66 protein-coding genes are annotated in these 51,880 nt (G+C 61.1%); 13 read left to right on the forward strand and 53 right to left on the reverse strand.

The window, feature by feature from the left end:
• The 5 genes from BUB54_RS13530 to BUB54_RS13550 form a co-directional block, all read right to left on the reverse strand.
• Positions 1 to 376 (reverse strand): IS607 family transposase (locus BUB54_RS13530; RefSeq protein WP_139284911.1); only part of this gene is annotated, 376 nt, incomplete at its 3' end.
• 124 nt (positions 377 to 500) lie between these two features.
• A complete protein-coding gene (locus BUB54_RS21830) occupies positions 501 to 632 on the reverse strand; it encodes a hypothetical protein (RefSeq protein ID WP_280521942.1) in 132 nt (43 codons plus the stop codon).
• A 125-nt stretch (positions 633 to 757) separates the two neighbouring features.
• Positions 758 to 1,189 carry a GtrA family protein gene (locus BUB54_RS13540; protein ID WP_073211808.1) on the reverse strand — a complete coding sequence of 144 codons (432 nt, stop codon included), beginning with the start codon at positions 1,187 to 1,189 and terminating at the stop codon, positions 758 to 760.
• Positions 1,190 to 1,208: 19 nt separating this feature from the next.
• Positions 1,209 to 2,498 (reverse strand): adenylosuccinate synthase, encoded by a 1,290-nt coding sequence (locus BUB54_RS13545; RefSeq protein ID WP_048878599.1) that lies wholly within the window; start codon positions 2,496 to 2,498, stop codon positions 1,209 to 1,211.
• A gap of 13 nt (positions 2,499 to 2,511) precedes the next feature.
• A complete protein-coding gene (locus BUB54_RS13550) occupies positions 2,512 to 3,651 on the reverse strand; it encodes an ATP phosphoribosyltransferase regulatory subunit (protein ID WP_048878600.1) in 1,140 nt (379 codons plus the stop codon).
• Between the two features lie 257 nt (positions 3,652 to 3,908).
• Here BUB54_RS13550 and BUB54_RS13555 point away from each other — a divergent pair, with 257 nt between their 5' ends.
• On the forward strand, positions 3,909 to 4,124 hold the full coding sequence (locus BUB54_RS13555; RefSeq protein WP_048878601.1) for a hypothetical protein: 216 nt from the start codon (positions 3,909 to 3,911) through the stop codon (positions 4,122 to 4,124).
• Here the strand turns inward: BUB54_RS13555 and BUB54_RS13560 are convergent.
• Positions 4,121 to 4,396 (reverse strand): high-potential iron-sulfur protein, encoded by a 276-nt coding sequence (locus BUB54_RS13560; protein ID WP_048878602.1) that lies wholly within the window; start codon positions 4,394 to 4,396, stop codon positions 4,121 to 4,123. The two genes, BUB54_RS13555 and BUB54_RS13560, sit on opposite strands and share 4 nt — an antisense overlap.
• A gap of 100 nt (positions 4,397 to 4,496) precedes the next feature.
• Positions 4,497 to 4,832 carry a DUF1491 family protein gene (locus BUB54_RS13565; RefSeq protein WP_048878603.1) on the reverse strand — a complete coding sequence of 112 codons (336 nt, stop codon included), beginning with the start codon at positions 4,830 to 4,832 and terminating at the stop codon, positions 4,497 to 4,499.
• A 91-nt stretch (positions 4,833 to 4,923) separates the two neighbouring features.
• Between BUB54_RS13565 and BUB54_RS13570 the strand changes: the two genes are divergently transcribed.
• The 4 genes from BUB54_RS13570 to BUB54_RS13585 are packed head-to-tail and all read left to right on the forward strand — an operon-like array spanning position 4,924 to position 7,683.
• A complete protein-coding gene (locus BUB54_RS13570) occupies positions 4,924 to 5,919 on the forward strand; it encodes an ABC transporter substrate-binding protein (protein ID WP_048878604.1) in 996 nt (331 codons plus the stop codon).
• Complete coding sequence (locus BUB54_RS13575; RefSeq protein ID WP_048878605.1) at positions 5,919 to 6,659, forward strand: ABC transporter ATP-binding protein; 741 nt, start codon at positions 5,919 to 5,921, stop codon at positions 6,657 to 6,659. The genes BUB54_RS13570 and BUB54_RS13575 overlap by 1 nt, the downstream gene beginning before the upstream one ends.
• Complete coding sequence (locus BUB54_RS13580; RefSeq protein ID WP_048878606.1) at positions 6,656 to 7,420, forward strand: ABC transporter permease; 765 nt, start codon at positions 6,656 to 6,658, stop codon at positions 7,418 to 7,420. The genes BUB54_RS13575 and BUB54_RS13580 overlap by 4 nt, the downstream gene beginning before the upstream one ends.
• 56 nt (positions 7,421 to 7,476) lie before the next feature.
• Entirely contained in the window at positions 7,477 to 7,683 is a 207-nt protein-coding gene (locus BUB54_RS13585) for a hypothetical protein (protein WP_048878607.1), read from the forward strand.
• A 121-nt stretch (positions 7,684 to 7,804) separates the two neighbouring features.
• On the opposite strand, the gene rplQ is transcribed toward BUB54_RS13585, so the two are convergent.
• From rplQ to rplK, 36 genes are all read right to left on the reverse strand, one after another.
• Entirely contained in the window at positions 7,805 to 8,230 is a 426-nt protein-coding gene (gene rplQ, locus BUB54_RS13590; protein WP_048878608.1) for a 50S ribosomal protein L17, read from the reverse strand.
• A gap of 24 nt (positions 8,231 to 8,254) precedes the next feature.
• A complete protein-coding gene (locus BUB54_RS13595; RefSeq protein ID WP_048878659.1) occupies positions 8,255 to 9,274 on the reverse strand; it encodes a DNA-directed RNA polymerase subunit alpha in 1,020 nt (339 codons plus the stop codon).
• Between the two features lie 91 nt (positions 9,275 to 9,365).
• Entirely contained in the window at positions 9,366 to 9,758 is a 393-nt protein-coding gene (gene rpsK / locus BUB54_RS13600) for a 30S ribosomal protein S11 (RefSeq protein WP_048878609.1), read from the reverse strand.
• 30 nt (positions 9,759 to 9,788) lie between these two features.
• Positions 9,789 to 10,166, reverse strand: a complete 378-nt coding sequence (gene rpsM / locus BUB54_RS13605; protein ID WP_048878610.1) for a 30S ribosomal protein S13 — start codon at positions 10,164 to 10,166, stop codon at positions 9,789 to 9,791.
• Between the two features lie 188 nt (positions 10,167 to 10,354).
• On the reverse strand, positions 10,355 to 11,020 hold the full coding sequence (locus tag BUB54_RS13610) for an adenylate kinase (RefSeq protein ID WP_048878611.1): 666 nt from the start codon (positions 11,018 to 11,020) through the stop codon (positions 10,355 to 10,357).
• Positions 11,021 to 11,034: 14 nt separating this feature from the next.
• Complete coding sequence (gene secY / locus BUB54_RS13615; protein WP_048878612.1) at positions 11,035 to 12,372, reverse strand: preprotein translocase subunit SecY; 1,338 nt, start codon at positions 12,370 to 12,372, stop codon at positions 11,035 to 11,037.
• Positions 12,373 to 12,481: 109 nt separating this feature from the next.
• Positions 12,482 to 12,967 carry a 50S ribosomal protein L15 gene (rplO, locus tag BUB54_RS13620; protein WP_048878613.1) on the reverse strand — a complete coding sequence of 162 codons (486 nt, stop codon included), beginning with the start codon at positions 12,965 to 12,967 and terminating at the stop codon, positions 12,482 to 12,484.
• A gap of 19 nt (positions 12,968 to 12,986) precedes the next feature.
• Positions 12,987 to 13,175 (reverse strand): 50S ribosomal protein L30, encoded by a 189-nt coding sequence (rpmD, locus tag BUB54_RS13625; protein WP_048878614.1) that lies wholly within the window; start codon positions 13,173 to 13,175, stop codon positions 12,987 to 12,989.
• The gene (gene rpsE / locus BUB54_RS13630) at positions 13,168 to 13,743 is read right to left on the reverse strand and encodes a 30S ribosomal protein S5 (protein ID WP_048878615.1); all 576 of its coding nucleotides are present in this window, start codon (positions 13,741 to 13,743) and stop codon (positions 13,168 to 13,170) included. Before rpsE ends, rpmD begins: the two co-directional genes overlap by 8 nt.
• Positions 13,744 to 13,755: 12 nt before the next feature.
• Positions 13,756 to 14,118 carry a 50S ribosomal protein L18 gene (rplR, locus tag BUB54_RS13635; RefSeq protein ID WP_048878616.1) on the reverse strand — a complete coding sequence of 121 codons (363 nt, stop codon included), beginning with the start codon at positions 14,116 to 14,118 and terminating at the stop codon, positions 13,756 to 13,758.
• The gene (gene rplF / locus BUB54_RS13640) at positions 14,118 to 14,651 is read right to left on the reverse strand and encodes a 50S ribosomal protein L6 (protein WP_048878617.1); all 534 of its coding nucleotides are present in this window, start codon (positions 14,649 to 14,651) and stop codon (positions 14,118 to 14,120) included. Before rplF ends, rplR begins: the two co-directional genes overlap by 1 nt.
• A 13-nt stretch (positions 14,652 to 14,664) precedes the next feature.
• Positions 14,665 to 15,063, reverse strand: coding sequence for a 30S ribosomal protein S8 (gene rpsH, locus BUB54_RS13645; protein WP_048878618.1), 399 nt, complete (start codon positions 15,061 to 15,063; stop codon positions 14,665 to 14,667).
• A 17-nt stretch (positions 15,064 to 15,080) separates the two neighbouring features.
• Positions 15,081 to 15,386 carry a 30S ribosomal protein S14 gene (gene rpsN, locus BUB54_RS13650; protein WP_048878619.1) on the reverse strand — a complete coding sequence of 102 codons (306 nt, stop codon included), beginning with the start codon at positions 15,384 to 15,386 and terminating at the stop codon, positions 15,081 to 15,083.
• A 68-nt stretch (positions 15,387 to 15,454) separates the two neighbouring features.
• Complete coding sequence (gene rplE / locus BUB54_RS13655) at positions 15,455 to 16,015, reverse strand: 50S ribosomal protein L5 (RefSeq protein ID WP_048878620.1); 561 nt, start codon at positions 16,013 to 16,015, stop codon at positions 15,455 to 15,457.
• 11 nt (positions 16,016 to 16,026) lie between these two features.
• Positions 16,027 to 16,347, reverse strand: coding sequence for a 50S ribosomal protein L24 (gene rplX, locus BUB54_RS13660; protein ID WP_048878621.1), 321 nt, complete (start codon positions 16,345 to 16,347; stop codon positions 16,027 to 16,029).
• Position 16,348: 1 nt separating this feature from the next.
• Entirely contained in the window at positions 16,349 to 16,717 is a 369-nt protein-coding gene (rplN, locus tag BUB54_RS13665; protein WP_048878622.1) for a 50S ribosomal protein L14, read from the reverse strand.
• A 13-nt stretch (positions 16,718 to 16,730) separates the two neighbouring features.
• Positions 16,731 to 16,997 carry a 30S ribosomal protein S17 gene (gene rpsQ / locus BUB54_RS13670; protein ID WP_048878623.1) on the reverse strand — a complete coding sequence of 89 codons (267 nt, stop codon included), beginning with the start codon at positions 16,995 to 16,997 and terminating at the stop codon, positions 16,731 to 16,733.
• A 9-nt stretch (positions 16,998 to 17,006) separates the two neighbouring features.
• The gene (gene rpmC / locus BUB54_RS13675) at positions 17,007 to 17,213 is read right to left on the reverse strand and encodes a 50S ribosomal protein L29 (RefSeq protein WP_048878624.1); all 207 of its coding nucleotides are present in this window, start codon (positions 17,211 to 17,213) and stop codon (positions 17,007 to 17,009) included.
• Between the two features lie 5 nt (positions 17,214 to 17,218).
• Complete coding sequence (gene rplP / locus BUB54_RS13680; protein WP_048878625.1) at positions 17,219 to 17,635, reverse strand: 50S ribosomal protein L16; 417 nt, start codon at positions 17,633 to 17,635, stop codon at positions 17,219 to 17,221.
• A gap of 15 nt (positions 17,636 to 17,650) precedes the next feature.
• Complete coding sequence (gene rpsC, locus BUB54_RS13685; RefSeq protein ID WP_048878626.1) at positions 17,651 to 18,328, reverse strand: 30S ribosomal protein S3; 678 nt, start codon at positions 18,326 to 18,328, stop codon at positions 17,651 to 17,653.
• A 1-nt stretch (position 18,329) separates the two neighbouring features.
• Entirely contained in the window at positions 18,330 to 18,773 is a 444-nt protein-coding gene (rplV, locus tag BUB54_RS13690; RefSeq protein WP_048878627.1) for a 50S ribosomal protein L22, read from the reverse strand.
• A gap of 2 nt (positions 18,774 to 18,775) precedes the next feature.
• The gene (gene rpsS, locus BUB54_RS13695) at positions 18,776 to 19,054 is read right to left on the reverse strand and encodes a 30S ribosomal protein S19 (RefSeq protein ID WP_048878628.1); all 279 of its coding nucleotides are present in this window, start codon (positions 19,052 to 19,054) and stop codon (positions 18,776 to 18,778) included.
• 3 nt (positions 19,055 to 19,057) lie between these two features.
• Entirely contained in the window at positions 19,058 to 19,891 is an 834-nt protein-coding gene (rplB, locus tag BUB54_RS13700; RefSeq protein WP_048878629.1) for a 50S ribosomal protein L2, read from the reverse strand.
• A 12-nt stretch (positions 19,892 to 19,903) separates the two neighbouring features.
• A complete protein-coding gene (locus BUB54_RS13705) occupies positions 19,904 to 20,200 on the reverse strand; it encodes a 50S ribosomal protein L23 (RefSeq protein WP_175556516.1) in 297 nt (98 codons plus the stop codon).
• 14 nt (positions 20,201 to 20,214) lie between these two features.
• A complete protein-coding gene (rplD, locus tag BUB54_RS13710) occupies positions 20,215 to 20,829 on the reverse strand; it encodes a 50S ribosomal protein L4 (RefSeq protein ID WP_048878631.1) in 615 nt (204 codons plus the stop codon).
• A 4-nt stretch (positions 20,830 to 20,833) separates the two neighbouring features.
• Entirely contained in the window at positions 20,834 to 21,508 is a 675-nt protein-coding gene (gene rplC / locus BUB54_RS13715) for a 50S ribosomal protein L3 (protein ID WP_048878632.1), read from the reverse strand.
• A 14-nt stretch (positions 21,509 to 21,522) separates the two neighbouring features.
• Positions 21,523 to 21,831, reverse strand: a complete 309-nt coding sequence (rpsJ, locus tag BUB54_RS13720) for a 30S ribosomal protein S10 (protein ID WP_048878633.1) — start codon at positions 21,829 to 21,831, stop codon at positions 21,523 to 21,525.
• Between the two features lie 38 nt (positions 21,832 to 21,869).
• On the reverse strand, positions 21,870 to 23,057 hold the full coding sequence (gene tuf / locus BUB54_RS13725) for an elongation factor Tu (RefSeq protein WP_048878634.1): 1,188 nt from the start codon (positions 23,055 to 23,057) through the stop codon (positions 21,870 to 21,872).
• Between the two features lie 45 nt (positions 23,058 to 23,102).
• Positions 23,103 to 23,579 carry a 30S ribosomal protein S7 gene (gene rpsG / locus BUB54_RS13730; protein WP_048878635.1) on the reverse strand — a complete coding sequence of 159 codons (477 nt, stop codon included), beginning with the start codon at positions 23,577 to 23,579 and terminating at the stop codon, positions 23,103 to 23,105.
• A 12-nt stretch (positions 23,580 to 23,591) separates the two neighbouring features.
• Positions 23,592 to 23,963 (reverse strand): 30S ribosomal protein S12, encoded by a 372-nt coding sequence (gene rpsL, locus BUB54_RS13735; protein ID WP_048878636.1) that lies wholly within the window; start codon positions 23,961 to 23,963, stop codon positions 23,592 to 23,594.
• A gap of 411 nt (positions 23,964 to 24,374) precedes the next feature.
• Positions 24,375 to 28,532 (reverse strand): DNA-directed RNA polymerase subunit beta', encoded by a 4,158-nt coding sequence (rpoC, locus tag BUB54_RS13740; RefSeq protein WP_048878637.1) that lies wholly within the window; start codon positions 28,530 to 28,532, stop codon positions 24,375 to 24,377.
• A gap of 55 nt (positions 28,533 to 28,587) precedes the next feature.
• Positions 28,588 to 32,775 carry a DNA-directed RNA polymerase subunit beta gene (gene rpoB, locus BUB54_RS13745; RefSeq protein ID WP_048878638.1) on the reverse strand — a complete coding sequence of 1,396 codons (4,188 nt, stop codon included), beginning with the start codon at positions 32,773 to 32,775 and terminating at the stop codon, positions 28,588 to 28,590.
• A 148-nt stretch (positions 32,776 to 32,923) separates the two neighbouring features.
• Entirely contained in the window at positions 32,924 to 33,304 is a 381-nt protein-coding gene (gene rplL, locus BUB54_RS13750) for a 50S ribosomal protein L7/L12 (RefSeq protein WP_048878639.1), read from the reverse strand.
• Positions 33,305 to 33,396: 92 nt separating this feature from the next.
• Entirely contained in the window at positions 33,397 to 33,921 is a 525-nt protein-coding gene (gene rplJ / locus BUB54_RS13755; protein WP_048878640.1) for a 50S ribosomal protein L10, read from the reverse strand.
• Between the two features lie 262 nt (positions 33,922 to 34,183).
• The gene (rplA, locus tag BUB54_RS13760; protein WP_048878641.1) at positions 34,184 to 34,873 is read right to left on the reverse strand and encodes a 50S ribosomal protein L1; all 690 of its coding nucleotides are present in this window, start codon (positions 34,871 to 34,873) and stop codon (positions 34,184 to 34,186) included.
• A gap of 4 nt (positions 34,874 to 34,877) precedes the next feature.
• A complete protein-coding gene (gene rplK / locus BUB54_RS13765; protein ID WP_048878642.1) occupies positions 34,878 to 35,312 on the reverse strand; it encodes a 50S ribosomal protein L11 in 435 nt (144 codons plus the stop codon).
• A gap of 161 nt (positions 35,313 to 35,473) precedes the next feature.
• On the opposite strand from rplK, the gene pncA reads away from it, so the two are divergent.
• Together pncA and BUB54_RS13775 are read left to right on the forward strand one after the other, a co-directional pair.
• A complete protein-coding gene (gene pncA / locus BUB54_RS13770) occupies positions 35,474 to 36,103 on the forward strand; it encodes a bifunctional nicotinamidase/pyrazinamidase (RefSeq protein WP_048878643.1) in 630 nt (209 codons plus the stop codon).
• Positions 36,096 to 36,467, forward strand: a complete 372-nt coding sequence (locus BUB54_RS13775) for a VOC family protein (RefSeq protein ID WP_048878644.1) — start codon at positions 36,096 to 36,098, stop codon at positions 36,465 to 36,467. The genes pncA and BUB54_RS13775 overlap by 8 nt, the downstream gene beginning before the upstream one ends.
• A gap of 49 nt (positions 36,468 to 36,516) precedes the next feature.
• Here BUB54_RS13775 and BUB54_RS21835 read toward each other — a convergent pair whose 3' ends face one another.
• Positions 36,517 to 37,167, reverse strand: a complete 651-nt coding sequence (locus BUB54_RS21835) for a cold-shock protein (RefSeq protein WP_052948351.1) — start codon at positions 37,165 to 37,167, stop codon at positions 36,517 to 36,519.
• Between the two features lie 241 nt (positions 37,168 to 37,408).
• On the opposite strand from BUB54_RS21835, the gene BUB54_RS13785 reads away from it, so the two are divergent.
• A complete protein-coding gene (locus BUB54_RS13785) occupies positions 37,409 to 39,145 on the forward strand; it encodes a DEAD/DEAH box helicase (protein WP_048878645.1) in 1,737 nt (578 codons plus the stop codon).
• A 42-nt stretch (positions 39,146 to 39,187) separates the two neighbouring features.
• Positions 39,188 to 39,925 carry an SDR family NAD(P)-dependent oxidoreductase gene (locus BUB54_RS13790; protein ID WP_048878646.1) on the forward strand — a complete coding sequence of 246 codons (738 nt, stop codon included), beginning with the start codon at positions 39,188 to 39,190 and terminating at the stop codon, positions 39,923 to 39,925.
• A gap of 3 nt (positions 39,926 to 39,928) precedes the next feature.
• On the opposite strand, the gene lexA is transcribed toward BUB54_RS13790, so the two are convergent.
• The 8 genes from lexA to BUB54_RS13830 form a co-directional block, all read right to left on the reverse strand.
• Entirely contained in the window at positions 39,929 to 40,630 is a 702-nt protein-coding gene (gene lexA, locus BUB54_RS13795; protein ID WP_048878647.1) for a transcriptional repressor LexA, read from the reverse strand.
• An 86-nt stretch (positions 40,631 to 40,716) separates the two neighbouring features.
• Complete coding sequence (locus tag BUB54_RS13800) at positions 40,717 to 41,913, reverse strand: molybdopterin molybdotransferase MoeA (RefSeq protein ID WP_048878648.1); 1,197 nt, start codon at positions 41,911 to 41,913, stop codon at positions 40,717 to 40,719.
• Positions 41,910 to 42,380, reverse strand: a complete 471-nt coding sequence (gene moaC, locus BUB54_RS13805; RefSeq protein ID WP_048878649.1) for a cyclic pyranopterin monophosphate synthase MoaC — start codon at positions 42,378 to 42,380, stop codon at positions 41,910 to 41,912. The genes BUB54_RS13800 and moaC overlap by 4 nt, the downstream gene beginning before the upstream one ends.
• On the reverse strand, positions 42,377 to 43,180 hold the full coding sequence (trpC, locus tag BUB54_RS13810; RefSeq protein WP_048878650.1) for an indole-3-glycerol phosphate synthase TrpC: 804 nt from the start codon (positions 43,178 to 43,180) through the stop codon (positions 42,377 to 42,379). The genes moaC and trpC overlap by 4 nt, the downstream gene beginning before the upstream one ends.
• 2 nt (positions 43,181 to 43,182) lie before the next feature.
• A complete protein-coding gene (gene trpD, locus BUB54_RS13815) occupies positions 43,183 to 44,196 on the reverse strand; it encodes an anthranilate phosphoribosyltransferase (RefSeq protein ID WP_048878651.1) in 1,014 nt (337 codons plus the stop codon).
• On the reverse strand, positions 44,193 to 44,786 hold the full coding sequence (locus tag BUB54_RS13820; RefSeq protein ID WP_048878652.1) for an anthranilate synthase component II: 594 nt from the start codon (positions 44,784 to 44,786) through the stop codon (positions 44,193 to 44,195). Before BUB54_RS13820 ends, trpD begins: the two co-directional genes overlap by 4 nt.
• Positions 44,787 to 44,789: 3 nt before the next feature.
• On the reverse strand, positions 44,790 to 46,298 hold the full coding sequence (gene trpE / locus BUB54_RS13825) for an anthranilate synthase component I (protein ID WP_048878653.1): 1,509 nt from the start codon (positions 46,296 to 46,298) through the stop codon (positions 44,790 to 44,792).
• 19 nt (positions 46,299 to 46,317) lie between these two features.
• Entirely contained in the window at positions 46,318 to 48,192 is a 1,875-nt protein-coding gene (locus BUB54_RS13830) for a peptidylprolyl isomerase (RefSeq protein WP_048878654.1), read from the reverse strand.
• A gap of 127 nt (positions 48,193 to 48,319) precedes the next feature.
• Here BUB54_RS13830 and BUB54_RS20330 point away from each other — a divergent pair, with 127 nt between their 5' ends.
• Genes BUB54_RS20330 through BUB54_RS13845 form a run of 4 tightly spaced genes read left to right on the forward strand, consistent with a single transcriptional unit; the run spans position 48,320 to position 51,548 of the window.
• Positions 48,320 to 48,652, forward strand: a complete 333-nt coding sequence (locus BUB54_RS20330) for a hypothetical protein (protein WP_139284912.1) — start codon at positions 48,320 to 48,322, stop codon at positions 48,650 to 48,652.
• Positions 48,630 to 49,361 (forward strand): triose-phosphate isomerase, encoded by a 732-nt coding sequence (gene tpiA / locus BUB54_RS13835; RefSeq protein WP_048878655.1) that lies wholly within the window; start codon positions 48,630 to 48,632, stop codon positions 49,359 to 49,361. Before BUB54_RS20330 ends, tpiA begins: the two co-directional genes overlap by 23 nt.
• Before the next feature lie 55 nt (positions 49,362 to 49,416).
• Positions 49,417 to 49,863 (forward strand): preprotein translocase subunit SecG, encoded by a 447-nt coding sequence (gene secG, locus BUB54_RS13840; protein WP_048878656.1) that lies wholly within the window; start codon positions 49,417 to 49,419, stop codon positions 49,861 to 49,863.
• A 53-nt stretch (positions 49,864 to 49,916) separates the two neighbouring features.
• Positions 49,917 to 51,548 carry a CTP synthase gene (locus BUB54_RS13845; protein ID WP_048878657.1) on the forward strand — a complete coding sequence of 544 codons (1,632 nt, stop codon included), beginning with the start codon at positions 49,917 to 49,919 and terminating at the stop codon, positions 51,546 to 51,548.
• A 127-nt stretch (positions 51,549 to 51,675) separates the two neighbouring features.
• On the opposite strand, the gene BUB54_RS13850 is transcribed toward BUB54_RS13845, so the two are convergent.
• The coding region (locus BUB54_RS13850) for a transposase (RefSeq protein WP_139284913.1) at positions 51,676 to 51,880 on the reverse strand (205 nt) is incomplete at its 5' end.

Below are 51,880 nucleotides of genomic sequence, written 5' to 3' on the forward strand. Positions count from 1 at the left end.
GCCCGACCGAGCCGTCGATGATGGCGGATAGAAGTCTCTTCAAGCCCTTCTTGTTGTAGTTCATGCCGGACCCAAGATCCGCCACCACCTCGAAGGTCCAACCTTGCCGGGCGCAGTAGAGCTCGAGCACTTGCTTCTGGCGTTCCAGATCGTCTTTCTGGTCGTGGCTGGATACGCGGGCGTAGGCTATCGTCTTGCGGCGGGCGTCCTGCTCGGCCCGGAATAGGTCAGGGCGCAGCTTCGCAAGATCGTAGCGGCGATGGCCGCCCGGTGTGTGTTCCGCGACCAGCTTGCCTTCGGCTTCCCAGCGGCGCAGTGTCGTGATCGACACCCCGAGCACTTCCGCAGCCTCACCTATGCCTACAAATCTCTCCATTATGGAGAAATTCTCATAGATTTAGATAGATTGAAATCGAACTGTTCTAACCCCCCGCCCAGGCAGCACCAGAACAGCCATAAGCCATACAAGGCACTCAGCCCGATCGTGAACAGCTCACGAATTAACCAGAACAAGCAGATAGCAGGGAAGTTTTATCTACCTGCCCCGCCAGCGCGCCCAGGGACGGCAGCACCACCATCACCAACAGGTTCGTCAGCGGCAGCAGCAGCCATGACGGCCCTGCTCTTTCCACAAGACCATCGACCGAGGGTTGTGCAGCAAAATCAACATTTCCCGACCGCCCAACCTCAGCGCAAGCCAAACATTGCAACGCTATTTTGGCTGCAAAAAAGTCAATAAAAATTACTTTACCTTGTATTAGCCAAAGACGAATCGTTTCGAAAGCAGATAATTAAACACCAGCCCCGCCGCCGACCCGGCCGCGATGCCAATGACAGGATGCTTCACCACCAGCGGGGAAAACGCCACCAGCAAAAAGAACGTGCCGCGATTGAACACGAATCCGATGGCGTTGGCGGCAATAAATTTCGCCCATTGCACATGGGCCGCCGCATGTTCCACATGCCGGAAGGTCCAGAGCCGATTAATGATCCAGTTAATCGTCGCGGCGACGATAAAGCTGCACGTTCCCGCGATATAAAGGCTAACAAAGGGGCGCAACAGGTAAACCGTACCGGCATCCCACACAAAGCCCAGCGTGCCGACAATGCCGAACCGGATGAAGGATTCGGAAAAGCCCAGCCGCGCGATGAGCCCCACAAGCCTGTCCAGCAGGTCCAGCGGATTCATCGCGGTGCTTATTTCAGGTTCAGCCGGCAAACGGGTCCTGCATCAGGATGGTGTCATCGCGTTCCGGGCTGGTGGAGAGCAAAGTCACCGGCGCTTCCACCAACTCCTCAATGCGCTTCACATACTTAATGGCGGCGGCGGGCAGCTCCGCCCAGCTGCGCGCGCCCTGGGTGCTATCCGTCCAGCCTTCCATCACCTCATAAATCGGCTCCGCGGCGGCCTGCTTGGCCATGGCGGCGGGCAGATGCTTGTAAGGCTGGCCGTCAATCATATAGCCAGTGCAGATTTTCAGCTCCTCGAAGCCGTCCAGCACGTCCAGCTTAGTCAGCGCCAGCCCTTGCACGCCACCCACTTTCACCGCTTGGCGGACCATAGCGGCATCAAACCAGCCGCAGCGGCGCTTGCGCCCTGTCACGGTGCCGAATTCATGGCCTCGCTCGCCCAGGCGCTGGCCGGTCTCGTCTTGCAACTCGGTTGGGAACGGGCCGGAGCCAACCCTGGTGGTGTACGCTTTGGCTATGCCCAGCACGCGCCCCGCCGCATCCGGCCCCATGCCGCTGCCGGAAGCTGCTGTGCCCGCGACCGTGTTGGAGGAGGTGACAAACGGGTAGGTGCCGTGATCGACATCCAGCATCACCGCCTGCGCGCCCTCGAACAAAATCTTCTCCCCCTTAGCCTTGGCCTCAGCCAGACGCTCCCATACCGGCTCGGCATAAGGCAGCAGCTTCGGCGCCAGGGCCAGTAGGTCCGCCAGCAGGTCTTCTTTCTTGAAGATGGGCGCGCCCAGGCCCGCCAGCAGCGTGTTATGGTGAAGCAGCAGTTCGTCCAGCTTGGCTGAGAGCGTCTCCGGCTCAGCCAAATCGCAAATGCGGATGGCCCGGCGGGCCACCTTATCCTCATAAGCCGGGCCGATGCCGCGGCCGGTGGTGCCGATCTTGCGCTCGCCACGGGCGGCTTCGCGGGCGGCGTCCAGCGCGGCGTGCAGAGGCAGAATCAGCGGCGCGTTCTCGGCGATCCGTAGCGTTTCGGGCGTGACTTTGAGCCCCTGGGCGGAGACACGCTCAATCTCGGTGAGCAGCGCGGTCGGGTCCACCACCACGCCATTTCCGATAATGCCGAGCTTGCCGTTCACCACACCGGAGGGCAGCAGGGAGAGCTTGTAGGTCTGGTTACCCACCACCAGCGTATGGCCGGCATTATGCCCACCCTGGAAGCGCACTACGATATCGGCGCGGCTGGCCAGCCAGTCCACAACCTTGCCCTTACCCTCGTCGCCCCACTGGGCACCGATGATCGTCACGTTGGTCATTACAAAATCCTACTCAGGAAAGCGCGGTTATCACGCCTTCGAATAACAGATGGGAGCAGCCAAGACGGCGGGCTTCATCGCCCGGGGCAGCTTCCGGTGCAAGCCCTGGCACGGTAGCGTAGCCTCGTACGCGGGCATTTTGCGCGTCCGCCGGACTGGTGCCGTGCGGCAGATACAGGCGCGGACGCAACGCCAGGGGTGGCGCGAGGCGGATGATGCTGTCCGGGTATAGCGTGATCCCGGTGGCGGGCTCGGCATCGCCGCAGAGATAACGCCCGCCCCGCCCCAGCTCCATCTGCTGGCCGGTGGCGAAAATCGTCATGGAAACGCCGGTATGGTAGCGGTAGCCACGGAACTCTACCGGGTCCACGGTCAGTTGCAGGCCGGGCAGCACGGTCTGCACAGCGGAAACCACCTCGGCCAGACGCTTGGCCTGGGCGCGAGCTGCCGCCGGCAGGTCCGCCGACAGTAAGGCGGGCACGGCGCGAGAGGCGGAACCGCTGGAGCTCAGCAGGCTCAGCAGCAGCGTGGTCTGGGCGCCGCCCAGCTCGGCCACTGCGGCGGCGTCTTTCCTGTCCAGAGCGTGGGCTAGGGCCGGATGCAGATGGGCGGGCACTTCGTCCAGCAAACTCGGCACCAGGCGAGGGATGGTGAGATCGACGGAAAGATCCTTCAGCCCCACCGCTTCCAGCGCGGCGATGGCGGTGAGAATAATCTCGGCGTCAGCGGCGGCGGTGTCATGGCCGATCAGCTCGATCCCGGCCTGGGAGAGCTGGCGTTCGGGTTGCAGCTGGGTGCCGCGCACATGCAGAACCTGACCGCAATACGCCAGACGCAGCGGGCGCGGCACGGCGGCGAGGCGGCTGGTGGCCAGACGGCCGATCTGCGGTGTGGTGTCCGCGCGCAGGCCCATCATGCGCTGGCTTTCGGGGTCCATCAGGCGGAAGGTTTGCTCAGCCAAAGCGGCACCGGAGCCGGAGAACAGGGATTCCTCAAACTCCAGCAGGGGCGGGGTGACGCGCTGATAACCGTGGGCTGAGAAACAATCCATGATCGCTTCAGAGGAACGGGCCTGGCGTTCGGCCTCAGGCGGCAGCACATCGGCAAGCCCCGCTGGGAGGAGAGCGGGGTGTATGGTCGGCGTTTCGTTCATCTTCAACCCGGATGGTGGCGTAGCGCTATAACATCCCGAAGCGACAGGTCCAATGGACGGGGGCACAAGGCTGGGTTAAGCAAAACTTATCAACCTTAACATGTGTTTATCATTCCTCTTCACCAGAAGGCTGTTCATTCTGGGGTTCTTGCCCGTGCCGGTCAGCGTTTACTGGCGTTTGCCCTACTCTCGCGGGTAGTGTATCTGGGGCTGTTCGGGCTATTGCTGGACCTCGGGCCCGCTCTCACTGAAAACCGTTGCAGCTGGAAATGGTGCATAAAACCGCGCGGGTAGCCGTCCTGCCCTCGCCCAAGCCAGTGATTCCGGCGGGGTCGAACGGACCGTACTCGCATAGCTGCGCAGTGATGGGACCATTGCTGGGGCTGCCGTGCGAAAAAGCGGGAATCGCAGTTGGGATTGGGCTGGTTGAGATTTTCGTCCGTTACGCCCCGACGATTGACTGGCAATTTTAGCTGCAAGTGTCAGCTGGGCCGGATTGCCAGTATTTGCACCAGCCATGCTCGCTGATTACGCCTTCAATCATGGTGCAGCGGGTTGAGGCCCCTGGTACGAACATGCAACAGGCGGCACATTCGTCGCCATGATGGGGGTGGTCCTGATAGGCGGCGGCCTGTTTGGAGATTGTGGCCGCGGCCTCTGCCGGCTGGCTCTTGATAAAGCTAAGTCCCAGCGTTGTCGCAGCGGCAAAGGCGCCACGGCGAATCAAGAGACGGCGTGTTGGCATGTCCGATAAACTCTCCGTGATGATGAAACGCTAATGACTTAAATCTGACGCCGCGCAAAGGCTGACGCGGTTGAGTGTGGCGGTCCGGCTTTAACGGGCTTTAAACAATCTTACCCTCAAACGGGGGCAAGTAATCAGCCGCGTCGAACTCCAGAACCCAGAGGTCGGGGTCAAAGCGGGTCTGTCTAGCGATGTAATCGTCCGCCGCCTGTTCGGGCACGGGATCGCGGCCGGTTGAGCGCATCCAGGCGAGGTCGCCTTCAATGTCCCGAAACTGGCTGAGCACCACGCACCCACTGCGGCCATAAAGTTTCACCAGCACGCCGCCCGCATCCGGGTCGCCTTTACGGACCACCACGCCGGGCTTGTTATCCTTCATCCCCAGCCTCAATGCGGCCGAGACCCAAATTCCAGCCTTGATCCTGGCTTCTCCCATGGTAATGCGTATCCTTTCATGGCCCTGCACCGGCCTGTTCCGCTGGGTTCGCAGGTCTTGATGTTAATCTCAAGAGTTTGGAGTTGCTCGCATGTTCCGCCCACTCCGTGTTGCCTTGGCCGCCACCGTCGCACTGACCGTGTTTTCCTCCGCCGCCCGTGCGGCCGACAAGATCAGCTTTGGGCTGGATTGGGTGGCAGAGCCAGAATATGGCGGCTATTATGAGGCGTTAGCCGAAGGGCTGTATAAAAAGGCCGGGCTAGAAGTGACAATCTATCAGGGCGGACCGCAAGTGAATACCGCGCAACTGCTGATCGCGGGCAAGCTGGATTTCGACATTACCTCCAACGCGTTCCTGGCGCTCAACTTCGCGCAGGAACATATTCCCTATGAGGTGGTGGCGGCCGGGTTCCAGAAAGACCCGGACTGCCTAATCGCGCATCATGGCCAGGGGAATGACAGTTTCACGGACCTCAAAGGCAAGCCGATCGCGGTTTCGACCGATACGCGGGCAAGCTGGTGGCTATTTTTGAAAGCGAGATATGGCTACTCGGACTCGCAGTTGCGGCCTTATGGATTCTCGCTGACGCCGTTTTTGACCAATAAGAAGGATATTCAGGAGGGGTATGTGACCTCCGAGCCGTATCTGGTGCACAAGGCCACCGGGAAATGGCCCGTGGTGCTGGCGCTGCCGGAAGCGGGGTTCGATGGCTATGCCAGCCTGATTGCGACCTCGGACAAGATGGCGAAGGCGCATCCGCAGATCGTGCAACGCTTCATCGATGCCTCGGCGCAGGGGTGGTATGATTTTCTCTATAAAAACCCCGGCCCCGCCTTTGCCGCCATCAAGAAAGCCAACCCAGATATGACCGACGGGCTTATGAAGTTTGGCTACGAACAGCTGAAGAAACGCGGGATCGTGGATTCCGGGGATGCCAAGACGCTGGGGATCTACGCGATGACCGATGCGCGCTGGGCGAGCTTCTTTCACCAGATGGTTAAGGCGGGGATGTATAGCCCCTCTTTGGATTACAAGGCGGCTTATACGTTGCAATTTGTCGATCACGGCCACCCGAAACAGAATTGATGTTCACGCTACGCCATGTCGCCAAACATTTTGGCGACGGCATGAAGGCCCTGGAGGATATCACAGCGGAAATTCCGCCCGGCAGTTTTGTGGCGCTGCTGGGGCCTTCGGGCTGCGGCAAATCCACGCTGCTGCGGCTGCTCTCTGGGCTGGAGATGCCGAGCAGCGGGGAAATCAGCTGGGGACATACAGGAAAGCCCGCGCCAGGTGAGATTGGCTATGTTTTCCAGGATCCCACGCTGCTGCCCTGGGCGAATGCCGCAGAGAATGTGTATCTGCCGCTGCGGCTGCGCAGGGAAAGCTGGAGCAGCGCTATGCCGCGTGTGCACACCGCCTTGGCGCAGGTGGGGCTGGAGGGATTTGAGCAGAGCAAGCCGAAGGGGCTCTCTGGCGGAATGCGGATGCGCGTGTCCATTGCGCGGGCGCTGGTCTCGGAACCGGCACTGCTGCTAATGGACGAGCCCTTTGCGGCGCTGGATGAGTTCACCCGCCATAAATTGCAGGATGATCTGCTCGCGCTGTGGCGGCGCACGGGCAAAACCGTAGTGTTCGTGACGCATTCAATCTACGAGGCGGCGTATCTGGCCAACCGGATTTTAATCATGACCCCACGCCCCGGGCGAATTGCAGCGACACTAACGCCCAACCTGCCGGTAGGGGTGGAGCGGCGGAACAGCCCTGCCTATCACGCGCTGGTTTCAGAGATCACCGCCAGCTTCCAGCGGATTATGCCAGCATGAGTAAGAGCGTGGAACGGGTGGCGCCTTTTCTGTTCGGGCTGACTGCGCTGGCGCTTTGGCAGGGGGCCGTGTGGATGACGCATACGCCAAGCTACGTGGTGCCGGGGCCGCTGAAGATTCTGCGAGCATTTTATGACTCGCGCACAGCATTGGGAGCGGGGCTGCTTTCAACCTTGGCGGTCACGGGCGCCGCTTTGCTGGCCTCCACCATATTGGGGGTGTTTCTGGCGGTGGCTATGGCGGCCAGCTCCTTCTTCCGCGCAGCGATTCAGCCCTGGGCGGTGATTTTGCAGGTTACGCCGGTTGTGGCCATCGCCCCGCTGATTATTATTTGGGTGGGACAGCCTTTTCTCGCGCTGGTTGTGTGCGCAGTAGTGGTGTCGTTCTTCGCCATACTGTCCAACACCGCCGCCGGGCTAGCCGCGACGCCGCCGGAGTTGCTGGATTTATTCCTGCTGAACGGGGCAACGCGGTGGCAGATTCTGTTTCAGCTCTCTCTGCCTTATGCACTGCCGTTTTTTCTGACCGGGCTGCGGCTGGCGGGTACGCTAGCGCTGGTGGGGGCCGTGGTGGCGGAGTTTGTGGCTGGGTCTGGCGGGTTTGCCTCGGGGCTGGCCTGGCAGATTATTGAGGCAAGCTACCGGCTACAAATTCCGCGCATGTTCGCGGCACTGCTGCTACTAGGGGCTGCAGGTATTGTGATTTACGCAGTGCTGGGCGTGCTGGAACGAGTGGTACTGACCCGGCGAGACGGCGCTTGAAAGCTGGTTGAAATTTACGGGCGGCAGATTAGGCTCCGCCAGGATTGGAGAGACGCATGGGTACGACGACAGAGAAAAAACTCAGCAAGGGCCAGCTCGCTTACGAGCAGGAGCGCGCCAGAAAGGCGGGCAAAAGCCTGGATGAATGGATGAAGCACAAGGCCAGGATGGCGGCCGAAGAGGCCGAGAAAGCCACCTCCAAGCTAGAGAAGAAGAAAGGGTTTTTCTCCCGCTTGCTTGATAAGGCGCATAAGCCGATCTGACACGCTTCTAAGCTCAGCCGCCTTTCCCTTCAGGAAGGCGGCCTTTTTATGTGCGGAACGCAGGCAAGAAAAAAGGCAGGCCCTATAGCCTGCCTTTTTTTCGCTCCCAGGAAGGAGAGGACTATTCCTCGCCCTCAGCCTCCTCGGTAACTTCCGGCTTCGGGCCAGAGTCCTGACCCTTGGCGGACACGTCACGGTCAACCAGTTCGATCACCGCCATGTCGGCCGCATCGCCATAGCGCATGCCGGCTTTCAGCACGCGGGTATAGCCGCCGGAACGGGTCTTGTAGCGGGTCGCCAGAGCGTCGAAAAGCTTGGCTACAATAGTCTCGTCACGCAGCTGGTCATAAGCCTGACGGCGTGCATGCAGGCCGCCGCGCTTGCCCAGGGTGATGAGCTTCTCGGCCACCGGACGCAGCTCCTTGGCTTTCGGCAGGGTGGTGGTGATCTGCTCGTGCTTGATCAGCGCGACAGCCATGTTGCGGAACATGGCCTGGCGGTGGGAGGAGGTAACGCCGAGTTTCCGGCCGGCAATTCCGTGACGCATGATGAGGTGTTCCTGGTTAGACGATTAGAAAGGTTGATCAGAGCGCTTGGCCAGCTCTTCGATGTTCTCAGGCGGCCAATCGGGCACGGTCATGCCCAGGGACAGCCCCATCGCGGTCAACACTTCCTTGATTTCGTTCAAGGATTTGCGCCCGAAATTCGGGGTGCGCAGCATCTCCTGCTCGGATTTCTGCACCAGATCGCCAATATACACGATATTGTCGTTCTTGAGGCAGTTGGCGGAACGGACGGAAAGTTCCAGCTCGTCCACCTTGCGCAGAAGGTTGGGGTTGAAGGGCAGTTCGATGCGCGGCTCCTCGGGGCGCGCGCGCTGCGGCTCCTCGAAGTTGACGAACATGGAAAGCTGGTCCTGCAGGATACGGGCGGCCAGGGCCACTGCATCCTCCGGCGTTACCGCGCCGTTGGTCTCGACTTCAAGGATTAGCTTGTCATAGTCAGTCACCTGACCCACGCGGGTCTTCTCCACCTTATAGGCGACGCGCTTCACAGGAGAATAAATGGCATCGACCGGAATGAGGCCGATCGGCGCGTCTTCCGGGCGGTTATTGGCGGCAGGCTCGTAGCCACGACCGACATTCACGGTCAGCTCCATGCCAAGCTGGGCGCCGTCATCCAGCGTGCACAGCACTAGGTCGGGGTTCATGATCTCGATATCATGACCCGTCTGGATCTGCCCGGCCTTGACTTCACCAGGACCGGTGGCGGTCAGCACCATGCGCTTCGGCCCCTCGCCATGCATCTTCACGGCGAGTTGCTTCACGTTCAGGACGATGTCTGTGACATCTTCACGAACGCCAGGCAGCGTGGAGAATTCATGCAGCACACCGTCGATCCGCACAGCGGTGACGGCGGCGCCTTGCAGCGAGGAGAGCAGGATTCGCCGCAGCGAATTACCGAGCGTCATGCCAAAGCCGCGCTCCAGCGGCTCGGCGACAATGGTCGCCACGCGCGTCGCATCGGACCCGAACTCGACATCGAGCTGGTCTGGCTTGATCAGCGTCTGCCAGTTGCGCTGCAGAGACAAATTCGACTCTTTCAACATCTACCCCTCCGGCCGGACAGCGGTGAGGAGAACACCGCCGCTTTGGCCTTACAGAAAATACGATTCCGGCGAATTAGACGCGGCGGCGCTTGCGCGGCCGGCAGCCATTATGCGGAATCGGAGTCAGGTCGCGGATCGCGGAGATTTGGAAGCCAACAGCCTGCAGGGCACGCAGGGCACTCTCACGTCCCGACCCCGGACCACTCACCTCGATCTCCAGCGTCTCCATACCGTGCTCGCGAGCCTTGCGGCCAGCATCCTCGGCGGCGACCTGCGCTGCGTACGGGGTGGATTTACGGCTGCCCTTGAAGCCCTGGGATCCAGCCGACGACCAGGAAATGGTATTTCCCTGCGCGTCGGTGATGTTCACCATGGTGTTGTTGAAGCTGGCGAGTACGTGCGCAACACCGGAAATGATGTTCTTGCGCTCTTTCTTGCGGGGACGGGTGGAGGCGGATTTCGCCATATCTGTCTGATCCTATGTCTACGGAGGTGTTTAGCGCGTGACTTTCTTCTTGCCGGCGATCGCCACGGCCTTGCCCTTACGGGTGCGCGCGTTTGTGTGGGTGCGCTGGCCGCGGACCGGAAGGCCCTTACGGTGACGCAGGCCACGGTAGCAGCCCAGGTCCATGAGACGCTTAATGTTCATGGCAGTTTCACGGCGCAGATCGCCCTCGACGCGGTAGTCACGGTCGATGGTTTCGCGCAGGCGCATGATCTCGTCATCGGAGAGCTGGTTGACGCGGCGCTCATCGGGGATACCGAGAGAGGTGCAGATTTCCTGCGCCTTGGCCGGGCCAATGCCATAGATGTAACGAAGGCTGATCACGACACGCTTGTTCGTGGGAATATTTACGCCGGCAATACGCGCCACCTGGTCTCTCCTGAACTCAAGGACCTCCATTGAGGTCATAACAAGTAGCGGCGCCCCACCCGGGAGCGCCGCGAAAGCGGGTTATAGCGCCCGCCAATTTAGAGTCAACGACCTGCGATCAAATTTTCGTGATCGAGCCGTTGAAACCGCGCACGGGTGGAAATTATTCGCGCGGAGGCTAGAAAAAATCAGGTGGCTTTGACACCCGCCTCACGCAGAACAGCCTCAATCTGCGCTTCAACCTCGGCCATTTCGGCCATGCCATCCACGGTGTGGAGTCGCCCTGTCGCCTTATAATAAGGAAGAATCGGGGCGGTCTGGGCGTTATAGGCATCCAGACGTGCTTTCACGGTTTCAGCGTTATCGTCCGGACGGCGAATGAACTCGTTCCCGCCGCAGGAGTCGCATACGCCCACTACCTTCGGCTGCTTGAACGTGTCGTGGTAGCCTTCGCCGCACTTGGCACAGGTGAACCGGCCGGAGATGCGGTCCACGAGAATCGCCTCGTCGACTTTCAGCTCGATCACGGCGTCCAATTCAATGCTACGTTCGCCAAGCATCTTGTCCAGTGCCTCGGCCTGCGGAACCGTGCGGGGGAAACCATCCAGAATGAAGCCTTTGGCACAGTCCGCTTTACTGATTCGCTCGCCGATCATGCGGACCAGAATATCATCAGAGACCAACTTCCCAGCATCCATGATGCTCTTGGCCTCAAGCCCGATCGGGGTGCCGGCTTTTACCTCGGCGCGGAGCATATCGCCGGTGGAAATCTGCGCCACGCCGTAGCGCGTTTCCAGAAGCTTGGACTGCGTGCCCTTCCCCGCGCCCGGAGGCCCCAGCAAAATCAACTCCACGGCTTTCTTCCTCCTTATTTACGGCCTTTGCCGCGCCCCTTACGGAGCAGCCCTTGATATTGATGCGCCAGCAGATGCGACTGAATCTGCGTCATCGTATCCATCGTAACAGAGACAATGATCAGAAGGGAGGTGCCACCGAAATAAAACGGCAACGCGTAATGGCTCATCGCGAAATCCGGCAACAGGCACACGATCACGAGATAGGCAGCGCCGATGGCGGTGAGGCGTGTGAGCACCGTGTCGAAATATTTAGCCGTGTTGGTGCCGGGGCGAATGCCCGGAATAAAGGCGCCGTTTTTCTTCAGCTGCTCCGCCGTTTCATCAGGGTTAAAGGCAATGGCCGCCCAGACGAAGGAAAAAGCGATGATCAGACCTGCAAAAAGCAGAAGGTAAAGCGGCTGCCCACGGGAAAGCAGATGCGCGATGGTCTCGATCCAGCCCGGCGCACCGGTGGAGAAGCCGACCAGCGTGGCAGGAATCACAAGCAGGGAGGAGGCGAAGATAGGCGGCATGACGCCTGAGGCATTCACTTTCAGCGGCATATAATTGGCTTCACCGCCAAACACTTTCTGGCCCATCTGGCGCTTCGGGTGCTGTACCAAAATGCGACGTTGTGCGCGTTCCATGAACACCACAAAGGCAAAGATCGCTAGCGCCACTACGAAGATGACGATAATGAAGAAAGTAGACAACGCGCCTGTGGAGCCCAGCTCCAAAATATTGGCAACAGCCATCGGCATGTTGGCGACAATGCCCGCGAAAATGATCAGGCTGGAGCCGTTGCCAATGCCGCGGGAGGTGATCTGCTCACCCAGCCACATCACGAATACGGTGCCGCCGACCAGCGTAACCACTGCCGTGAACACAAAAAACGGGCCGGGATCGATCACGGCCGGGCCAAGCGCGCTATGCACACGCTCCAGACTGACCGCGATGCCGTATGCCTGCGCCGTGGCAATGAGCACGGTCAGATAGCGGGTATATTGGTTGATGCGCTGACGGCCCGAGTCGCCCTCCTTTTTCAGCGCCTCAAGCGCCGGGATGGTAGAGCTCATCAGCTGAATGATAATGGAGGCGCTGATATAAGGCAGAATGTTCAGAGCGAAGATTGTCATACGCCCCAACGCGCCGCCGGTGAACATGTTGAACATGCCCAGCAGGCCATTACCATTCTGGGTCATCAGCTGGGCCATAACCGTGCCGTCCACGCCCGGCAGCGGGATGTAGGTTCCCAGCCGGAAGATGATCAAAGCCCCCAGCGTGAACCAGATGCGTTTCTTAAGGTCGGTGGCCTTGCCGAACGCGCTCAGGTTCATATTCGCGGCCATCTGTTCTGCGGCGGATGCCATATCCTATCCCTTACTCAACAAAAAACGGCGCTTGCCGGGTGCGTTGCACATCAGCAAGCGCCGTTTAATCAGCGCCAATTTGCCGGTTTTACCAGCAGAGGCAAGTCCATTAAGCGGAAGCTTCTTCCACCTTGCCGCCCAGCGTCGTCACCTTGCCGCCAGCCTGCTCAACCGCGGCCACTGCCGCAGCGGACGCACCGGAGACCTCAAGAGTCACGGCCTGGGAGATGGCACCGCGCGCCAGCAAGCGCACGCCATCTGCCTTGTTCAGGCGCACCACACCGGCTTCGGCGAGCTTGGCCTCGGTGATTGCCTCAGCGGCGTTCAGCTTTCCTGCTTCAATCGCGGCGCTCAGCGCGTCCAGATTGAGAGGCGCGAAAACCTTGCGGTTGATGTTGTTAAAGCCGCGCTTTGGCAGACGGCGATAGATCGGGAGCTGACCACCCTCGAAGCCGTTGAGGGAGACACCCTCACGTGCCTTCTGACCTTTCACACCCTTGCCGGAGGTCTTGCCCTTGCCGGAACCGATACCACGGCCCAGACGCTTGGACTTGAGACGGGCGCCGGGATTGTCCCGGATTTCGTTCAGTTTCATCGTTGCAATTCCTTCCGGCTCAGCCCAGCTCTTCGACCTTGAGCAGATGCTTCACCTTGTTCACCATACCCAGAACTTCCGGGGTGGCGTCGCGCTCAACAATCTTGCCAATCTTGTTTAGACCAAGACCGACCAGGGTGGCCTGCTGGCCGGGCTTACGCCCGAAACCAGAACCGACCTGGGTGATGCGGATCTTTTTCTCAGACATCGGCGGCCTCCGTCTGCTTCTCGACAGTGCCGAACAGCTCAGCCACCTTCTTGCCGCGGCGGTTGGCCACTTGGCGGGGGCTGGTGGCTCCCTGAAGCGCGGCGAATGTCGCCTTCACCATGTTGTGCGGATTACGGCTGCCAAGAGACTTAGCAACCACATCCGCGATGCCCAGCGTCTCAAAGACAGCGCGCAGCGGACCGCCCGCGATGATACCCGTACCAGCCGGCGCGGAACGGAGAACCACTTCACCGGCACCGAACACGCCGTGCGCGTCGTGGTGGAGTGTCCGGCCTTCCTTCATCGGAACGCGGATCATGGTCTTCTTGGCGCGCTCGGTCGCCTTGCGGATCGCCTCGGGTACCTCACGGGCCTTGCCCGCGCCGTAGCCCACACGGCCCTTCTGATCGCCAACCACAACCAACGCAGCAAACGCGAAACGGCGTCCGCCCTTCACCACCTTGGCAACACGGTTGATCGTGACTAGCTTGTCAACGAACTCATCGCCGGCCTCGCGGTCGCGCTCGCGCTCCCGGTTGCGTCCGCCCTCACGTGCTTCACGTGCCATGTGCAAACCCTCTTAGAAGTCGAGGCCGCCCTCGCGGGCCGCCTCTGCCAGGGCTTTCACCCGGCCATGATAGAGATAGGACCCGCGATCGAAAACGACCTGGGTGACACCGGCTTCCTTGGAGCGTTCGGCAATCAGCTTGCCGACAGCAGCGGCGGCGTCCTTGTCCGCACCGGTCTTGAGCGCGGTCTTCAGCGTCTTGTCCAGGCTCGAAGCGGCAGCCAGGGTACGGCCCTGCGCGTCGTCGATGATCTGGGCATAGATATGCTTGCCGGAGCGGAAGACGGACAGGCGCGGACGCCCACCGGACTTCTGCCGAAGCTGATAGCGAAGGCGCGCGCGGCGGCGGACCTGCAGTTCCAGATTGCTCGACATTACTTCTTCTTACCCTCTTTGCGGCGGATGGCCTCGCCCTCGAACTTGACACCCTTGCCTTTATACGGCTCAGGCGGACGCCAGGCGCGCAGCTCGGCGCAGACCTGACCAACCTGGCGCTTGTCCACACCCTCCACCTTGATCGAGGTAGGCTTTTCGCAAGTCACCTTGATCCCTTCGGGGATCGGGTAGGTCACGTCGTGGGAGAAACCCAGATTCACCACCAAGTTCTTGCCCTGCACGGCCGCGCGGTAACCGGTGCCGGTAATTTCCAGGGTCTTGGAGTAACCCTGGGAAACGCCTTTCACCATGTTCGCGATATTGGCGCGGGTGGTGCCCCACATCATGCGGGACTGGGTTTCCTTGCTCTTCGGTTCGACAGAGACCTGATTACCTTCCACCTTCACCTCCACGAGGTCGGTGAGGGCAAGCGTCTGTTCGCCCAGCTTGCCCTTGGCGGTGACAACATTGCCAGCAACGGCAACGGTGACGCCAGCGGGGATCTCTACGGGATATTTACCAACACGAGACATCTTGGCGCTCCCCTTAGAACACGCGGCAGAGCACTTCGCCGCCAACATTGGCAGCGCGCGCTTCCACATCGCTCATCACGCCACGCGGCGTGGACAGGATGGACACTCCGAGGCCATTATAGACGCGCGGCAGTTCCTTGATCTTGGAATACACGCGGCGGCCCGGACGGGACACGCGCGAAATTTCCTTAATCACAGGCTGACCATCGTTATATTTCAGCTCAATGCGCAGCTGGGCGACGCCCGGGCGCAGCTCCTCGCGGGAGAAACCGCGAATGAAGCCTTCGCGCTTCAGAACTTCCAGCACGTTGGCGCGCAGGTTTGAGGCCGGCGCAACGCAGGAGGTCATCCGCGCATGCTGTGCATTACGGATGCGGGTGAGCATATCACCCAAAGGATCGGACATAGACATTCTGGTGTGCCCTTCCCTTACCAGCTGGCCTTGGTGACACCGGGGATCTGCCCGGTACTCGCCAGGTCACGGAACGCGACACGGCAGAGCTTGAATTTACGATAATTACCACGGGCGCGCCCGGTCAGCTCGCAGCGCAGGCGGACCCGCACCTTGGCACCATTGCGCGGCAGCTGCGCGAGCTTCAGGCTCGCCTCAAAACGGTCTTCCACGGGCAACGAACGATCCATGATCGTCGCCTTCAGCGCGGCGCGCTTACCCGCATCACGGCCCGCCATGCGCTCGCGCTTGGCATTCCTGTTGACCTGCGATGTCTTAGCCATTCTCTAAAACCCCTCCGGAACCTGCTGGAACACCCAGCCGTTTTCCAAAAACTTTGCCAAACCCGCCGTTACTTCTGGAACGGCAGGTTGAAACCCTTGAGCAGCGCCTTCGCTTCCGCGTCGGTCTTCGCACTGGTCACGAAACAGATGTCCATGCCACGGATTTCGTCCACCTTATCGTAGACAATCTCCGGGAACACAATCTGCTCCTTGAGGCCCATCGTGAAGTTGCCACGGCCATCAAAGCCTTTATTGCCCGGCAGACCGCGGAAATCGCGGACGCGCGGGAGCGCAATGGTGACCAAACGGTCAAGGAACTCATACATGCGGTCGGCGCGCAGGGTTACCTTGGCGCCAATCGGCAGGCCGGCACGGATCTTAAAGCCCGCAATAGCCTTCTTAGCCACCGTCTTCACCGGCTTCTGGCCAGCGATCAGGGTCAGTTCGGCAACGGCCGCATCCAGCTTCTTCTGGTCACCAGCTGCTTCACCAACACCCATATTGATGACGATCTTCTCAAGCGCCGGAATCTGCATTTCGTTCGCGTAGCTGAACTCTTTCTTAAGCTCAGCGCGAACCACCTCGCGGTAATACTGCTTCAGGCGCGGCAGGGTCTTTTCTTCGCTCATTGCGGCCTCCTTCAGCCGTCAATCGCGCTGCCGCTCTTGCGAGCGACACGCACTTTGCGGCCATCGTCCAGCACCCGGAAGCCAACCTTGGTTGGCTTATCCGTGGCGGGGTCGATCAGCGCCAGGTTCGAAACATGCACAGAGGCTTCACGGGCTATGATACCGCCCTGCTCACCCATGCGGTTCGGCTTGGTGTGGTGCTTGGCCACAGCCACGCCCTGCACCACCGCCCGATCTTCGGACGGTAGTACGCGCAGGACTTCGCCACGGGTGCCCTTGGAAGCGCCGGAAATCACCAGCACCTTGTCACCCTTTTTGATACGCGCGGCCATATTACAGCACCTCCGGCGCCAGGCTGATGATCTTCATAAACTTCTTGGCGCGCAGCTCACGAACCACAGGCCCGAAGATACGTGTGCCGATCGGTTCCTGCTGCTTGTTGATCAGCACCGCCGCGTTGCGGTCGAAGCGGATCACGCTCCCATCGGGACGACGCACCGGATAAGCGGTGCGAACCACCACGGCCTGGTGCACGTCGCCCTTCTTGACCTTACCACGGGGGATCGCATCCTTAACAGACACCACGATCACATCGCCGACGGACGCCGTCTTGCGCTTGGAGCCACCGAGCACCTTGATGCACTGCACCCGCTTAGCACCTGAGTTGTCGGCGACATCGAGATTGGATTCAACGATAATCATGTCTCAAACCCTCTCAGCCGGCCGGCGTTTCGGCGGCTAACGCAGCGCCGTTGCGCTCCGTCACCACCCAGGTCTTGCGCTTGCTGATCGGCGCGCACTCTTCAATGCGCACCACGTCACCTTCCACGCAGACATTGTTCTCGTCATGCGCCGCGTACTTCTTGGAGCGACGGATGAACTTCTTATACAGCGGATGCATGATGCGGCGTTCGACAAGCACGGTAATCGTCTTGTCCATCTTGTCGCTCACGACCCGCCCGGTCAGAACACGTTTCGGCATGGTACCCTCTTAACCCTTCTCGGCGGTGCGGGCGCGTTCCGCGAGAATCGTCTTCACGCGCGCAATGTCGCGGCGCACGGCGCGCACGCGGCTGGTGTTTTCCTGCTGCCCGGTGGCGCGCTGGAAGCGCAGATTGAACTGCTCCTTGCGCAGATCCACCAACAGCGCCTTCAACTCGTCCGGGGTCTTGGCCCGGATGTCAGATGCAGTGGTCATAACTCTTACGCCTCGCCGATACGGGTGACGAACTTGGTGCGGATCGGCAGCTTCGCGGCACCCAGGGAAAGCGCTTCACGAGCGAGCTGCTCGGGAACACCGTCGATCTCAAACACGATACGGCCTGGTTGCACGCGCGCGACCCAGTATTCCGGGCTACCCTTACCGGAGCCCATACGCACTTCAGCCGGCTTCGTGGAGACCGGCAGATCCGGGAAGATACGAATCCACACGCGGCCCGCGCGCTTCATGCAACGCGTGATGGCGCGACGGGCGGCCTCAATCTGCCGGGCAGTGATCCGCTCCGGCTCCAGCGCCTTCAGACCGAACGCGCCGAAATTCAGCTGCGTATTGCCCTTGGCGTTGCCGTGGATGCGGCCCTTGTGCGCCTTGCGGAACTTGGTACGCTTAGGAGACATCATGGCTTCAAATTCCTCTTAGCGCTGCGGAGCCTGTTCGGCCGCGCGCTTATCCTGCGCGAGCGGGTCCTGAACCAGGATTTCGCCCTTGAAGATCCACACTTTCACGCCGCAGGTGCCGTAAGTGGTCATAGCGGTGGCGGTACCGTAGTCGATGTCGGCGCGCAGCGTGTGCAGCGGCACGCGACCTTCACGGTACCACTCGACGCGGGCGATCTCAGCGCCGCCCAGGCGGCCGGAGCAGGTGATCTTAATGCCCTGGGCGCCGAGACGCATCGCGGACTGCACGGCGCGCTTCATGGCGCGGCGAAAGGCCACGCGGCGCTCAAGCTGCTGGGCGATGTTCTCGGCCACCAGCGTCGCGTCGATTTCCGGCTTGCGGATTTCCATGATGTTCAAGGCGACATCAGCCTTAGCCATGCCTGACAGTTCCTTGCGGAGGCTGTCGATATCCTGACCTTTCTTACCGATCACAACACCGGGACGGGCAGCATAGATCGTCACGCGGGGCTTCTTGGCCGGGCGCTCGATCACCACTCGGGACACGCCGGCCTGCTGCAGCTTACCGCGCAAATGGCTACGCAGCTTCAGGTCGTCATGCAGCAGCTTGGCGTAGTCCTTGCCAGCGTACCAGCGGCTGTCCCAGGTGCGGGTAATGCCGAGGCGCAGGCCAATCGGATTAATCTTGTGACCCATATTACGCGGCCTCCCCAGCTTTCTCGGACTTCGTGCCGAAGCCCGGACGCGCGTCGCGGCTGGGCTTGGCGGCCGGCTCGCGCTCCTCAACAACGATCTTCAGATGGCTGAACCACTTCTCAACCATGGCGGAACGACCACGGCCGCGCGCATGAAAGCGGCGCATGACAATGCCCCGCCCCACCTCGGCGGTGGAAACGAACAGCTTGTCCACATCGAGCTGATGGTTGTTCTCGGCATTGGCGACCGCGCTCTCCAGTAGCTTCTTCACCGCTTTGGCGATGCGACGCTTGGAGAACGTCAGGTCAGCCAGGGCACGCTGGACCGGCATGTTGCGGATGGAAGCCGCGACCAGGTTGAGCTTGCGCGGACTAACGCGAATATTGCGGGCGATCGCCTCGGCCTGATTGTCAGCCAGCGAACGGATAGCTTTGGGTTTGCTCATGATCAGCCCCGCTTCGCTTTCTTGTCCGCCGCGTGACCAGGGAAGGTCCGAGTCGGGGAGAACTCGCCAAACTTGTGGCCGACCATGTTCTCAGAGACCTGTACGGGCAAGAACTTCCGCCCGTTATAGACACCGAACGTCAGGCCGACAAATTGCGGCAGAATGGTGGAACGGCGCGACCAGATCTTGATGATCTCGTTGCGGCCAGAGGCGCGGGACGCCTCGGCCTTGCCAAGGAGGTATCCGTCTACAAACGGACCTTTCCAAACAGAACGTGACATCTTTTAGCCCTTCCCGCCCTTCGCCCGGCGGATGATGAGATTGTCGGTGCGCTTGTTGGAGCGCGTCTTGTAGCCCTTGGTCGGCTTGCCCCACGGGGTAACCGGATGACGGCCACCAGAGGTACGGCCTTCACCACCACCATGCGGGTGATCGACTGGGTTCATCACCACACCGCGATTATGCGGACGGCGGCCTAACCAACGAGAACGGCCAGCTTTGCCGCTCTGCTGGTTCTGGTGGTCGGCGTTGGAAACGGCGCCAACAGTGGCCATGCACTCAGCGCGGACAACACGAAGCTCGCCGGAGCCCAGCTTGATCTGCGCGTACCCCTGGTCCTTGCCGACCAACTGCGCAAAGGTACCAGCGGAACGCACCAGCTTACCGCCTGCGCCAACCTTCAGTTCAATATTGTGCACGATGGTGCCAACCGGCATCGCGGAAAGCGGCATCGCATTGCCAGGCTTGATGTCAGCGCGGGCGCCAGCCACCACAGTGTCTCCAGCCTTGAGGCGCTGCGGTGCCAGGATATAGGCCAGCTCGCCATCTTCGTACTTGATCAGTGCGATGAAGGAGGTGCGGTTCGGGTCATATTCCAGCCGCTCCACAGTGGCGGGCACATCAAACTTGCGGCGCTTAAAGTCCACAACACGATAAGCCTGCTTGTGTCCGCCGCCACGGAAGCGGGTGGTGATACGACCATGGTTGTTACGACCGCCTGTGGAGTGCTGACCCTCGGTCAACCCCTTCACAGGCTTGCCCTTCCACAGCTCGCTGCGATCGATCAGCACCGTGCCGCGAAGGCTCGCCGTGACCGGATTAAAGTGCTTCAATGCCATTTTTCAAAAACCTCAGGCGAGACCAGTGGTGAAATCGATGCTCTCACCCTCGGCAAGAGTCACGAACGCCTTCTTCACGTCAGAGCGCTGACCCGGACGGCCCTTGAACCGCTTGGTCTTGCCCTTTGTGACGAGGGTGTTGACGTTGGTCACCTTCACCTTGAACAGCGCCTCGACAGCCGCCCTGATCTCAGGCTTGGTTGCATCAGCCGCCACCTTGAACACGAACTGGTTCTTTTCGGAAAGCAGCGTGGCCTTCTCGGTGATATGCGGCGCACGCACGACTTCGTACATGCGCTCGTCGGAAATTTTTACGGTGCCGGTCATGCCAGGCGCTCCTTCAGACCCTCAACGGCGGCCTTGGTGACCACCAGAACGTCGTGCTGCATAATGTCATAGACATTCGCACCCACGACCGGCAGCACATCCAGCCCCTTCACGTTGCGGGAGGCGCGGCCGAACTTCTCTTCAACAGCAGCATCCACGATCAGCGCGGAAGCCCAGCCGAAATTCTTCACCTTGGCGGCGACATCCTTGGTCTTGTCTAGAGCAGTAACACCATCCAGCACGACCAGCTTGCCTTCGGCAGCCTTGGCAGAGAGAGCAGAGATAAGGCCCAGACGACGGACCTTCTTGTTCAGCGAATAGCCATGGTCACGCACAACCGGGCCATGCACAGCGCCACCGGTACGGAACTGCGGCGCGCGCAGAGAGCCCTGACGGGCATTACCCGTACCCTTCTGCTTGTAAGGCTTCTTGGTGGTACCAGACACTTCGCCCATACCCTTCACCTTGTGGGTACCCGCACGGCGCTTGGCCAGCTGCCAGTGAATCACGCGGGCAATGATGTCCACGCGCGGCTCCGCCGCGAAGAGCTCGTCCGGCAACTCGGCGCTACCAACGGACTTCGCATCAAAATCAACAACATCCAGCTTCATCGGCTCAGCCCTTCAGACCGGCGGGATAGGCGACGTCAGCAGGGCGCGCCTTCTTCACCGCATCGCGCACCAGCACGTAGCCGCCCTTAGAACCGGGCACAGCACCATGCAGCATCACGAGGTTACGCTCAACGTCGACGCTCTCAACCTTCAGGTTCAGGGTCGTCACGCGCTCCTGGCCGAGGTGACCAGCCATCTTCTTATTCTTGAAGGTCTTACCGGGATCCTGACGGTTACCAGTAGAGCCGTGGGAACGATGGCTGATCGAGACGCCGTGGGTTGCTTCAAGGCCACGGAAGTTCCAGCGCTTCATCGGGCCGGCAAAACCTTTACCCTTAGTGATACCGGCAACGTCGACGAACTGGCCAACAGTGAAGTGAGCAGCGGAAAGCACAGCGCCGGGCTCCAGCGCAGCATCATCAGCCACACGGAACTCAACCAGCTTCTGCGCGGGCTCAACCTTCGCCTTGGCGAAGTGCCCCTTCTGCGCCTTGCTCACATTCTTGACTTTGGACTTGCCAATGCCGAGCTGAACCGCGCTGTAGCCATCGTTCTCAACGTTACGCGCCGCCACAACCCGCACCTCATCGAGATGCAGAACCGTGACCGGCACATGCGTGCCGTCTTCCTTGAACAGCCGGGTCATCCCCAGCTTTTTTGCGATCACACCGGTACGCATAATACCACCTAAGCTTAGATCTTAATTTCGACTTCGACGCCGGCGGCCAGGTCGAGCTTCATAAGCGCGTCCACGGTCTGCGGGGTCGGGTCAACGATATCCAGCAAGCGCCGGTGCGTCCGAATCTCGAACTGCTCACGGCTCTTCTTGTCGATGTGGGGGGAGCGGTTCACCGTGAACCGCTCGATATGGGTCGGCAAAGGAATCGGCCCCCGCACCTGCGCGCCCGTGCGCTTCGCCGTGTTCACGATGTCCTTGGTGCTGTTATCCAGCACGCGATGGTCATACGCCTTCAGGCGAATACGGATGTTTTGGTTGTCCATCTTAACTCGAACTCTTCAGAAACAGGGGGCCGATTTGATTACTTGCTGATCTGGGCGACGACGCCCGAACCAACGGTGCGGCCACCCTCACGGATAGCGAAACGCAGACCTTCGTCCATGGCGATCGGAGCGATCAGCTCAACCGCGATGGTCACATTGTCGCCCGGCATCACCATCTCGGTGCCTTCCGGCAGCGTCACCACACCAGTCACGTCCGTGGTACGGAAGTAGAACTGCGGGCGATAGTTGGTGAAGAACGGGGTGTGACGGCCACCTTCTTCCTTGGTCAGAATATAAGCCTGACCAGAGAACTGGGTGTGCGGGGTAATGGAACCGGGAGCTGCCAGAACCTGGCCGCGCTCGATGTCCTCACGCTTGGTGCCACGCAGCAGCGCGCCAATGTTGTCGCCGGCCTCACCCTGATCGAGCAGCTTGCGGAACATTTCAACGCCGGTGACGGTGGTCTTGGTGGTCGGACGCAGGCCGACGATCTCGACTTCCTCACCCACCTTGATCACGCCACGCTCCACACGGCCGGTAGCGACAGTGCCGCGGCCAGAGATAGAGAACACGTCTTCGACGGGCATCAGGAAGGGCTTGTCAACAGCGCGCTCCGGCTGCGGAATATAAGCGTCAACCGCTTCCATCAGCTTCAGCACAGCCTCACGGCCAATTTCCGGCTGCTTGTCTTCGAGAGCGCAGACAGCTGACCCCTTGATGATGGGGATATCGTCGCCGGGGAAGCCGTAGTTGGAGAGCAGCTCGCGCACCTCCATCTCGACCAGCTCGACCAGATCCGGGTCAGCCAGATCCATCTTATTCAGGAACACGACCAGAGCCGGCACACCGACCTGACGGGCCAGCAGGATGTGCTCACGGGTCTGGGGCATCGGGCCGTCGGCGGCGGACACAACCAGGATCGCACCGTCCATCTGGGCGGCGCCGGTGATCATGTTCTTCACATAGTCGGCGTGGCCGGGGCAGTCCACGTGGGCATAGTGACGGTTAGCGGTTTCATACTCCACGTGCGCGGTGGAGATGGTGATGCCGCGGGCGCGCTCTTCCGGCGCCTTGTCGATCTGGTCGTACGCGGTGAAGGTTGCGCCACCAGCCTCCGCCAACACCTTGGTGATGGCAGCGGTGAGGGAGGTCTTGCCATGGTCAACGTGGCCGATGGTGCCAATGTTAACGTGCGGCTTGTTGCGCTCAAATTTAGCTTTGGCCATTAAACTGCTCCGTGTGCAGGCTAAAAACTTGGAATGGTCAGAGATTTACCAGCGGTAGTGGCTGAAAGCCTTATTGGCTTCGGCCATACGATGGGTGTCCTCACGCTTCTTAACCGCAGCGCCGCGATTATTCACCGCATCCTGCAGTTCGTTCGACAACCGCTCTTCCATCGTGTGCTCGCCGCGCTTGCGGGCGGAGTCGATGATCCAACGGATCGCCAGCGCCTGGCGGCGCTCGGCGCGAACCTCGACGGGAACCTGATAGGTCGCACCGCCAACGCGGCGGGAGCGAACCTCGATCGCCGGCTTCACATTGTCCAGCGCCTCGTGGAAAAGGCGCACAGGATCAGCGTTCGGCCCGCCGCGCTTCTTCAGCACGTCGAGGGCGCCATAGACGATGCTCTCAGCGACAGATTTCTTGCCATCATACATCAGCACGTTCATGAAACGGCTGATCACGATATCACCGAACTTCGCGTCCGGCAGAACTTCGCGCTTAACGGCGCGGCGGCGGCGGCTCATCTCAACCTCTCCTTACTTCGGACGCTTCGCGCCATAGAGCGAGCGGCGCTTGCGGCGCTTCGGCAGGCCCTGCGTATCCAGAACACCACGCAGGATGTGGTAACGCACCCCCGGAAGATCCTTCACGCGCCCGCCGCGGATCAGCACCACAGAGTGCTCCTGCAGGTTATGACCTTCACCAGGAATATAGCTCACCACCTCGAAACCATTGGTCAGGCGCACCTTGGCAACCTTACGAAGAGCGGAGTTAGGCTTCTTCGGAGTTGTCGTATACACGCGCGTGCAAACGCCACGCTTCTGGGGGCAGCCCTCCAGGGCCGGCACCTTGTTGCGCTTGGACGCCGGCTCGCGGCCCTTGGCGATCAACTGGTTAATGGTCGGCATATCTCATCCTGCTACGTGTTCAAATCCCGGATTCCTTTGCTGGGGAACGGGCCTATCCATAAAAAATCACCGCAAGGAGGTATGGAACCCATCCTTACGGGACTGCTTATCTAGCACGCGGCCTAGGCACGATTAAATCGCACGGCGCCGCACGCGCCAGATTTTTACAGACGACCCGGCCCCGGAACACCGGAACCGCGAGAGCGCTTTCCTTAGAAGCGCCCTCCCCCCAAGTCAAGCGATTCTCTGACGCCAAACCGTAAGAAAAACGCAGAGTTCCGGAATCTTCATAGCTGGTAAGGCGCGATTGAGGCGCTCGCGGGCGATTCATCCGACGCGGGGGTCGGAATCAAAAACGGCACCCGCGAGAGGTGCCGTTGAGACTCTTATATAAAGAGTAACGAGTCGAGTTTATTCGGCCGCGATGTCAGACTTGGAGGATCCGCCACGGTTGCCCAACGCCTGCCGGTCACGCCCGGCAGCGATGGACCGCAAACGGTTCATCACCGAGCCCGTACCAGCCGGAATCAGGCGGCCAACGATCACGTTCTCTTTCAGGCCAGCGAGCATATCATTCTTGCCCGCGGTCGCGGCCTCTGTCAGAACCCGAGTCGTCTCCTGGAAGGAGGCGGCGGAGATGAAGCTCTGCGTCTGCAAGGAGGCTTTGGTGATGCCCTGCAGCACCGGCAGAGCGGTCGCATGGCGTTCGTCCTGGGCCAACTTGCCGTTCTCCTGCTCGAACTCCACCCGGTCAACCAGTTCGCCGACCAGGAAAGTCGTATCGCCGGGCTCTACGATCTCCACTTTCTGCAGCATCTGGCGGACAATCACTTCAATATGCTTGTCGTTGATCTTCACACCCTGCAGACGGTAAACGTCCTGGATTTCATTGACCAGGTAGTCTGACAGCGCCTCCACGCCGAGCACGCGCAGAATATCGTGCGGCACACGCGGGCCATCGACCAACGGGTCGCCACGGCGGACATGGTCGCCTTCCTGAACGGAAACGTGCTTGCCCTTCGGAACCAAGTACTCGCTCTCTTCACCGGTCTCGTCATTCTTCACGATCACGCGGCGCTTGGCTTTGTAATCCTTCCCGAATTCAACACGTCCGTCGATCTCGGCGATGATCGCGTGATCTTTTGGACGGCGCGCCTCAAACAGCTCGGCCACGCGCGGCAGACCACCGGTAATGTCGCGAGTCTTGGAGCCTTCACGCGGGATACGAGCCAAAACGTCGCCTGCGGCCACAGCCGCACCGGGTTCAACCGAAAGAATCGAGTCCGGCGAGAGGAAGTAGCGCGCCTCGCCGCCATTCGCCAAGCGCAGAATTTCGCCATTGGCGTCCTTCAGCATCAGGCGGGGCCGCAAATCCGCGCCACGGGCGGACTGCTTGTAGTCCACCACCACCTTGGAAGTGAGGCCGGTGACTTCGTCAACGCGCTCGACCAGGGTCACGCCCTCGATGAGGTCGGCATATTCCACGATACCGGCGCGCTCGGTGATGATCGGCAGAGTGTACGGATCCCACTCGGCCAGCTTCTGGCCTCGCGCAACATCTGCTCCCTCATCCACCAGCAGGCGGGCACCGTAAGGCACGCGGAAGCGGGCCCGCTCACGCTTGGTGCCATCCGTGAGGACGATTTCACAGTTACGGCTCATCACCACCGGCACACCGGCGGAATTTGTGACCACCGCGCGGTTGCGGATGACCACGGATCCGTCATGGCTGGCTTCCACGTTGGACTGCTCAGCACCACGCTGGGCAGCGCCGCCGATATGGAAGGTACGCATGGTGAGCTGCGTGCCCGGCTCGCCGATGGACTGCGCGGCGATCACGCCCACAGCCTCGCCGACGTTCACCGGGGTGCCGCGCGCCAAGTCACGCCCGTAGCACTTGGCGCAGACGCCGATCTTGGTGTCGCAGGTCAGCACGGAACGGATTTTCACCGTCTCTATACCGGCCTTCTCGATCTTCTCAGCATGAGCTTCTTCGATCAGCGTATTCACCGGGATAAGCACGCTACCATCGTTGAGGTCCAGAACGTCCTCGGCCGTGGTCCGACCGAGCACGCGCTCACCTAGCGAGGCCACGATCTCACCACCATCGCGCACCGCGCTCACGGTCAGTCCGCGCTCAGTGCCGCAATCATCCTCGATGATGATGCAATCCTGCGCCACGTCTACCAGACGGCGGGTGAGGTAGCCAGAATTCGCAGTCTTCAACGCCGTATCCGCGAGGCCCTTACGCGCGCCGTGGGTGGAGTTGAAGTAATCGAGAACCGACAGACCCTCTTTAAAGTTCGCGATAATCGGCTGCTCGATGATCTCACCGGACGGCTTGGCCATCAGGCCGCGCATACCGGCAAGCTGGGACATCTGCGCCGCCGAACCACGGGCACCGGAATGGCTCATCATCCACACGGAGTTGGTGGGACGACCGATCTCCTGACGGGAGATCTCCTTCATCATCGCCCCAGCGACGAGATCCTTACACTTCGACCAGGCGTCGACCACCTTGTTGTAGCGCTCGCCGGAGGTGATCAGACCATCCTGATATTGCTGCTCGTACTCACGAACTTCAGCCTGGGTGGTGGAGACCAGATCATGCTTGGAGTCCGGGATCCGCATATCGTCCTTACCGAAGGAGATGCCCGCCTTCGCCGCGTGGCGGAAGCCGAGCGCCATCATCCGGTCACAGAAGATCACTGCCTCTTTCTGCCCGCAATGGCGGTAGACGAGGTCGATCACGTCCTGCACGTTCTTCTTGGTCAGCATACGATTGACGACCGAGAAGTTAAGATTCGGATTTTCCGGCAGAAGCTGTCCGATCAGCATACGGCCCGGCGTAGTGACGACAATGGAGCTGCGGATCTGCCCGTCAGCGTCCATGTTCTTCACGCGTGCGCGAATCTTGTCATGCAGCTTGATCGCCTCGGCGGTCAGCGCAAACTCGATCTCACCCACGGACCCGAAGGCCGGGGCTTCCTCATCCTTGGCGGCCAGGAACTCCGGCGTCTCCAGGGAGAGGTAGTAAAGGCCCAGAACGATATCCTGGCTTGGTACGATGATCGGCTTACCGTTGGCTGGGCTGAGGATGTTGTTGGTGGACATCATCAGCACGCGGCCCTCCAGCTGCGCCTCGATGGAGAGCGGCACGTGGACCGCCATCTGATCGCCGTCGAAATCCGCGTTAAAGGCGGTGCAGACCAGCGGGTGAAGCTGGATGGCCTTGCCTTCGATCAGGATCGGCTCGAACGCCTGGATGCCGAGACGGTGCAGCGTGGGGGCGCGGTTCAGCATCACCGGATGCTCGCGAATCACCTCTTCGAGGATGTCCCACACTTCCGGGCGCTCTTTCTCCACCATGCGCTTGGCCGCCTTAATGGTGGTGGCTAGGCCGTATTTTTCCAGCTTGGCGTAGATGAAAGGCTTGAACAGCTCCAGCGCCATCTTCTTCGGCAGGCCGCACTGGTGAAGCTTGAGCTCCGGGCCCACCACGATGACAGAACGGCCGGAATAATCGACGCGCTTGCCGAGTAGGTTCTGACGGAAGCGGCCCTGCTTACCCTTCAGCATGTCGGACAACGACTTCAGCGGACGCTTGTTGGTGCCGGTGATGGCACGGCCGCGGCGTCCGTTATCGAACAGCGCGTCCACGGATTCCTGCAACATGCGCTTTTCGTTGCGCACGATGATGTCTGGCGCGCGCAGCTCCATCAACCGCTTCAGACGGTTGTTACGGTTAATCACGCGGCGGTACAGGTCGTTTAGGTCGGACGTAGCAAAGCGCCCGCCATCCAGCGGCACCAGCGGGCGCAGCTCGGGCGGAATCACCGGAATCACGTCCAGCACCATCCATTCCGGGTGGGTACCCGATTCGAGGAAATTCTCGATCAGCTTCAGTCGCTTGACCAGCTTCTTGCGCTTGGTCTCGGAGGTGGTCTCCTTCAGCTCAAGCCGCATCTCGGCGCGGGTTTCAGCAAGGTCGATTCCCATTAGTATGGACTTGATCGCCTCAGCGCCGATGCCAGCGCGGAACGCATCCTCACCAAACTCATCCTGCTTATTGAACATCTCATCTTCAGAGATGAGCTGGTGCAGCTTGAGGTCGGTCGTACCCGGTTCAAGAACGATATAGCTCTCGAAATACAGCACCTTCTCGACATCTTTCAGCGTCATGTCGAGCATGGTGGAGATGCGGGACGGCAGGGACTTCAGGAACCAGATATGCGCAACCGGGGAAGCCAGCTCGATATGACCCATGCGCTCGCGGCGCACCTTGGCCAGCGTGACTTCAACGCCGCACTTCTCGCAGATGATGCCACGGAACTTCATACGCTTGTACTTGCCGCACAAGCATTCGTAATCCTTGATCGGCCCGAAGATGCGGGCACAGAACAGGCCGTCGCGCTCTGGCTTGAACGTACGGTAGTTGATAGTCTCCGGCTTCTTGATCTCACCGTAGGACCAGCTGCGGATCTGCTCCGGGGACGCAATCTGGATCTTGATCTGGTCAAACGACGCCGTCTGACCAGCGTTCCCGAGGATCTTCATCAAATCATTCATTACGCAACATCCTTATCTTGGCCTGGCACCCTGCACTCGTTCCGGAACGCCGCCCTCAAGAGGACGACTGCTCCAGATCGACGTTCAGGCCCAAGGATTTCAGTTCCTTCAGCAGCACGTTGAAGCTTTCGGGGATACCGGCTTCGAAATTGTCCTGCTCGCGGACGATCGCCTCGTACACCTTGGTACGACCGGAAACATCGTCGGATTTCACGGTCAGCATTTCCTGCAGCGTGTAGGCGGCACCGTAAGCTTCCAGCGCCCAGACCTCCATTTCACCGAAGCGCTGGCCACCGAACTGCGCCTTACCGCCCAGCGGCTGCTGGGTGACGAGCGAGTACGGGCCGATGGAGCGGGCATGGATCTTGTCGTCAACAAGATGGTGCAGCTTGAGCATATACATATACCCAACCGTGACCTTCCGCTCGAACGGCTCACCCGTGCGGCCATCGATCAGCGTGCTCTGGCCGGAGATATCTAGCCCCGCCTTGGAGAGCATGTCCTCGATGTCGGGGATACGCGCGCCGTCGAACACCGGGGTCGCGATGGGCACACCCTTTGTGACGTTGCGGGCCAACTCGGTCAGCGCCTCGTCATCCATGTCCTTGATCTGGCCTTCGAAGATTTCCTCGCCGTAAGCCAGCTTCAAGCGGTCCAACAGCTCCTGCCGGGCCTCATGGTTGTGACGGTACACTTCCAGCGCCTTGCCGATCTGCTTGCCAAGGTTAGCGCAGGCCCAGCCCAGATGCACTTCAAGGATCTGCCCCACATTCATGCGCGAGGGCACGCCCAGCGGGTTCAGCACAAGGTCAACCGCCGTACCGTCTTCCAGGAAGGGCATATCCTCCACCGGTACAACGCGCGATACTACACCCTTGTTACCGTGACGTCCGGCCATCTTGTCGCCCGGCTGCAGCTTACGCTTCACCGCCACGAACACCTTAACCATCTTCATCACACCCGGGAGCAGTTCGTCGCCGCGCTGCAGCTTCTCAACCTTGCTCTCGAAGCGGTCCTGCAGCTTTTTCACGGCGGCATCGAATTCGCGCTTCATCAGCTCGATATTCGCCATGACCGCGTCATCCTGCACGACGATGTTGCGCCAAGCACCACGGGCATGTTCGGCCAGTACGTCCGGCGTGATCTCGGTCCCGGCCTTGATGCCCTTAAAGCCCGAACCCGCCACCTGGCCAATCAGCGCCTCGCGCAGACGGTTCAGGAAGGCACGTTCCTGGATACCCTTTTCGTCGTCACGATCCTTAGCCAGACGCTCGATCTCGGCGCGCTCGATCGCCAAGGCGCGCTCGTCCTTGTCCACGCCACGACGGTTAAACACGCGGACATCGACGATAGTGCCGGAGGTGCCAGGCGGCAGGCGCAGCGAGGTGTCACGCACGTCGGAAGCCTTCTCGCCGAAAATGGCGCGCAGCAGTTTCTCTTCCGGGGTCATCGGGCTTTCGCCCTTCGGCGTCACCTTGCCGACAAGAATGTCGCCCGGGTGCACATCTGCGCCGATATAGACAATACCCGCCTCGTCAAGATTGCGCAGCGCTTCCTCACCCACATTCGGGATGTCGCGGGTGATTTCTTCCTGACCCAGCTTGGTGTCACGGGCCATAACCTCGAACTCCTCGATATGGATCGAGGTGAAGACGTCATCCTTAGCGATCCGCTCGGAGATCAGGATAGAGTCCTCGAAGTTATAGCCATTCCACGGCATGAAGGCACACAGCGCGTTGCGACCCAGCGCCAGATCGCCCAGCTCCGTGGAGGGGCCGTCAGCGATGATATCACCAGCGGCCACGCGGTCACCTACCTTCACCAGAGGACGCTGATTAATGCAGGTGCTCTGGTTGGAGCGGGAATATTTGCGCAAACGATAGATATCGACACCAGCGGTGGTGCCGTCCTCCGCCGTGGCGCGCACAACGATACGTGCACCGTCGATCTGGTCGACAATGCCGGGACGCTTGGCGACGATGGTGGCACCGGAGTCGCGGGCCACGGCCGCTTCCATGCCGGTGCCGACAATCGGCGCGTCGGAGCGAATGAGAGGCACCGCCTGACGCTGCATGTTGGAGCCCATCAGCGCACGGTTGGCGTCATCGTTCTCAAGGAACGGGATCAACGCGGCGGCGACGGAGACCAACTGCTTCGGCGACACGTCGATGGCGGTCACGTCTTCGGGCTTGACCATCAAGAAGTCGCCGTTGCGACGCACGGAAACGAGATCGTCCTTCAGCGTGCCGTCTTCACCCTTGTGGGCATCGGCCTGGGCCACCACCAGACGCTCCTCCTCCATCGCGGAGAGGTACTTATACTCCGGTTGTACCACGCCTTCCTGCACCAGCTGGTACGGGGTTTCGATGAAGCCGTATTTGTTCACCTTTGCGTAGGTGGCCAGTGAGTTGATCAGACCAATGTTCGGCCCTTCAGGCGTCTCAATCGGGCAGATACGGCCATAATGGGTCGGGTGAACGTCGCGCACCTCAAAACCGGCGCGCTCGCGGGTCAGACCGCCCGGCCCAAGCGCCGAGAGGCGGCGCTTATGCGTGACCTCGGAGAGCGGGTTGGTCTGGTCCATGAACTGCGACAGCTGCGAGGACCCGAAGAACTCACGCACCGCAGCCGCGGCTGGCTTGGCATTGATGAGGTCATGCGGCATCACGCTATCCACATCGACGGAGCCCATACGCTCGCGGATCGCGCGCTCCATGCGCAGCAGACCAACGCGGTACTGGTTCTCCATCAGCTCACCAACGGAACGCACGCGGCGGTTGCCGAGATTATCGATATCGTCGATCGCGCCGCGCCCGTCCTTCAGCTCGTTCATGATCTTGAGCGTACGCAGAATGTCTTCCTTGCGGAGCACACGCACCGTGTCCGGCACATCCACGCCCAGGCGCATATTCATCTTCACACGGCCCACGGCAGAAAGGTCGTAGCGGTCGGCGTCGAAGAACAGCCCCTTGAACAGCGCCTCGGCGGTCTCGGAGGTCGGCGGCTCACCAGGGCGCATGACGCGGTAAATATCGATCAGCGCGTCGTCACGATTGGCGTTCTTGTCGGCGGCCAGGGTGTTGCGAATCCAAGGACCGTTCTGCTGGTCGACCGCAAGAGTTGGCAGCTCGTCAATGCCCCTCTCCTCCAGCGCGCCCAGCTTCTGGTCAGTGATTTCCTCACCGGCCTCACCGAAGATCTCGCCAGTGTTGGGGTCGTAAATATCTTCCGCCAGGAAGCGGCCTACCAAGTCAGCGCGGGAGACCAGAACGTTCTTGGTGGCTTCAGCGATCTTGCGAACCGCGCGCGCCGTCAGCTTCTCCTCCGCCTTGGCGACAACCTCTCCGCTCTCGGCATCCACCAGATCCTCAATAAGCTTGAGGTTACGGAACGCCTCAGCCTCAAAAGGACGCGCCCACTGGCCGTTCTTAGAGCTGTAAATCACTTTGCCATAGAAGAAATTCAGAATTTCCTCGGCATCCATGCCCTTGACCTCGCCGATCTCAAGCTGTTCGCCCTTGGCGGCGCGGGCTTCCATAAGCTGCTCGGTGGCGGCTGAGGGCAGCGCATAAAGCAGTGTGGTAGCGGGCAGCTTACGCTTACGGTCGATGCGGACATAAATCAGGTCCTTGGCATCGAACTCGAAATCCAGCCAGGAGCCGCGATACGGAATCACGCGGGCGGTGAACAGGTATTTGCCGGAGCTGTGGGTCTTGCCGCGGTCATGATCGAAGAACACGCCCGGAGAGCGGTGCATCTGGGAGACAATCACACGCTCGGTGCCGTTAACCACGAAGGTGCCGTTATCGGTCATCAGTGGCATGTCGCCCATGTAAACGGGCTGCTCTTTAATATCTCGGATGGAGCGGGCACCCGTATCCTCGTCCAGATCCCAGACGATCAGACGCAGGATAACCTTCAGCGGGGCGGCGTAGGTCATGCCGCGCTGGATGCACTCCTCAACATCGTATTTCGGATCTTCAAGCTCGTAATACACGAATTCCAGGCGGCCGCGCCCGGCAAAATCATCGATCGGAAAAACCGACTTGAACACTTCCTGAAGGCCAGAATGGGTCCGGGAATCCGGGTTCACGTTCATCTGCAGGAAGGAATCATAGCTCGCGCGCTGCACGTCAATGAGATTCGGCATCGGCGCAACTTCAGGGATACGGCTGAAGCTCTTCCGAATGCGCTTGCGGCTGGTAAAAGACCCTTTGCCAAAACCACCATTCATCGCGTTCATCGCATCACCCTCGGTCAGATTAGATCGTCGTCTAAGTAAAGTCGTCGTCTTTTTAAGAAACGGGTGGCAGGCGGCCACCCAAAGGTCACCGCCTGCCCTTTTACCCTATACGCGCAACGGCATGTTCAAGCCGCTACGGGAAGCAGGATTACTTGACCTCGACAGTCGCGCCCTGCTCTTCCAGCGTCTTCTTGATCGCCGCAGCATCATCCTTGGAGGCATTCTCCTTGATGGTCTTCGGCGCACCTTCGACCAGGTCCTTGGCTTCCTTGAGGCCCAGGCCGGTGATGGTGCGGATTTCCTTAATCACGTTGATCTTCTTGTCGCCAGCGCTGGCGAGGATCACAGTGAATTCGGTCTGCTCTTCGGCAGCCGGGGCAGCGGCGCCGCCAGCAACTGGGGCAGCGGCCACAGCAACAGGAGCGGCAGCGGAAACGCCCCACTTTTCTTCGAGCAGCTTGGAGAGCTCGGCGGCCTCCAGTACGGTCAGCTTCGACAGCTCTTCAACGAGCGCGTTCAGGTCAGCCATTTAATAAATCCTTCGATAAGATAGGCTTTGTTTGGTTCAATGCAAGGCCGCACCGCGCGGCCTCGCGAAAAAGCGACAAATGAGCGAAAAACTCAGGCCGCCTCGCCCTTCTGGGAATCGGCATACGCCGAGAAGACCCGCGCAAGTTGTCCAGCCGGAGCCTGCAGAACGCCAGCCACCTTGGTCGCCGGAGCTTGGATAAGCCCCAGGATCTTGGCACGCAGGCTGTCCAGCGACGGCAGCTCGGAGAGCGCCTTGACACCTTCAACATCCAGCACCTGGTTGCCGAGGGCACCGCCCAGCAGAACAAACTTGTCATTGGTCTTGGCGAAGTCGACAGCAACCTTGGCCGCGGCAACAGGGTCAGCAGACCATGCCAGTGCCGTGGGCCCCTTCAACAGGGGCGCGATACCGTCGAACCGGGTTCCTTCAAGAGCAAGAAGGGCCAGACGATTTTTCGCAACCTTGAAGCTCACGCCCGCTTCACGCATCTTGCGACGCAACTTGGTCACGTCCTCGACCGTCAACCCCTTATTCTGGGTGACAACGACCATGGACGTGTCCGCGAACACCGCAGACAGCTCAGCGACGAATTCACGCTTCTCTATGCGATCCACATCCGTCTCCAACTTGATAGGCAGTTTGGCGTAACCGCCGCCCTGCCCAGGTTACCCAAGCAACCAGGACCATCCCGGTTGCTTTCGCCTGTCCTTTGTCAGAACCACCAAAGCCCCGCCGAAGCGAAACATTTGGCACCTCTCTACCGTGTGCGGGCGAACCCATTAAACCTTGCGGCACATACGGTCTTGGACAGGTCGGGAGCCTCACGGCCCCCTGCCCGCTCCGGCCCAAAAGGCCGAAGCGTATTCTCAAAACGCTTTAGGCGACAGTGCCAACGTCTACACGCACGCCAGGCCCCATGGTGGAAGACAGCGCCACCTTCTGCAGGTAGGTGCCCTTCGCGCCGGTCGGCTTCGCCTTCTGGACCGCGTCGATCAGCGCCTTCGCGTTCTCGATCAGCTTGTCTTCCTCGAAGCTCGCCTTGCCGATACCGGCATGGATGATGCCCGCCTTCTCAGCGCGGAACTCAACCTGACCGGACTTGGCGGCGGTGATCGCACCCTTCACGTCCATTGTCACAGTGCCCAGCTTGGGGTTCGGCATCAAGCCTCGCGGGCCAAGGATCTTACCCAGCTTACCAACCACACCCATCATGTCCGGGGTGGCGATGCAGCGGTCGAACTGGATGTCGCCAGCCTGCACCTTCTCTGCCAAATCATCGGCACCCACAACGTCAGCACCAGCGGCCAGGGCTTCCTCAGCCTTCGCGCCACGGGCGAACACGCCCACACGCAGCGTCTTGCCCGTGCCATTCGGCAGGGAGACGAGGCCGCGGACCATCTGGTCGGCGTGACGGGGATCAATGCCCAGGTTAAGCGAGATCTCGATGGTCTCGTCGAACTTCGCGGTTGCGTTCTTCTTGGCCAACGCCACAGCGTCGGTCAGGGCATAGAGCTTGGCGCGCTCAACGGTCGCGCGGGCAGCGTTCAGACGCTTATCCTTAGCCATGATCTCAGCCCTCCACCACATTGATGCCCATGGAACGGGCAGAGCCAACCAGCATACGAACAGCGCCGTCAGCGTCGTTGGCGTTCATGTCCTTCATCTTGGTCTTGGCGATCTCGTGGAGCTGCGCCATGGTCACCTTACCCACGGAAGCCCCCTTACCCGGCGTGGTGGTACCCTTTTCAATGCCTGCGGCCTTCTTCAGGAAGTAGGTGTTGGGCGGGGTCTTCATAATGAAGGAGAAGGTGCGGTCGGCGTAGGCGGTAATCACCACCGGCACCGGCATGCCAGGCTCCATCTGCTGCGTAGCAGCGTTGAATTCTTTCACGAACTGCATGATGTTCAGACCACGCTGGCCGAGCGCGGGACCCACTGGCGGCGACGGATTCGCCTTGCCCGCAGGGATCTGCAGCTTGATATAGCCGACTACTTTCTTTGCCATTTCTGGCTCCTTTCATCCTATGGCTGAACCAGCCATTGGACCGTGGTTCTGACAGCAAGGCACACCTGTCCCCTGCCTCCCACGTTCCGAGGCGCGGAGCCTTAGCCCAAGCCTCGCCCCCTGTCTAGCACCCCGCCAGTTTTTCCTCTTAGATACAAGCCATGCAAAAACACGTGGCTCTGCTGGTGATCGACGTTCAGCCCGATTTCTGCCCCGGCGGCGCGCTGGCCGTACCCGGCGGAGATGAGATTTTGCCGCTGGTCAACAGACTCAGCCAGGCTTTCGAGACCGTGGTGCTGACACAGGACTGGCACCCACCCGGCCATATCTCCTTTGTCTCCAACCATCCGGGCAAAAGGCCGTTCGAGGAAATTACTCTGCCTTATGGTCCACAGCTCCTCTGGCCCGCGCATTGCGTGATGGAGACAAAGGGGGCAGCGCTGCATCCTGACCTTTCCATCCCCCATGCCCGCGCCGTCATCCGCAAGGGCAGCCATATAGAGGTGGACAGCTACTCCGCTTTTCTTGAAGCCGACCGCATCACCCGCACCGGGCTGGATGGCTACTTGGCCTCGCGCGGCATCCGCGACCTCTATATTTGCGGCCTCGCCCTGGATTTCTGCGTGGCCTGGAGCGCCCAGGACGCCCGCGCCTTCGGTTTCAACGTAACGATTATTGAAGACGCCTGCCGCGCCATTGACCTCAATGGCTCCCTGGTAGCGGCCTGGAACGCGCTTGAAAAAGTTGGCGTCAAACGGATCAACAGCACAAGGCTCACAGGCGATGCTTGACCATGTTTCCCTGAAGGTCGCTGATTTTCAAACCAGCCTCGCTTTTTACAAAACCATTCTGCCCGTCTTGGGCATCGGGATGCTATATGGCGACGGTGAATCTTATGCCGGATTCGGCATCGCCCCCAAGGCATTTTTCTGGATCAATAAAAGTGGCCTGCCAGGAACAGGCACACATATCGCGTTTCCCGCCGAGAGCCGCGCCGCAGTGGATGCGTTTTACCAGACCGCCCTGGCCGCCGGCGCCAAGGATAACGGCCCACCCGCCCTGCGGCCGCATTACCACCCTGACTATTATGGCGCCTTTATTTTCGACCCTGACGGCTACAATATCGAAGCCGTCTGCCACCACCGCCCGACCTAAACACAAAAAACCCCGCTTTCGCGGGGTTTTCCGTTACCGATCAGATATCTTAGCCGAGGCTGATAGAGGAAACCTCGGGACCCTTGGAACCCTGGACAACGCTCATCTTGACCGACTGGCCTTCCTGAAGCGGGGAAAGGCCCGCTGCCTCAAGCGCGGTGGCATGCACAAACACATCCTTGCCGCCAGCTTCCGGGCTAATGAAGCCAAAGCCCTTGGTCGCATTGTACCACTTGACCACGCCTGTCATCTCCACCGCCGGGCCGGAAGGCTGCTGGCGCGGGGCGCGCGGTGCACGGGGACGGTCGAATCCGCCACGGTCGCCACCACCAAAGCCACCGCTGCGCGGCGGAGGCGCTTCACCCTCAGTCACGGAAATCACTTCGTTCACCTGGCGACCCTTCTGGCCCTGGCCAACGCGGATCTGCAAGATGGAACCCGGTGTCACAGCCTGATAGCCAGCGCTTTGCAGGGAATTGGCGTGCAAAAACACGTCACCCGAACCGTCAGCCATTTCAACAAAGCCAAACCCCTTCTCGGGGTTATACCATTTCACCGTGGCCTTAGCTTCAGGTGCAGAGGACACCGCCCCAAACCCCGAAAAAGCCGGGGGAAAGGAGGGAGCGTTGCCGTAAAAATTATCGTCGTCAAACCCACGGCGGCGATTCTGCCGCTGGCGGTCGTTCTTGGGGGGTCGCACTATAAAAACTGTCCTCTAAAAGACTTTTCGGGTCACCGGGCGCAAGCCAAGCCAAAACAGCATAGGCCAGCCAGAGGCGGCCATCAATCCCGAAATGTGACGCTAGCATGAGCATTCGCGCCAAAAAGCGTGTCTTTTTCGCATAGCGAGTGGCCGAGCTCTGCGTTTGCCTCTCAAACCGCGTATCTGCCCGGCTAAACCACCGCTTGTTCCGGGGCCAGCCAGCCCCTAAGAGCCGCCCATGCCTTTTCCCGTCACCAGTCCCAGCCTTACCCGGGCGCTTGCCCAGCGCGGCTACGCCGACCCCACCGCGGTGCAGAGCGCCGTTCTTGCCCCTGAAACCGAAGGGCGGGATCTACTTGTCTCCGCTCAGACGGGATCTGGTAAAACCGTTGCCTTCGGGCTGGCGTTGGCCAGCACCGTTCTTGGCGAGAGCGAAACCATGCCAGCGACTCATGCGCCGCTGGTGCTGGTCATCGCGCCCACGCGCGAGTTAGCCTTGCAGGTCCATGCGGAACTGACCTGGCTGTATGAGTTCACCAGGGCGCGCATCCTCTCCTGCGTCGGCGGCATGGACCCGCGCCGCGAAGCGCGGATGCTAGCGGCGGGGTGCCATTTTGTCGTCGGCACACCTGGGCGGCTGAAGGACCATATCGAGCGCGGCAATCTGCGGCTGGACGAGCTGGAGGCCGTGGTGCTGGACGAAGCGGATGAGATGCTGGATCTCGGCTTCCGCGAGGAGCTGGAATTCATACTCAGTGAAGCACCACAAAGCCGCCGTACGCTCCTGTTCTCCGCCACCATCGCGCGTGAGATCGCAGCGCTGGCCCGCACCTACCAGCAAAACGCCCTGCGGATCGACACCGTGGCCGCCAACCAACCGCACGCGGATATCGAATACCGCGCGATCCGGGTGCTAGCGCACGAGCAGGAAGCCGCGCTGGTCAATATCCTCCGCGCGCAGGACAGCCGGGCACTGGTTTTCTGCGCCACGCGCGATACCGTGCGCACCCTCCATGCCAACCTCACTGCGCGCGGCTTCACCGCCGTGGCGCTTTCAGGCGATCTGTCCCAGGTGGAGCGCAACGCTGCCCTCTCGGCCCTGCGTGAGTCCCGCGCCCAGGTCTGTATTGCGACGGATGTCGCGGCGCGCGGGCTGGACCTGCCGGATCTCGACCTCGTCATCCATGCCGACCTGCCCACCAACAAGGCCACCTTTCTGCACCGCTCCGGCCGCACCGGCCGCGCCGGGCGCAAGGGCGTGTCAGTGCTGTTGGTGCCGCCGCAGCGCCGCCGCCGGGCCGAGATGCTGCTGCGCGAGGCTAATGCCGAGGCCATATGGCTCACCCCACCAACGCCGGACGAAATCCACGCCAAGGATGAGGAGCGACTGCTGACCCATCCCTTGCTGCATGAAACGCCAGACGCAACCAAGTTGGCCCTGGCCGCCAAGCTGCTTGAACGTACCAACCCGGAGCTGATCGCTGCGGCATTTGTAAAGCTGGCGCAAGCCAACCTGCCTGCCCCGGCGGAGATCACAGTGCTGCCGCCGGAATCCACCCGCCCCGCCCGCGCACCGCACACCACCAAGGCTGACCGCGCCATGGTTGGCCATGGCAGTTGGTTCCGCGTGGCACTGGGCCGCAAGCAGAATGCCGACCCACGCTGGCTGGTGCCGCTGATTTGCAAGGCAGGCGGCATCACCAAGCAGGAGATCGGCGCCATCCGTATCTTCGACCGCGAGACGAAGTTCGAAATCGCACATGAGGCCGCTTATGCCTTCGCGAACGCCGCTGCCGCGCAAAGCGAGGCACGGATTGAGCCGGCCGCACCGCCCGGCGCGGCACGCCCGCATTTTGACGGCAAGCCTAAGCCTGGCTTACCCAAAAAAACACCGGGCAAGCCGCGTTTCGCTAAGCCCGACGGCAAGCTGAACGAGCAACAGCGCCGCCGCCGCAATAAAGCCGGACACGCCTGATCCACCCTGCCCGCCTGCACGTATAAACGTTCAGGAGGGTCAATGGCGGATAGCTATCTCATCATCGGCGGCACGGGCGGCATTGGTCAGGCGCTGGCGCAGCGCCTACGCGTTATCGCGCCGGGAGCCACCCTGTTTCTCACCAGCCGCTCCCTGGAGCGCGCGTCTGAAGCCGCCGCGCCGCTGGGCGCAGTGCCCTTAGCCCTGCGCGCGGAAGACCCCGAGAGCGTTCAGGCCGCGCTGACGGAGGCGGTGGCTGGCGGTGAGCTATCTGGTCTAGCGTATTGCGCCGGCTCCATCTTGCTGAAGCCGCTGGCCAAGCTCACCGCGCAGGACATGCACGACACATATGCTCTGAACGTCACTGGCGCGGCGCTCGCGGTGCAAGCCGCCGCCCCTGCCCTGGCGGCGGCGCAAGGTGCTGTAGTGTTGTTTTCCTCCGTCGCGGCGCGGCAGGGTTTTGCCATGCATACGGCCATAGGCAGCGCCAAGGCGGCGGTGGAGGGGATGGCACGTTCACTGGCCGCCGAGCTTGCGCCGAAAGTTCGGGTCAATTGCATTGCCCCTAGCCTGACCGAGACCAATATGGCTGCCCCCATCACCGGCAATCCGAAAATGAAAGAGGCTATAGCAGCGCTGCATCCGCTGCCGCGCCTCGGCCAACCGCATGAAGTCGCTGCCCTGGCCGCATTTCTGCTCGGTCCGGATGCGGGCTGGATCACCGGAGAAGTGTTCGGCGTGGATGGCGGCCGCGCCAGCCTCCGCACGGCCCGGAGCTAGACTCTAATAGTGGCGCAGCAACGCCACCAGCCTCCCCTGCACCCGCACGCGCTCAGCAGGGAAAATCCGCGTCTCATACCTTATATTAGCTGGCTCCAGCGCGATGGACTGCCCCTTGCGGCGCAGGCGCTTCAGCGTGACCTCGTTCTCATCCACCAGAGCCACGATAATCTGCCCGTTATCAGCAGCTTCGCCCCGGCGGATGATCACGACATCCCCGTCCAGAATCCCCGCTTCGACCATCGAGTCCCCTTCAACCGAGAGGGCAAAATGCTCGCCATTGCCCAACATGGACATCGGCACCTCGACCGTCTCCTCATTGTCGCGCAGCGCCTCAACGGGCAGGCCCGCGGCGATTTTGCCATAAAGCGGCAAGGAGATTGCGCCAGCCTCCGGTGCCTCGGCACGCAGACCGGCCAGGCGCCCGCCGAAATTGCCTTTAATTACGTTGGGCGCGAAGCCTTTCGGCGCGACCGATTCTGGGGCCATGTCCTGCGGCAGCTTGATCACTTCCAGCGCCCGCGCCCGGTGCTTATGACGGCGCAGAAACCCCCGCTCCTCCAGCGCCGAGATTAACCGGTGAATGCCGGATTTGGAGCGCAGATCAAGCGCTTCCTTCATTTCCTCGAAGCTCGGGCTGCACCCAGTCTCACGCAAATGTTTTTCGATGAATAACAGCAGCTCATGCTGTTTGGGGGTGAGCATTGCGCATCTCCGACGGTAGAGGCTTCAGGAACAAAGCACTAACTCAGAAATGTTCTAGTTTGGTTCTCGTTTTCGCGTCAAGCGGGTTATGAGAGCCCCAGGCGTAGAATTTCAACCTCATCGCCAGGCGCGGCGGCGGTAGCGTTCGGCGGGCGGCGGATCAGCGCCCCGGCGCGTGAGAGGGCTGTGAGCATCCCGGAATCCTGCACTGGCAACGGCGTTGCCACCCAGCCAATCGCCGCGCGGGTCAGGGTGGCGCGGACATAATCTTCCCGCGTGTCATTCGGCTTCATGGAAGCCCCCAGCGTTACCGTCTCAAAAACCGGGCCTTGCGGGTCCAGCCCGCCCAGCACCGCGATCGCGCCCGCCAGAAACAGACTGGCGCAGACGTAGGCCGAAACCGGATTCCCCGGCAGTCCCAGCACCGGAAGCCCATTCACCTGCCCAAAAATTAGTGGCTTGCCTGGACGCATGGCGATCTTCCAGAAATCCAGCGCGAATCCATGCCGGGCGAGGCCCGACTGCACCAGATCATGCGCACCCACGCTGGCGCCGCCAGTGGTCACCAGCATATCCGCCCCGCGCGCGGCCAAGGCGGCTTCGGCCACCGCGTCCTCGGTATCCCGCGCGATGGGCAGCAACAGCGGCTCCCCACCATGGGCGCTCGCAAAGGCCATCAGCATCGAAGCGTTGGAATTGGCGATGCCCCCCGCCGGTACCGGCTCACCGGGCAAGGCGATTTCATCGCCCGTACACAGAATTGCCACGCGCGGCTTGCGGTAAACGCACAGCCAAGGATACCCCGCCGCACCAGCCACGGCGACATCCCGTACCGAAAGCCGCCGCCCTGCGTGCAAAACCTCGTCCCCCGCCGAGAAATCCTGCCCAGCGCGGCGGATATGGCGGCCCGCCACCACGGCCTCATTCACGACCACCGCATCGGCCTCAGCTGTAGCGTTTTCCTGGATCAGCACGGTATCCGCCCCGGCTGGGATCACGCTACCGGTGAAAATCCGTACCACCTCCCCCGCACCAATCTGCCCGCTGAACGGATGCCCTGCTGGCGCCTCACCAACCAGCTTCAGCCGGGAACCGGGCGTGGCATCAGCAACGCGCAGAGCGTAGCCGTCCATGGCAGAAATATCAGCGGGGGGTACGGTCAAGCGGGCCTGCACCGGCTTGGCCAGCACTCGGCCATGCGCCTGCGCCAGCCCCACAATTTCCGGCGCCCCTGGCCGCAACGCGGCCAAAATCCGCCGGCGCGCTTCCACCACACTAATCATGGCGCGGAAAAATCTCCGCTTTTACCGCCTGTTTTACGCGTCAGCCGCACCGCCTCGATCCGCATGGTCTTATCCACCGCCTTGACCATGTCATAGATCGTCAGCGCCGCAATGCTCACCGCCGTCAACGCCTCCATCTCCACGCCGGTACGGCCTGTGGTGCGGGCGATAGCGGTGATCTCCACCGCGTCCCCGGTCACTGCCAAATCAATCGTCACCGCATCAAGCGGCAAGGGATGGCAAAGCGGGATCAACTCGCCGGTTTTCTTCGCGGCCAAAATGCCCGCAATCCGTGCCACTGCCAGCACATCACCCTTGGCGGCTTGGCCATCGCGAATCAGCGCCGCCGTTTCCGGAGTTATCACCACCCGGCCCTTGGCCTCAGCCTCGCGCGCCGTGACCGGCTTGGCCGAGACATCGACCATCCGCGCCGCGCCATCGGCCCCGATATGGGTCAGGCCGCTCAATGCCCTAGCAGCGCCCTCACGGCGGCGCTCACATCATCTTGGCGCATGAGCGACTCGCCTACAAGGAAGCCCTGCACACACACTTTGCGCAGCCGCTCAACATCCGCATTTGTCTTGATCCCGGACTCCGAGATCAAAAACTTATTCGGTGGGCACAGGCTGGAGAGCGTCTCCGTGGTACCCACATCCGTCACCATGGTCTTTAAATTCCGGTTATTGATGCCGATGAGCGGGGTTTGCAGCAACAAAGCGCGCTCCATCTCCTCCTCATTATGAACCTCGGCCAGCACATCCATGTCCAGCGCACGGGCGAGGCTTTCGAGCTCGTGCGCCTTTGCGTCATCCAGCGCCGCCATGATCAGCAGGATACAATCTGCTCCCATCGCACGGCTTTCATAAATCTGGTACTCGTCCAGCATAAAATCCTTGCGCAGCACGGGCAGGTCCACGGCCTCGCGCGCGGCCTGAAAATGCGCGGGGGTGCCCTGAAAATATTTCTCATCCGTCAGCACGGAAAGACAGGTGGCCCCGGCCTCGGCATAGGCCCTGGCCAACTTGGCGGGGTCAAAATCCGGACGGATCAACCCGCCGGAGGGTGAGGCTTTCTTGATCTCGGCAATTAGCCCGGCCTGGTCGGCAGCCGCCTTGTCCATCAGTGCGCGGGCAAAGCCGCGTGTCTTGCCCGCGTCTTTGGCCTCGGCCTTCACCTCATCCAGCGGCTTGGCAACCTGCCGTTCAGCGATCTCCCCACGTTTATCTGCACAGATTTTCGCCAGCACATCGTCGATTACTATATTCATCTCTACTCTCCGGAGACGCTTTTCAGCCGTTCGAGAACCGCCAAAGCCGCGCCTTCATCAATCGCCGTTGCCGCCAGGGACACGCCTTGCGGCAACGTTTCCGCCCGTCCCGCCACCATCAGGGCGGCGGCGGCGTTTAATAAAACTGTGTCACGGTAGGCCCCAGCCTCCCCGCGCAGCAGCGCCAGCAAGGCGGCGGCGTTATAGGACGCATCGCCGCCTTTCAGCGCCACCGCTGGCGAAACCTCAAGCCCTGCATCCGCCGCCGTGACGGTGAAAGCCTGAATCCCGCCACTCCTGAGGGCAACAACATCATTCTCCCCCTCCAGAACCAACTCATCCATGCCTCCGCCATGCACCACCCAGGCAGCTTCAGTGCCCAGATCACGCAGCGTTTCCGCCACCGGGCGCAGCCAAGCGGGGTCATATACCCCCATCAGTTGCCGTGTCACCCCAGCGGGGTTGGCCATCGGGCCGGTGAGGTTCAGCAGCGTGCGCGTGCCCAGTTCCACCCGGACTGGAGCGGCGTGGCGCAAGGCCGGATGGTGGCGCGGTGCGAATAAAAATACGCACCCCACATCGCGCAAAATCTCTGAAAGCCGGGCCAGAGGCGGCTCAATCGCCACCCCTAGCGCCCCCAGTACATCCGCTGCGCCAGAACGCGAGGACAGCGCCTTGTTTCCATGCTTGGCCACCGGCACGCCGCAAGCCGCCAGCACGAAGGTAGTAGCGGTGGAGATATTGAGGCTGGCCGCGCCATCTCCGCCCGTGCCGCAAACATCCATGGCCCCTTCCGGCGCCTCAATCCGCGTCATGCGCTGGCGCAAAGCGGTCACAGCGCCGGTGAGTTCCGGCACTGTCTCGCCACGCGCGCGCATGGCCATCAGCATCCCGCCAATCTGCGCTGGTGTCGCTTGGCCATCCATTACCACGCCAAACGCCGCTTCGGCCTCGGCGGCTGAGAGGCTTTCGCCTTTACCCAACCGCGCCAGCACCGGTTTAAGCGAAGTACTCACGCAGCAACCGGCGCTTTTATCCCCGCCAACCGCAGAAAGTTGCGCAGAATGTCATGCCCGTGGGAGGTGGCGATGCTCTCCGGGTGGAACTGCACGCCATAAATCGGAAGTTCGGCATGGCGCAGTCCCATGATGACACCGTCCTCCGTCCAGGCGGTCGTCACCAGGCTGGCGGGCAGGCTGGCGCGCTGCACGATCAACGAATGGTAGCGCGTGGCGGTGAAGGGGTTGGGCAGCCCCTCAAACACATCGGTATTGTCGTGAAACACCAGGCTGGTCTTGCCATGCACCGGCTCAGGGGCGCGCACCACCTGACCGCCAAACGCCTGCCCGATGGCCTGATGCCCCAAGCACACGCCAAACAACGGCAGCTTTGCCTCGGCGGCGGCCTGGACCATCGGCAGGCAAATACCTGCCTCGTTCGGCGTGCAGGGGCCGGGGGACAGCACAACGGCCTCGGGCGCCATAGCCAGCACCTCCTGCGGGGTCAGCGCGTCATTGCGCTTGACCACGCATTCCGTGCCGAGATCCCCGAAGAACTGCACCAAATTGAAGGTAAAGCTGTCGTAATTATCGATCAGAAGAATCATCGCTCAAACCTCCGGCGCGGCCACATAGCGCACCGCATCCTCGGCGGCGCGAAACAACGCCCGCGCCTTCTGTACGCTTTCCATATATTCAGCCTCGGCGTCGGAATCAGCCACCACGCCAACGCCCGCCTGCACATACATCCGGCCGTCCTTCACCAAAGCGGTGCGCAGGCCAATACAGGTATCCATGGCCCCATTGGCGGCGAAATAGCCGATGCATCCGGCATAAAGCCCGCGTCTTGATGGCTCCAGCTCCTCGATGATCTGCATCGCCCGCACTTTCGGCGCGCCGGAGAGCGTGCCCGCCGGGAACCCGGCAATCAGCGCATCCAGCGCCTCCAGCTCCGGCCGCAACTTGCCTTCCACCGTCGACGAAATATGCATCACATGAGAGAACCGTTCGATGGCGAAGCTCTCCGCCACCCGCACCGAACCAATCTCCGAAACCCGCCCCACATCGTTGCGTCCCAGATCGAGCAGCATCAGATGCTCGGCGCGCTCTTTCGGGTCGGCCAGCAGGTCCTGCTCCAGCGCCACATCTTCCTCGGTGGTGGCGCCGCGCTTGCGGGTACCCGCTAGGGGACGGATCGTCACCGTGCCATCACGCAACCGCACGAGAATCTCCGGCGAGGAACCGACAGCCTGGAACGTCCCGAAATCCAGGAAGAACAGGAACGGCGCCGGGTTGATCCGGCGTAACGAGCGGTACAGCGCGAAAGGCGGCAAGGAGAAAGGCGCCTCAAAACGCTGGCTAGGGACAATCTGAAAGGCATCACCGGCGCGGATATAGTTCTTGGCAGTCTCCACAACGCCCAGAAACTCGTCCTTCGCCATATTGGAAGTCTGCTCCAGCGGCTCCAGCAGCCGCCCGGTGAGTTGCGGCACCGGCGAATCCAGCCCCTTGGCCAGCTTGTCTAGCTTGGCCTCTGCGGCTTCGTAAGCCTGGACGGCACTCACCCCCTGGCGCGGATAAACAGGGGCGGCAAGGGTCATCTCGTCGGTCACGCCGTCAAAGATGACAAGCAGACCGGGGCGGGTGAGAATCGCTTCCGGGATTCCCAGCACATCCGGCTTCAGGGCCGGAATATCCTCCATCAACCGCACCATGTCATAGCCGAGATAGCCATGCAGCCCGCCAATCACTGGCGGCAGCCCCTCGGGCACCTCCATCCGGGTTTCGGCGATCAAGGCGCGAAGGTTTTTCAACGGCGCTTCCGGCACTGGGCTGAAGGTGTCCGGTGCGGTCTGCGCGTCGCGATTCACGGCGGCGACCCCGCGCTCGCATTTCCACACCAGGTCCGGTGCCATGCCGATCACGGAATAACGCCCGCGCGTCGCCCCGCCTTCGACACTTTCCAGCAGGAAGGAATAAGGCTGGCCATGCGCCACCTTCAAAAAGGCGGCGACGGGTGTGAGCAAATCGGCAATCCCGTGACGCCAGACCAGCGCGCCATGGCCCTGGTCATAGGCGGCGCGGAAGGTCTCGAAACGGTCTGGCGAAACGGCGTTCATGATAACTCTACTTTCGTCCTCACTGGTAAATTTGCGCGAGCAGCTTCTGGTTGATTGTCACCTTGTCGCGTGCTTGCAGCCCGGTCAGGAAACTCCCGCCCAGATCATCCTGCAAGGTTTTATTCAGGCTGTGCTGCAAACGCGCATAGGTGGTTGGATCGCTCTGCTTGGTCGGGTGCTGGATATTGTCCAGAACCGCCACCAGGAAGCTGTTGTGATTGCTCAACATCGTCGCCGTGCCCTGCTTCATGCTGAACAGCACGGGCACCAGCTGGTCGGGCTCGTTCTGCGGCTGGGTGGTACGGGTATAGGACGGGCTCTGGGTGACTTGCAGCCCCGCCGCCGCGGCGGCCTTGTCCAGCGGCGTACCGGTATTCACCGCATGCATCAGATTCGCCGCGATCACCTCGGCCTCACGCTCCTGCAGCGCCCGCTGCCAGACGCTCAGCACCTTCGCCTTGGCCTGGGCGAACGGGGTGACCGTTGGGGGAATCTCATCCTGCACGGAAACCGCATAATAGCTTCCGTTCGGCCCGTTCTTGAGCTGCGGCGCGGCGCCTTTCCGCGTGTCGAACGCGGTTTTGATGATGGCGTTGCGCAGATCGTCACTGCCGGGAATCGGCGCCGGGGTGCCCTGCGGCGTCAGCCCGCCCGCGCTCAACGTGCCTTCCACCGCGACCAGGCCGAGATTACCCGGCAACTGATCCAGTGGCGTCTGCCCGGCCAGCGCGTCCTGCAGGGCGTTCATGTTCTTCGCGACCTCGTTCTGGGCCATTTGCAACTGCAGCTTTTGCGTCACCTGCTGGGTCAGCTGCGCCTTATCCGGCCCGTTGCTGCCCACGCCGGTCACTTTGAACAAATACATGCCCATATCGCCGGCGATGGGTCCCACAACCTGCCCCTGCTTGGCTGAGAACACCGCCTTCGCCAGTTGCGCGGAGGGGATCTGGTTCTGCTGCATCTTCTCAAGCGGTACCGGAGTCGCGTGGTAGGACTTCGCCAACTCCTGCATCTTCTTCCAGTCCGCACCCTTCGCCCAGGCGGCTTTCAGCTGCGAGGCATCCGCCAGATCCTGCACGGAGAGCACTTGCGCGCTACGCACCGGCACGCTGGGATTATCCGCCTCGGCACGGGCGAGGCCGGCTTGAATCTGGTCCTGAGGCACATTTTCGTGCGGCGCCAGCAGCGCAGGGGAGAGAATCACCGCCTGTATCTTGCGGAAGGCAGGGGCAGTGAATTTGCCCTGATGGTTCAGCCAGTAACGATGCAGCACCGCGTCGGACGGGGCGGGCGGCAGGGGCTGGGTATCTTCAGGGACGGTCACCATCCCGGCGGTCCGGCGTTCACCCAGCAGGGAGAAAATCTGCGAGAGCATCGCATCCGGAACGGCTGCACCGCTGATCAGCGGCGTGATTAACTGGCGGCCGATCACCTCATCCTTGATCTGATTGATAAACTCATTCTCCGACAGGCCATTATCCCGCAATACCTGGGAGAATTTGGCTTTGTCGAAGCTGCCATTCGTCTGGAAGGCGGGAATGGTATCCAGCACCGCGCGCACCGCTGCGTCAGGCACGCCGATATGGAACTGCACCGCCGCCTGACGAATAATCGCCTGCCGCACTGCCTCAGACAGCGCCTGCATGGCAAACTCCTGGCGCATAGCCTTGTCGGGCTGCTGGCCTTGCTGCTGCGCGTTATTGACCGCCCGCTGATAGACCGCCTGCACGGCACTTATATCAACCGGCGTGCCCGCCACCGTGGCAACGGCTGTGGAACTGCCCGTTAAAGTAAATACGTTCGAAACGCCCCAAAAGACGAAGACCACGACGAGCAGCGCGAAAAACCCACGCGCCACCCAGCTTTCCATCAAATTCCGGACCCAGACCAGCATCGCTCTCTTTACCCAAAACCGCCGCCTCTATAGCTAGGCAACATGCTATGGGCAATTCAGAGGCCGAATATCATGCCAATCGCGCAGTTTTTAACCAGTGCGGCCGCCTCATAACGCCCCCGCTCTGATGATGAAACCTTCAATAAAGGCCGCTCGGGGACGCGCCATTAATCAACTCGCTGGCGGGCATTTGTTGCATCTTGGCGCGGCGCGGGGCACGGGTATTATTCAGCCCTTCAATATCAGCGGCGCGCGCCAGCGGCAGCAAGACCAAGGCAAACGCCAGAACGACGAGGAAGAACAGCATCTGAAACTCTCCTCTACAGGAACCATTCAGAACATGCTGCAATGCACCATCACTAAAAATGCGCTTTCGCTGCATAGCAGCGCAGGCAAATTCTTAAACAAACTGTACAATCAGACAAAAGGAACGCAGCATGCGGCAACTTATTGCGGGTAACTGGAAAATGTTCGGCAGGCTGACGGATGTAACCCCCTTCGCCGAAGCCATGCGCGCTGCCCCCGCCCATGTGGACCTGCTGGTCTGCCCGCCTTTCACGCTGCTGGAACGGTTCGCAACGGCGCTGGAGGGGGGCCAGATGGCGCTGGGCGCTCAGAACTGCCATGCCAACCCGCAAGGGGCGCATACGGGTGACATCGCCGCGCCCATGTTGGTGGATGCCGGTGCCGCCTACGTCATTCTGGGACATTCTGAGCGCCGCAATGACCATGGTGAAAATAACGCCGTGATCCGCGCCAAGACCGAGTCCGCCATCGCCGCAGGTCTCATCCCCATCGTCTGCGTGGGCGAGACCGAGGGCGAGCGTGAAGCCGGCGAGGCCGAGCATGTGGTGCGTAGCCAGCTCCAGCATTCCCTGCCGCCCGGCTTCGCGGGGGTGGTGGCTTATGAGCCTGTCTGGGCCATCGGCACCGGCCGCACCCCTACCGAGGATGACGTAAAGTCCATGCACGCCGCCATCCGCGCCGCCCTGGCCGCGCAGCTTGGGCAGGATGGCGCCAAGATCCGTATTCTTTACGGCGGTTCGGTCAAACCCGGCAACGCCGCCAGCCTGCTGGCTCTGCCCGAGGTGGGCGGCGCGCTGGTGGGCGGCGCCAGCCTAAAGGCCGAAGATTTCCTGGCCATCGCCAATGCGGCACCGCGCGGTTGAACAATCCGCGCCCAGGCTCTAGAAGCGCGCCTGATTTTCTTTTCCGGGTTTTTCGATGATCAAGGTTCTTTTAGTGCTGCATGTGTTCGTCACCGTGGCGCTGATCGGCGTTGTGCTGATCCAGCGTAGTGAGGGTGGCGGCCTCGGTCTTGGCGGTGGCCAGGGCATGGGTAGCTTTATGACCGGGCGTGGCACGGCGAACCTGCTCACCCGCACCACCGCGATTCTGGGTACGGCGTTCTTCGTGCTCTCCATTTCCCTGGCGCTGCTTTATAAGGGCAGCACCGCGGATAATAACGCGGCCATCCTGAACGGTCCGGCGCCGGCGGCGCCCTCCGCTCCGGCGCCCAGCGTTCCGTCCACCCCCGCGCTGCCGTCCTCGCTACCGCAAACCCCGGTTGACGCGCATCCGGTGCCCCCCGCTGCGCCGTCAGCGCCCGCTGCCCCCACGGCACCAGCAGCCAGCGCACAAGGGAGTTCTGCGCCTAGCAAGACCCAGTAATACGGCACGTTCCTCTTCTCCCCTTCAACCCGACTCATGTAAGACAGGATTCCATGACGCGGTTTGTTTTCATCACCGGCGGCGTGGTTTCGTCCCTCGGTAAGGGCATTGCTTCGGCTGCCCTCGGTTCCCTGCTTCAAGCCAGGGGTTATTCGGTCCGGCTGCGTAAGCTGGACCCCTATCTCAATGTCGATCCGGGCACGATGAGCCCTTACCAGCATGGTGAGGTATTTGTGACCGACGACGGCGCCGAGACCGACCTGGATCTCGGCCATTATGAGCGTTTCACGGGTGTGCATGCCAACAAGGCGGACAATGCCACCACCGGCAAGATCTATTCAGAGGTCATCGCCAAGGAACGCCGGGGCGATTATCTGGGCGCCACTGTCCAGGTGATTCCGCACATCACCGACGCCATCAAGGAGACCATCCTCAATCAGACGGATGGCCTGGATTTCGTGCTGGTCGAAATTGGTGGCACGGTGGGCGATATCGAGTCACTACCCTTCCTGGAGGCCATCCGCCAGCTTGGTAACGAGTTGACCCCGGCCGAGGCGATGTTCGTGCATCTAACGCTGGTGCCCTACATCCCCTCCGCGGGCGAGTTGAAGACCAAGCCCACCCAGCACTCCGTAAAAGAGCTGCAGAATGTCGGCATCCAGCCGCACATGCTAATCTGCCGCTGCGACCGCCCGATTCCCGAGAATGAGCGCCGCAAGATCGCGAATTTCTGCAATGTCCGCCCGGAAGCTGTGGTGCCCGCTCTGGACGTGGACACCATCTACACCGTGCCCATCTCCTACCATGAGGCCGGGATGGATCGCGAAGTGCTACGCCATTTCGGCCTGCCCTTCGAAGCCGAGCCAGACCTGACGCGCTGGCGCAACATTGTCGACACCGTGCGTTTCCCCGAAGGTGAGGTGCGCATCGCGGTGGTCGGCAAATACACCAACCTGCTGGACAGCTATAAATCCCTGGCCGAGGCGCTGGCCCATGGTGGCATCGCCAATAAGGTGAAGGTGAAGCTAGACTGGATGGATGCCGAGATCTTCGAGCAGCCAGATGCGGTGGAACAGCTTGACGGCGTGCACGGCATTCTGGTGCCCGGCGGCTTTGGTGAACGCGGCGCGCAAGGCAAGATCGAGGCCGTGCGCTTCGCCCGTGAGCATAAGGTGCCATTCATGGGCATCTGCTTCGGTATGCAAATGGCGGTGATTGAATGCGCCCGCAATCTGGCAGGACTTCCCACCGCCTCCTCCACAGAGTTCGGACCGTGCGACATCCCCATCGTTGGACTGATGACCGAATGGGCGCGGGATAATGAGATCGAGCGCCGCCGGGTCGATAGCGATCTGGGCGGCACCATGCGCCTGGGTACCTTCCCCGCCGCGCTGGCGGAAGGCTCGCTTGTGCGCGAACTCTATCACGGTGCTGCCACCATTGAGGAACGCCACCGTCACCGGTACGAGGTGAATATCCATTACCGTGAGAAGCTGGAAGAAGCTGGCATCCGTTTCTCCGGTCTCTCCCCGGACGGCGTGCTGCCAGAAATCGTGGAATACCCGGACCATCCCTGGTTCATCGGCGTGCAGTACCATCCAGAACTGAAATCCAAGCCGTTTGATCCGCACCCGCTCTTCCAAGGCTTCATCGCCGCAGCGGTGCAGCAATCGCGGCTGGTCTAAGCCTTTAAAAGGCGGCTTCCTTCGGGAAGCCGCCTCAGACTGCTGACAAACCCCGTCATTTTTGGCGGGGTTTTGTTTTATTTATTGTTTGGCTTGTAATTGTTCTGTTTGTGAGGGGGTTTCCCTCTCAGGCCGGGCTTGGCGTTGGTGCTTTGGTGAGTGCCATGGCGATTTTTTTGATATTTTGTGCGGTGGCGGCGAGCAGGCATTGGCAGGTGACGCCGGTTAAGCCTCGGAAGCGTGCGTAGCGGTGTCCGAGGAGTTGCTTGGCATCGGCGAAGGACCGCTCGACCGTCTCTTTTCGTCGTTTATAGATGGCCTTGCCCCATGAG

This window comes from Acidocella aminolytica 101 = DSM 11237, from assembly GCF_900129125.1.
GTDB classification, from domain to species: domain Bacteria; phylum Pseudomonadota; class Alphaproteobacteria; order Acetobacterales; family Acetobacteraceae; genus Acidocella; species Acidocella aminolytica.

Coding starts and splice junctions, on each gene's coding strand:
- rplO (WP_048878613.1), bottom strand. CDS start 12,967: ATGAAACTGAACGAAATCCGGGACAATCCCGGCGCCCGTCTCAAGTCC.
- BUB54_RS13820 (WP_048878652.1), bottom strand. CDS start 44,786: ATGATTCTTCTGATCGATAATTACGACAGCTTTACCTTCAATTTGGTG.
- rpsK (WP_048878609.1), bottom strand. CDS start 9,758: ATGGCGAAATCCGCCTCCACCCGTCCCCGCAAGAAAGAGCGCAAGAAC.
- BUB54_RS13565 (WP_048878603.1), bottom strand. CDS start 4,832: ATGGGAGAAGCCAGGATCAAGGCTGGAATTTGGGTCTCGGCCGCATTG.
- trpE (WP_048878653.1), bottom strand. CDS start 46,298: ATGAACGCCGTTTCGCCAGACCGTTTCGAGACCTTCCGCGCCGCCTAT.
- BUB54_RS13580 (WP_048878606.1), top strand. CDS start 6,656: ATGAGTAAGAGCGTGGAACGGGTGGCGCCTTTTCTGTTCGGGCTGACT.
- rpsQ (WP_048878623.1), bottom strand. CDS start 16,997: ATGCCGAAACGTGTTCTGACCGGGCGGGTCGTGAGCGACAAGATGGAC.
- rplF (WP_048878617.1), bottom strand. CDS start 14,651: ATGTCTCGTGTTGGTAAATATCCCGTAGAGATCCCCGCTGGCGTCACC.
- rpmD (WP_048878614.1), bottom strand. CDS start 13,175: ATGTCTGAGAAAAAGATCCGCATCACCCAGGTCGGTTCTGGTTTCGGG.
- rpsL (WP_048878636.1), bottom strand. CDS start 23,963: ATGCCGACCATTAACCAGTTGATCGCCAAGGGCCGCGAGCCGGCGTCC.
- BUB54_RS13570 (WP_048878604.1), top strand. CDS start 4,924: ATGTTCCGCCCACTCCGTGTTGCCTTGGCCGCCACCGTCGCACTGACC.
- BUB54_RS13775 (WP_048878644.1), top strand. CDS start 36,096: ATGCTTGACCATGTTTCCCTGAAGGTCGCTGATTTTCAAACCAGCCTC.
- lexA (WP_048878647.1), bottom strand. CDS start 40,630: ATGCTCACCCCCAAACAGCATGAGCTGCTGTTATTCATCGAAAAACAT.
- BUB54_RS13550 (WP_048878600.1), bottom strand. CDS start 3,651: ATGAACGAAACGCCGACCATACACCCCGCTCTCCTCCCAGCGGGGCTT.
- rpsS (WP_048878628.1), bottom strand. CDS start 19,054: ATGTCACGTTCTGTTTGGAAAGGTCCGTTTGTAGACGGATACCTCCTT.
- rplR (WP_048878616.1), bottom strand. CDS start 14,118: ATGTCGAGCAATCTGGAACTGCAGGTCCGCCGCCGCGCGCGCCTTCGC.
- BUB54_RS13540 (WP_073211808.1), bottom strand. CDS start 1,189: ATGAATCCGCTGGACCTGCTGGACAGGCTTGTGGGGCTCATCGCGCGG.
- rplD (WP_048878631.1), bottom strand. CDS start 20,829: ATGAAGCTGGATGTTGTTGATTTTGATGCGAAGTCCGTTGGTAGCGCC.
- pncA (WP_048878643.1), top strand. CDS start 35,474: ATGCAAAAACACGTGGCTCTGCTGGTGATCGACGTTCAGCCCGATTTC.
- secY (WP_048878612.1), bottom strand. CDS start 12,372: ATGGCATCCGCCGCAGAACAGATGGCCGCGAATATGAACCTGAGCGCG.
- BUB54_RS13585 (WP_048878607.1), top strand. CDS start 7,477: ATGGGTACGACGACAGAGAAAAAACTCAGCAAGGGCCAGCTCGCTTAC.
- rplX (WP_048878621.1), bottom strand. CDS start 16,347: ATGGCCGCGCGTATCAAAAAGGGTGACAAGGTGCTGGTGATTTCCGGC.
- rpsH (WP_048878618.1), bottom strand. CDS start 15,063: ATGTCTATGTCCGATCCTTTGGGTGATATGCTCACCCGCATCCGTAAT.
- rpoB (WP_048878638.1), bottom strand. CDS start 32,775: ATGAACGCGATGAATGGTGGTTTTGGCAAAGGGTCTTTTACCAGCCGC.
- rplB (WP_048878629.1), bottom strand. CDS start 19,891: ATGGCATTGAAGCACTTTAATCCGGTCACGGCGAGCCTTCGCGGCACG.
- rpsE (WP_048878615.1), bottom strand. CDS start 13,743: ATGGCACGTGAAGCACGTGAGGGCGGACGCAACCGGGAGCGCGAGCGC.
- BUB54_RS13785 (WP_048878645.1), top strand. CDS start 37,409: ATGCCTTTTCCCGTCACCAGTCCCAGCCTTACCCGGGCGCTTGCCCAG.
- rplN (WP_048878622.1), bottom strand. CDS start 16,717: ATGATTATCGTTGAATCCAATCTCGATGTCGCCGACAACTCAGGTGCT.
- rplK (WP_048878642.1), bottom strand. CDS start 35,312: ATGGCAAAGAAAGTAGTCGGCTATATCAAGCTGCAGATCCCTGCGGGC.
- secG (WP_048878656.1), top strand. CDS start 49,417: ATGATCAAGGTTCTTTTAGTGCTGCATGTGTTCGTCACCGTGGCGCTG.
- rplQ (WP_048878608.1), bottom strand. CDS start 8,230: ATGCGTCACGGAATTGCCGGCCGGAAACTCGGCGTTACCTCCTCCCAC.
- rplV (WP_048878627.1), bottom strand. CDS start 18,773: ATGAGCAAACCCAAAGCTATCCGTTCGCTGGCTGACAATCAGGCCGAG.
- BUB54_RS13790 (WP_048878646.1), top strand. CDS start 39,188: ATGGCGGATAGCTATCTCATCATCGGCGGCACGGGCGGCATTGGTCAG.
- rpmC (WP_048878624.1), bottom strand. CDS start 17,213: ATGACCACTGCATCTGACATCCGGGCCAAGACCCCGGACGAGTTGAAG.
- BUB54_RS13830 (WP_048878654.1), bottom strand. CDS start 48,192: ATGCTGGTCTGGGTCCGGAATTTGATGGAAAGCTGGGTGGCGCGTGGG.
- rpsC (WP_048878626.1), bottom strand. CDS start 18,328: ATGGGTCACAAGATTAATCCGATTGGCCTGCGCCTCGGCATTACCCGC.
- BUB54_RS20330 (WP_139284912.1), top strand. CDS start 48,320: ATGATGAAACCTTCAATAAAGGCCGCTCGGGGACGCGCCATTAATCAA.
- rpsG (WP_048878635.1), bottom strand. CDS start 23,579: ATGAGCCGCCGCCGCCGCGCCGTTAAGCGCGAAGTTCTGCCGGACGCG.
- BUB54_RS13845 (WP_048878657.1), top strand. CDS start 49,917: ATGACGCGGTTTGTTTTCATCACCGGCGGCGTGGTTTCGTCCCTCGGT.
- tpiA (WP_048878655.1), top strand. CDS start 48,630: ATGCGGCAACTTATTGCGGGTAACTGGAAAATGTTCGGCAGGCTGACG.
- tuf (WP_048878634.1), bottom strand. CDS start 23,057: ATGGCCAAAGCTAAATTTGAGCGCAACAAGCCGCACGTTAACATTGGC.
- BUB54_RS13560 (WP_048878602.1), bottom strand. CDS start 4,396: ATGCCAACACGCCGTCTCTTGATTCGCCGTGGCGCCTTTGCCGCTGCG.
- rpsJ (WP_048878633.1), bottom strand. CDS start 21,831: ATGGACAACCAAAACATCCGTATTCGCCTGAAGGCGTATGACCATCGC.
- rplA (WP_048878641.1), bottom strand. CDS start 34,873: ATGGCTAAGGATAAGCGTCTGAACGCTGCCCGCGCGACCGTTGAGCGC.
- rplL (WP_048878639.1), bottom strand. CDS start 33,304: ATGGCTGACCTGAACGCGCTCGTTGAAGAGCTGTCGAAGCTGACCGTA.
- rplP (WP_048878625.1), bottom strand. CDS start 17,635: ATGATGTCTCCTAAGCGTACCAAGTTCCGCAAGGCGCACAAGGGCCGC.
- BUB54_RS13575 (WP_048878605.1), top strand. CDS start 5,919: ATGTTCACGCTACGCCATGTCGCCAAACATTTTGGCGACGGCATGAAG.
- rpsN (WP_048878619.1), bottom strand. CDS start 15,386: ATGGCTAAGACATCGCAGGTCAACAGGAATGCCAAGCGCGAGCGCATG.
- rplC (WP_048878632.1), bottom strand. CDS start 21,508: ATGCGTACCGGTGTGATCGCAAAAAAGCTGGGGATGACCCGGCTGTTC.
- rplE (WP_048878620.1), bottom strand. CDS start 16,015: ATGAGCGAAGAAAAGACCCTGCCGCGCCTGAAGCAGTATTACCGCGAG.
- rpoC (WP_048878637.1), bottom strand. CDS start 28,532: ATGAATGATTTGATGAAGATCCTCGGGAACGCTGGTCAGACGGCGTCG.
- BUB54_RS13800 (WP_048878648.1), bottom strand. CDS start 41,913: ATGATTAGTGTGGTGGAAGCGCGCCGGCGGATTTTGGCCGCGTTGCGG.
- trpC (WP_048878650.1), bottom strand. CDS start 43,180: ATGAATATAGTAATCGACGATGTGCTGGCGAAAATCTGTGCAGATAAA.
- BUB54_RS13545 (WP_048878599.1), bottom strand. CDS start 2,498: ATGACCAACGTGACGATCATCGGTGCCCAGTGGGGCGACGAGGGTAAG.